Origin of the sequence: Lysinibacillus sp. VIII_CA (assembly GCF_049943995.1) — a bacterium.
Taxonomy (GTDB): domain Bacteria; phylum Bacillota; class Bacilli; order Bacillales_A; family Planococcaceae; genus Lysinibacillus; species Lysinibacillus pinottii.
The window spans coordinates 461,370-519,040 of record NZ_JBNFXM010000001.1; the positions used below are offsets into that span (position 1 = coordinate 461,370).

The 57,671-nt window shown below is 37.4% G+C and carries 47 protein-coding genes and 1 riboswitch (2 of these 48 cut by a window edge); of the genes, 13 read left to right on the plus strand and 34 right to left on the minus strand.

Annotation, left to right across the window (positions count from 1 at the left end; genetic code table 11):
- Positions 1-722 carry the 5' portion of a TetR/AcrR family transcriptional regulator gene (locus ACP3VS_RS02300; protein WP_031418856.1) on the minus strand. 112 nt of this gene lie to the left of the window's left edge, so only the first 722 of its 834 coding nucleotides appear in the window; the start codon lies at positions 720-722; the stop codon falls past the left edge of the window.
- 99 nt (positions 723-821) lie between these two features.
- On the opposite strand from ACP3VS_RS02300, the gene ACP3VS_RS02305 reads away from it, so the two are divergent.
- The gene (locus tag ACP3VS_RS02305) at positions 822-3,911 is read left to right on the plus strand and encodes an efflux RND transporter permease subunit (protein ID WP_031418855.1); all 3,090 of its coding nucleotides are present in this window, start codon (positions 822-824) and stop codon (positions 3,909-3,911) included.
- Between the two features lie 51 nt (positions 3,912-3,962).
- Here ACP3VS_RS02305 and ACP3VS_RS02310 read toward each other — a convergent pair whose 3' ends face one another.
- A complete protein-coding gene (locus ACP3VS_RS02310; RefSeq protein ID WP_281486710.1) occupies positions 3,963-5,531 on the minus strand; it encodes a glycoside hydrolase family 10 protein in 1,569 nt (522 codons plus the stop codon).
- Positions 5,532-6,071: 540 nt separating this feature from the next.
- Here ACP3VS_RS02310 and ACP3VS_RS02315 point away from each other — a divergent pair.
- Entirely contained in the window at positions 6,072-7,307 is a 1,236-nt protein-coding gene (locus ACP3VS_RS02315; RefSeq protein ID WP_281486711.1) for an MFS transporter, read from the plus strand.
- Positions 7,308-7,540: 233 nt separating this feature from the next.
- Here ACP3VS_RS02315 and mprF read toward each other — a convergent pair whose 3' ends face one another.
- From mprF to ACP3VS_RS02330, 3 genes are all read right to left on the minus strand, one after another.
- On the minus strand, positions 7,541-10,063 hold the full coding sequence (gene mprF, locus ACP3VS_RS02320; protein WP_031418851.1) for a bifunctional lysylphosphatidylglycerol flippase/synthetase MprF: 2,523 nt from the start codon (positions 10,061-10,063) through the stop codon (positions 7,541-7,543).
- 298 nt (positions 10,064-10,361) lie between these two features.
- Complete coding sequence (locus tag ACP3VS_RS02325) at positions 10,362-11,069, minus strand: response regulator (RefSeq protein ID WP_031418850.1); 708 nt, start codon at positions 11,067-11,069, stop codon at positions 10,362-10,364.
- Positions 11,070-12,671: an ATP-binding protein gene (locus ACP3VS_RS02330; RefSeq protein ID WP_036160903.1), complete on the minus strand. Its 1,602-nt coding sequence runs from the start codon at positions 12,669-12,671 to the stop codon at positions 11,070-11,072.
- 402 nt (positions 12,672-13,073) lie between these two features.
- On the opposite strand from ACP3VS_RS02330, the gene ACP3VS_RS02335 reads away from it, so the two are divergent.
- The 3 genes from ACP3VS_RS02335 to ACP3VS_RS02345 all read left to right on the plus strand — a co-directional run bounded on the left by ACP3VS_RS02335 (position 13,074) and on the right by ACP3VS_RS02345 (position 15,356).
- Positions 13,074-14,336, plus strand: a complete 1,263-nt coding sequence (locus tag ACP3VS_RS02335; protein WP_031418848.1) for a dicarboxylate/amino acid:cation symporter — start codon at positions 13,074-13,076, stop codon at positions 14,334-14,336.
- A gap of 134 nt (positions 14,337-14,470) precedes the next feature.
- Positions 14,471-14,674, plus strand: coding sequence for a hypothetical protein (locus ACP3VS_RS02340; protein WP_012293071.1), 204 nt, complete (start codon positions 14,471-14,473; stop codon positions 14,672-14,674).
- Positions 14,675-14,810: 136 nt separating this feature from the next.
- Positions 14,811-15,356 carry a GNAT family N-acetyltransferase gene (locus ACP3VS_RS02345; protein ID WP_012293070.1) on the plus strand — a complete coding sequence of 182 codons (546 nt, stop codon included), beginning with the start codon at positions 14,811-14,813 and terminating at the stop codon, positions 15,354-15,356.
- 35 nt (positions 15,357-15,391) lie between these two features.
- On the opposite strand, the gene ACP3VS_RS02350 is transcribed toward ACP3VS_RS02345, so the two are convergent.
- From ACP3VS_RS02350 to ACP3VS_RS02380, 7 genes are all read right to left on the minus strand, one after another.
- Positions 15,392-16,363: a S66 family peptidase gene (locus tag ACP3VS_RS02350; RefSeq protein ID WP_426388336.1), complete on the minus strand. Its 972-nt coding sequence runs from the start codon at positions 16,361-16,363 to the stop codon at positions 15,392-15,394.
- A gap of 15 nt (positions 16,364-16,378) precedes the next feature.
- A complete protein-coding gene (locus tag ACP3VS_RS02355) occupies positions 16,379-16,873 on the minus strand; it encodes an N-acetyltransferase family protein (protein WP_426388337.1) in 495 nt (164 codons plus the stop codon).
- 126 nt (positions 16,874-16,999) lie between these two features.
- Positions 17,000-18,103 carry a GNAT family N-acetyltransferase gene (locus ACP3VS_RS02360; protein ID WP_416277501.1) on the minus strand — a complete coding sequence of 368 codons (1,104 nt, stop codon included), beginning with the start codon at positions 18,101-18,103 and terminating at the stop codon, positions 17,000-17,002.
- 133 nt (positions 18,104-18,236) lie between these two features.
- Complete coding sequence (locus ACP3VS_RS02365; protein ID WP_099805024.1) at positions 18,237-18,716, minus strand: hypothetical protein; 480 nt, start codon at positions 18,714-18,716, stop codon at positions 18,237-18,239.
- 6 nt (positions 18,717-18,722) lie between these two features.
- On the minus strand, positions 18,723-19,385 hold the full coding sequence (locus ACP3VS_RS02370) for a potassium channel family protein (protein WP_031418843.1): 663 nt from the start codon (positions 19,383-19,385) through the stop codon (positions 18,723-18,725).
- Positions 19,386-19,538: 153 nt separating this feature from the next.
- The gene (locus ACP3VS_RS02375) at positions 19,539-19,994 is read right to left on the minus strand and encodes a TlpA family protein disulfide reductase (RefSeq protein ID WP_012293064.1); all 456 of its coding nucleotides are present in this window, start codon (positions 19,992-19,994) and stop codon (positions 19,539-19,541) included.
- A 179-nt stretch (positions 19,995-20,173) separates the two neighbouring features.
- Entirely contained in the window at positions 20,174-20,716 is a 543-nt protein-coding gene (locus ACP3VS_RS02380) for a peroxiredoxin (RefSeq protein ID WP_004224676.1), read from the minus strand.
- A gap of 406 nt (positions 20,717-21,122) precedes the next feature.
- On the opposite strand from ACP3VS_RS02380, the gene ACP3VS_RS02385 reads away from it, so the two are divergent.
- From ACP3VS_RS02385 to thiW, 7 genes are all read left to right on the plus strand, one after another.
- Positions 21,123-21,665, plus strand: a complete 543-nt coding sequence (locus ACP3VS_RS02385) for a helix-turn-helix domain-containing protein (RefSeq protein WP_012293063.1) — start codon at positions 21,123-21,125, stop codon at positions 21,663-21,665.
- Between the two features lie 17 nt (positions 21,666-21,682).
- A complete protein-coding gene (locus ACP3VS_RS02390; RefSeq protein WP_031418840.1) occupies positions 21,683-22,789 on the plus strand; it encodes an ABC transporter ATP-binding protein in 1,107 nt (368 codons plus the stop codon).
- A complete protein-coding gene (locus tag ACP3VS_RS02395) occupies positions 22,779-23,588 on the plus strand; it encodes an ABC transporter permease (RefSeq protein WP_031418839.1) in 810 nt (269 codons plus the stop codon). The genes ACP3VS_RS02390 and ACP3VS_RS02395 overlap by 11 nt, the downstream gene beginning before the upstream one ends.
- Positions 23,585-24,382, plus strand: coding sequence for an ABC transporter permease (locus ACP3VS_RS02400; RefSeq protein ID WP_036160896.1), 798 nt, complete (start codon positions 23,585-23,587; stop codon positions 24,380-24,382). The genes ACP3VS_RS02395 and ACP3VS_RS02400 overlap by 4 nt, the downstream gene beginning before the upstream one ends.
- Positions 24,379-25,452, plus strand: coding sequence for an ABC transporter substrate-binding protein (locus ACP3VS_RS02405; protein WP_426388338.1), 1,074 nt, complete (start codon positions 24,379-24,381; stop codon positions 25,450-25,452). Before ACP3VS_RS02400 ends, ACP3VS_RS02405 begins: the two co-directional genes overlap by 4 nt.
- A gap of 498 nt (positions 25,453-25,950) precedes the next feature.
- A complete protein-coding gene (locus ACP3VS_RS02410) occupies positions 25,951-27,147 on the plus strand; it encodes an MFS transporter (RefSeq protein ID WP_012293057.1) in 1,197 nt (398 codons plus the stop codon).
- Between the two features lie 59 nt (positions 27,148-27,206).
- Positions 27,207-27,314: riboswitch (TPP riboswitch) on the plus strand.
- Positions 27,315-27,408: 94 nt separating this feature from the next.
- On the plus strand, positions 27,409-27,915 hold the full coding sequence (gene thiW, locus ACP3VS_RS02415; protein ID WP_426388340.1) for an energy coupling factor transporter S component ThiW: 507 nt from the start codon (positions 27,409-27,411) through the stop codon (positions 27,913-27,915).
- A 76-nt stretch (positions 27,916-27,991) separates the two neighbouring features.
- On the opposite strand, the gene ACP3VS_RS02420 is transcribed toward thiW, so the two are convergent.
- The 17 genes from ACP3VS_RS02420 to ACP3VS_RS02500 form a co-directional block, all read right to left on the minus strand.
- Positions 27,992-30,589 (minus strand): VWA domain-containing protein, encoded by a 2,598-nt coding sequence (locus tag ACP3VS_RS02420; RefSeq protein WP_426388341.1) that lies wholly within the window; start codon positions 30,587-30,589, stop codon positions 27,992-27,994.
- The gene (locus tag ACP3VS_RS02425) at positions 30,573-32,318 is read right to left on the minus strand and encodes a vWA domain-containing protein (protein WP_031418834.1); all 1,746 of its coding nucleotides are present in this window, start codon (positions 32,316-32,318) and stop codon (positions 30,573-30,575) included. Before ACP3VS_RS02425 ends, ACP3VS_RS02420 begins: the two co-directional genes overlap by 17 nt.
- An 11-nt stretch (positions 32,319-32,329) precedes the next feature.
- Entirely contained in the window at positions 32,330-33,205 is an 876-nt protein-coding gene (locus tag ACP3VS_RS02430; RefSeq protein WP_031418833.1) for a DUF58 domain-containing protein, read from the minus strand.
- The gene (locus ACP3VS_RS02435; protein WP_012293051.1) at positions 33,202-34,197 is read right to left on the minus strand and encodes an AAA family ATPase; all 996 of its coding nucleotides are present in this window, start codon (positions 34,195-34,197) and stop codon (positions 33,202-33,204) included. The genes ACP3VS_RS02430 and ACP3VS_RS02435 overlap by 4 nt, the downstream gene beginning before the upstream one ends.
- Positions 34,198-34,208: 11 nt before the next feature.
- Positions 34,209-35,642 (minus strand): hypothetical protein, encoded by a 1,434-nt coding sequence (locus ACP3VS_RS02440; RefSeq protein WP_325881138.1) that lies wholly within the window; start codon positions 35,640-35,642, stop codon positions 34,209-34,211.
- 12 nt (positions 35,643-35,654) lie between these two features.
- Positions 35,655-36,500 carry an ABC transporter permease gene (locus ACP3VS_RS02445; RefSeq protein WP_012293049.1) on the minus strand — a complete coding sequence of 282 codons (846 nt, stop codon included), beginning with the start codon at positions 36,498-36,500 and terminating at the stop codon, positions 35,655-35,657.
- On the minus strand, positions 36,497-37,432 hold the full coding sequence (locus ACP3VS_RS02450) for an ABC transporter ATP-binding protein (RefSeq protein ID WP_012293048.1): 936 nt from the start codon (positions 37,430-37,432) through the stop codon (positions 36,497-36,499). Before ACP3VS_RS02450 ends, ACP3VS_RS02445 begins: the two co-directional genes overlap by 4 nt.
- A gap of 2 nt (positions 37,433-37,434) precedes the next feature.
- A complete protein-coding gene (locus tag ACP3VS_RS02455; protein WP_426388342.1) occupies positions 37,435-39,828 on the minus strand; it encodes a hypothetical protein in 2,394 nt (797 codons plus the stop codon).
- Between the two features lie 166 nt (positions 39,829-39,994).
- Entirely contained in the window at positions 39,995-40,882 is an 888-nt protein-coding gene (locus ACP3VS_RS02460) for a LysR family transcriptional regulator (RefSeq protein ID WP_012293046.1), read from the minus strand.
- 68 nt (positions 40,883-40,950) lie between these two features.
- Positions 40,951-41,391: a cyclic-di-AMP-binding protein CbpB gene (gene cbpB, locus ACP3VS_RS02465; protein WP_012293045.1), complete on the minus strand. Its 441-nt coding sequence runs from the start codon at positions 41,389-41,391 to the stop codon at positions 40,951-40,953.
- Positions 41,392-41,589: 198 nt separating this feature from the next.
- Positions 41,590-41,829 (minus strand): hypothetical protein, encoded by a 240-nt coding sequence (locus tag ACP3VS_RS02470; RefSeq protein ID WP_008174117.1) that lies wholly within the window; start codon positions 41,827-41,829, stop codon positions 41,590-41,592.
- Positions 41,830-41,892: 63 nt separating this feature from the next.
- Complete coding sequence (gene fadH / locus ACP3VS_RS02475) at positions 41,893-42,660, minus strand: 2,4-dienoyl-CoA reductase (protein WP_416277510.1); 768 nt, start codon at positions 42,658-42,660, stop codon at positions 41,893-41,895.
- Between the two features lie 153 nt (positions 42,661-42,813).
- Positions 42,814-43,998 (minus strand): iron-containing alcohol dehydrogenase, encoded by a 1,185-nt coding sequence (locus ACP3VS_RS02480; RefSeq protein WP_426388343.1) that lies wholly within the window; start codon positions 43,996-43,998, stop codon positions 42,814-42,816.
- A 16-nt stretch (positions 43,999-44,014) separates the two neighbouring features.
- On the minus strand, positions 44,015-44,776 hold the full coding sequence (locus tag ACP3VS_RS02485; protein WP_012293042.1) for a 3-hydroxybutyrate dehydrogenase: 762 nt from the start codon (positions 44,774-44,776) through the stop codon (positions 44,015-44,017).
- A 12-nt stretch (positions 44,777-44,788) separates the two neighbouring features.
- Positions 44,789-46,105 carry a GntP family permease gene (locus ACP3VS_RS02490; protein ID WP_031418829.1) on the minus strand — a complete coding sequence of 439 codons (1,317 nt, stop codon included), beginning with the start codon at positions 46,103-46,105 and terminating at the stop codon, positions 44,789-44,791.
- A gap of 64 nt (positions 46,106-46,169) precedes the next feature.
- On the minus strand, positions 46,170-47,690 hold the full coding sequence (locus ACP3VS_RS02495) for a CoA-acylating methylmalonate-semialdehyde dehydrogenase (RefSeq protein WP_036160881.1): 1,521 nt from the start codon (positions 47,688-47,690) through the stop codon (positions 46,170-46,172).
- A 13-nt stretch (positions 47,691-47,703) separates the two neighbouring features.
- On the minus strand, positions 47,704-48,597 hold the full coding sequence (locus tag ACP3VS_RS02500; RefSeq protein ID WP_198695128.1) for an NAD(P)-dependent oxidoreductase: 894 nt from the start codon (positions 48,595-48,597) through the stop codon (positions 47,704-47,706).
- A gap of 237 nt (positions 48,598-48,834) precedes the next feature.
- On the opposite strand from ACP3VS_RS02500, the gene ACP3VS_RS02505 reads away from it, so the two are divergent.
- Entirely contained in the window at positions 48,835-49,446 is a 612-nt protein-coding gene (locus ACP3VS_RS02505; RefSeq protein ID WP_426388344.1) for a TetR/AcrR family transcriptional regulator, read from the plus strand.
- Positions 49,447-49,490: 44 nt separating this feature from the next.
- Here the strand turns inward: ACP3VS_RS02505 and ACP3VS_RS02510 are convergent, their stop codons facing one another.
- The 5 genes from ACP3VS_RS02510 to ACP3VS_RS02530 all read right to left on the minus strand — a co-directional run.
- Positions 49,491-51,497: a putative bifunctional diguanylate cyclase/phosphodiesterase gene (locus ACP3VS_RS02510; protein ID WP_198695125.1), complete on the minus strand. Its 2,007-nt coding sequence runs from the start codon at positions 51,495-51,497 to the stop codon at positions 49,491-49,493.
- Positions 51,498-51,526: 29 nt separating this feature from the next.
- The gene (locus ACP3VS_RS02515; RefSeq protein ID WP_012293036.1) at positions 51,527-53,683 is read right to left on the minus strand and encodes an RNA degradosome polyphosphate kinase; all 2,157 of its coding nucleotides are present in this window, start codon (positions 53,681-53,683) and stop codon (positions 51,527-51,529) included.
- Complete coding sequence (locus ACP3VS_RS02520; protein ID WP_036160877.1) at positions 53,673-55,226, minus strand: Ppx/GppA family phosphatase; 1,554 nt, start codon at positions 55,224-55,226, stop codon at positions 53,673-53,675. Before ACP3VS_RS02520 ends, ACP3VS_RS02515 begins: the two co-directional genes overlap by 11 nt.
- Positions 55,227-55,386: 160 nt before the next feature.
- Complete coding sequence (locus ACP3VS_RS02525) at positions 55,387-56,289, minus strand: chemotaxis protein (protein WP_012293034.1); 903 nt, start codon at positions 56,287-56,289, stop codon at positions 55,387-55,389.
- A gap of 65 nt (positions 56,290-56,354) precedes the next feature.
- On the minus strand, positions 56,355-57,671 hold the 3' portion of the coding sequence (locus tag ACP3VS_RS02530; protein ID WP_012293033.1) for an MFS transporter. 6 nt of this gene lie beyond the right edge of the window; only the last 1,317 of its 1,323 coding nucleotides appear in the window; the start codon falls outside the window, past its right edge; the stop codon is at positions 56,355-56,357.

The window sequence follows — 57,671 nt, forward strand, 5'->3', positions numbered from 1 at the left end:
ATTTCGAGTTTTAGCAGTTCCAATGATTCTTTTTCAATAGAATCCTCAGTATTATCAATATTTTGTTCAATTAACTGCAGTAACATTTCCTTTGAAATATCCTGTTCGCAAGGCTTCGCTATAAAAGTAACAAGCTCCTTCGTAATAAAAGGTATCGTTGTATGTCGTGCAATAATATCTGTTTTTTCTGCTAAAGATTTCGCAAGTTGTTCTAAATCGAGAGGCATATCTGAAAAGATAAAAAGTTCCGCATAGCTCTTCATAAAACCTTTAATACAATACATGACATCGTATTTTGTTTCTTGTAGCTTATCCTGATAAAGTTGCTCCAGCATATAAATGATAGATTTAGACATCTCTGCTTCATACGCTGTTATTTTATGAAATAGCTCTTTTTTTGTTAGAAAGACCTTCTCATTAAAAAATACTCTAGCAGATGCAGAGTGATTTTTGAATGCCTGAAAGATACTTTTATAAAATTCAACCAAAATCGTTTCTTTGTTATACGCCCCTCTGACTACTCGGTCAACATCTGTAATAAATTGTTGTAAGTAGTAGTCAACCATAGAGATAACAAGCTCGTCTTTTGTTTTGAAGGATAAGTAAAACGCACCCTTAGAAATCCCACAACGTTCTGTTATTTGCTGTACTGATGTAGCTTCAAAACCCTGTTCAGAAAACAGCTCTAATGCTTTCTCCATAATTAATTGCTTTTTTAACATATTTTTAACTCTCTCCTAATGCATTTCGTTGACAAATGACCGATTAGTCATTAGTATAAATAATTGAATTTAGTTAGTCAATAAAGGGTAGGTGTGAAGGTGAAAGGTTTAGTTAATTTCGTATTGAAAAACAAATTGGCAGTGTGGTTATTAACAATTATCATCACTGTCTCTGGTATTTATTCCGGCACAAGAATGAAAATGGAATCTATACCTGATATCTCGATCCCATACTTAATCGTCATGGGCGTATATCCAGGTGCAACGCCTGAACAAGTCATGAATGAGCTTTCCATCCCATTCGAAAAATCCATAGAAAGCTTAGAAGATGTGAAGGCAGTTTACTCAACATCCTCTTCCAACGTAGCACAAGTGCAGGTTGAATACGACTATGGCATTGATATGGATGAAAAAAAGCGTCAGTTAGAAGCAGCTTTAGATAATCTAAAATTGCCTGAAGGTGCTCAAGAGCCAACTATTATGGCTATCAGTATGAACATGATGCCAGTAGTAGCTTTATCCGTTAGTAGTTCTGAGGAAGATATTGTCGATCTTACTTCTACAGTAGAAGATGTTTTACTTCCTAAGATTGAAAAAATTGATGGTGTTGCCTCTGCAACCATTACAGGTCAGCATATTGAACAAGTATCCTTTAAATATGATGAAGAAAAAATGGCTGCATTAGGGTTAACAGAGGAATCAGTCAAGCAAATGATTCAAGCAAGCGATATGTCACTATCACTTGGTTTATATCAATTTACTGTTGGAGAACAAGCAGTTTCTGTAGACGGTAAAGTAAAGTCCGTAGATGAACTAAAAGATTTATTAATTCCAGTCACACCTTCAGCAACAAATCCTTCACCATTCGTTCGTCTGGGTGATATTGCAAAGATTGAAGTAGAAGGTAAAGTACAATCTGTGTCCCGTACAAACGGTCAAGATGCTATTGCCATTCAAATCGTTAAGGGTCAAGATGCTAACACTGTAACTGTTGTCAATGCCGTTAAAGACCTTATGAAAGATGAAGAAAAACGTTTAGATGGCCTAAACGTAGATATCTCTCTTGACCAAGGTGCCCCAATTGAAGATTCTGTCTTTACCATGATTGAAAAGGCCGTATTTGGTGGTGCAATTGCTGTATTAATCATCTTGTTATTCTTACGTGATTTCAAATCAACCATTATTTCGATTGTTTCGATCCCAGTTTCAGTTTTCATGGCATTACTACTACTAAACTGGATGGATATTACATTAAACATTATGACCCTTGGGGCGATTACCGTTGCCATTGGACGTGTTATCGATGACTCGATTGTAGTTGTTGAAAACATTTATCGACGTATCCATTTAAAACAAGAAAAATTAACAGGTCGAGCTTTAATTCGTGAAGCAACCATTGAAATGTTTAAACCGATTCTTTCGTCAACATTAGTTACAGTGGCTGTATTTGCTCCACTTATTTTTGTAGGTGGTATGGTTGGCGAACTATTCATGCCATTCGCACTAACAATGACGTTTGCATTAGGTGCATCATTATTAGTAGCCATTACCATTGTACCTGCATTATCCCATTTCCTATTCCGTAAAAAACTATACGGTGAGAAAAAAGAAAGCCAGCATAAAGAAGTTGGTAAACTAGCAACATGGTACAAAGGTGTTTTAGAAAAAGCGTTAAATCATAAAATTATTACGTCTCTAATTGCGATTTTCTTACTTGTAGGTTCACTAGCGTTAACTCCTTTAATTGGGTTTAGCTTTATGGGATCACAGGAAGAAAAAGTTATGTACCTCACATATACTCCTTCAACTGGAGAGCTTGCAGATGAAACTGCAGCAAATGTTGAAAAAGTAGAAAAAGAATTAATGAAGCGCAAAGACGTTGATATTTTACAAGTTTCCATTACAGATGCGAACAATGTCGATCCATCAGCAATGATGATGGGCGGAGGCGCTGGCGGAGCTTTAATGTACCTAATCTTTGATCCAGATATGAAAGACTTCCCTAAAGCTCGTGAAGAAGTAGAAGACTATGTATTTAATATAGGTCAATCAGGAGAATGGAAATCTCAGAACTTCTCTTCAATGTCTATGTCTTCAAACGAAGTAAGCTACACACTATATAGTGATGATTTAGATAAGCTACGAGACGCTGTAAATCAAGTAGAAGGTGCTTTAAAAGATGTGGATGGCCTAGAAGATATTAAATCAGATAACGAAGATCCATATGTTGAAAATGTACTTAAAGTAGAACAGAAGAATGTCCTTCAATATGGTTTAACAACTGCTCAAATCGTGATGGCTTTAAATGCAAATACATCACAAGAAGTTTTAACAACCGTGAAAAATGATGGAAAAGATATTGATGTCATTGTTCAACGTGATGCCAAAGCAGCTGCGACTTCACTTGAGGATGTTTTAGCAACTGAAGTTAAAACAGCATTAGGCACAACGATGACTATTGGTGAGCTAGTAGATGTTGAAGAAGGCACGACTCTTAACTCACTATCTCGTTCAAAAGGTGAATACTTCGCAACAGTATCCGGTACGATTATCGGCGATGATATTTCAAAAGCAACTTCTGCTGCCGATAAGAAAATTGACAAATTAGATTTACCAAAGGGTGTAACAACAGGTGTTGCTGGAGTTGCTGCAGATATGCAAGAAACATTCACGAAGCTGGGTGTTGCTATGCTAGCGGCAATAGCGATTGTATACTTCATTTTAGTTGTTACGTTCGGTGAAGGTTTAGCTCCATTCGCTATTCTCTTCTCGCTTCCATTCGCCGTAATCGGTGCATTTGTTGGTTTATTTGTAACAGGTCAAACGATTTCTGTTTCTGTTATGATGGGTCTACTGATGTTAATCGGTATCGTTGTGACGAACGCCATCGTATTAGTTGACCGTATTATTCATATGGAACATGCTGGTTTAGTCATGCGTGAAGCCATTCTAGAAGCTGGTGCTACACGTTTACGCCCAATATTGATGACAGCTATTGCAACAATCGGTGCGATGGTTCCTATGGCACTTGGTTCTGGTGGTAGTGGATTAATATCAAAAGACTTAGCCATTACTGTAATTGGTGGTTTATTATCATCCACTCTATTAACATTAGTGGTTGTACCAATTGTGTATGAAATGCTTTCAAAAATGTTAAAGAAAAATCGTAAAGATATCGAAGAAAATTAATAAAAAACAGCTACTCATGCGGTTCAATCGCTTGAGTAGCTGTTTTGTTATTTATTGAACCTCTTTCACTACAAAAGCTTCCTTGCTTTCTACACCTGTAGCAGAAACGGCCGTAATGCCGTATGTATAGTTTTGCTTAGCAAGAGCTGACTTGTCCACAAATTGAGTGATGCCATCCTTATTATATACAACATCCACTATATTTTGAGGGTCATGGTAGGAACCTTCTTTGTTCCCTTTAAAACGATAAATAACATACTTACGTGGCTGTGTTTCATTATCGTCAATAATTTCAATCTTACGACCTGCCGTTTCCTTTGTCACTTCTACATAAGTCGGCTTGTTCGGCACTGCGTCATCATTCCAAATTGTTTCTGGTGTCATTGCTGTATAATTATATAGCTGTTGACTAACAATTGTTGCATAGCCTAATTTATTGCTTTGAAAACTTCTTAACGAGAAATGCATTTGCCCATCGGCTGCTACTTTTTCTGAACGATTTTCTAGTATTTGACTGGGCAATTCCATTTTATTTTTCCATGCAGCATCACTGTCATTGCCAACTTTATAATCAGCCAATCCAATATATAGATGAACAGGATGCGTTTTTGCATATGTTTGTACTTCATGGCTCCACCAATCTAACAATGTCCCATATTTGGCAACAGATAATGTTCTTGACCAGTAAATTTGCGGGGTAATATAATCAATCGTGCCATTTTGAATCCATGTTCTGACGTCTGCATATAAATCATCGTAATTATTGACACCAGCTCGTGTATCACTTCCTGTTTTATCCAATGATTTATTACGCCATACACCAAATGGTGAAATACCAAATTGTACATATGGCTTTGTCTCTTTAATAGCTGTATAAAGATTTTCAACAAGCCTGTTCACATTATTTCTTCGCCAATCCTCTACCTTGTTAAAGGAAGCACCATATTTTTTGTAAGCTGCTTGATCTGGGAAAACCTCATTTGCAATTTTATATGGATAAAAATAATCATCCATATGAACGGCATCAACATCATAATTGGCTACTAGCTCTCTTACTATTTCAACTAAATAGTCTTGCACCTCAGGTAAACCAGGATTTAAATAATATTGTTTGCCATATTTAACAACCCAGTTTGGATGTGTTATAGCTACATTATCGGGAGCAAGGTCAGTTAGCTTTTGTCCAGACATTGTTACACGATAAGGATTCATCCAAGCATGCAGTTCCATCCCTCGTTTATGTGACTCCTCTACTAGTATCGTAAGAGGATCGTAACCGGGGTTTGTACCTTGTTTTTTCCCTGTTATGTAGGACGACCATGGGGCTAACTCAGATGCATACATTGCATCATTTGTTGGTCTTACTTGATAAATAACAGTATTGAATTTATTGGCTTTTAATTGATCCAATGTTTGGCGTGCCCAAGCCGTGTACTGCTCCTTATTCATACCTGCTTTCATATCAAGATTGAGAACCGTTGAAATCCAGACAGCCCGCATTTCTCGTTTCGGCTGTGTCGTGCTTGCCTTCACTGTATTAGCAGGGATTGCTGATAGGCATAACATCAAAATCATAGCGACTAAAGCAATAAGTTTCCATTTACTATTTTTCTTTCTCATATTTCCTCCATTTGCTATTTTTCTATTTTAGTATATGATAAGTTCACGCTATATGCACGTTCCTGAAGCAACTTCACTAACTGGATCAAATAATAATCATGGAATTTGAATTACTACGTATGACTAAAACAAAATCATTTGTTTCTATAACCCTATTTAAAAAGCGCTTTAGTTAATGCCAAAATATGTATCATTATAATCCCCCCAAAAAACACAGATGACCTACACTTCATTATTATTCCGTTACAATTTCCTTATTTTATATTTTAACCTAATTTTTGTTTGATTCATTCTTTACGCAGTCATAAACTGTATGCTACAATCAACACAACTTATATAGAACGGAGGGTATTCCAAATGACAGCTTCAATTAGACTACGATTTCACATTACTAATTAAATATGTGTACACTTTGCCTGCTGTGCAAGGAAATGGAATTAGGTCTAGTCTGTTTTAGGAATACTGGAAAAGAGGGGACTTCTACTCCCCTCTTTTTTGTTGTCTTTTTACTTTCCACACAGGCATTACTGTTAGAAAGGGATGACGAAATTGGAACATTGGAAACGTAATACAATACTTTTTTTAAGTAGTCAGACGATTTCACTTTTTGGCTCTGCTCTTGTGCAATATGCCATTACATGGTATATCACGCTTACAACGCAATCAGGCAGCATGATGACCATTGCGATTATTTGTGGCTTTTTACCAACCTTCTTCCTAGCGCCTATTGCTGGTGTCTGGGCAGATCGTTATAACCGAAAATGGCTTATTATCTTGGCGGATGGCATGATCGCCTTATCTACGCTCTTTTTAGCCATTTTATTTTTAATCGGCTATGATGAACTCTGGCTATTGTTTGTCATATCGGCGGTACGTGCAGTTGGTGCAGGTATTCAAACACCAGCTGTGGGCGCTATTTTACCGCAATTTGTACCTGAAGAGCATTTAATGAAAGTTAATGGAGCGAATAGTAGTATTCAAGCTTTTATCATGATTCTTGCACCTATGGCAAGTGGAGCATTATTAACGATGGCTTCAATCGAGTCTATTTTCTTTATTGATGTGACAACAGCTGCTATTGCTATTGCTATTTTCTTATTATTTCTGCATATTCCTGCACATGCGAAAGCTAATCAGCCACAAACAACAAGTTATTTTAGTGATATGAAACAAGGCTTTATCTACATTAAAGAGCATGCTTTCTTGAAACATTTATTCTTGTTCTTTGCCTTTTTCATGCTGCTCGCTGCCCCTGCTGCCTTTTTAACACCTTTGCAAGTTACTCGTAGCTTTGGTAATGATGTCTGGCGCTTGACTGCTATCGAGATGGCCTTTGCCATTGGGATGTTAATTGGTGGTATCGCAATCGCAACATGGGGTGGCTTTAAAAATAAAGTGCATACGATGACATTATCTGCTTTATTATTTGGTCTTTGTACAATGGCTCTCGGAGTCATTCCTGTTTTTTGGCTGTATCTCATAATCATGACAGTTACTGGAATAGCTATGCCAATCTTTAATACACCCGCAACGGTATTATTACAAGAAAAAGTGAATAGTGATTATATGGGAAGAGTATTTGGCATTCTTAGTATGATATCTACCTCTATGATGCCTTTAGGTATGCTTATTTTCGGTCCGATTGCAGACATTATTGCTATCGAGTGGCTACTTATTGGTACAGGAATCCTCTTATTTATCCAAGGATTTTTCCTACTGGGCAGTAAAGTCTTATTACAGGCTGGAAGACCTACTGCTGAGCATAAAGATGTTTAAACATCCTTCTAGTTAATCAACTGACGTTTGCAAACCTGCTGCAAAGCACCTTCCTCGATGTTAAGAAAGTCCTGTCACCATGCAGGGCTTTTTTAATTATCATCATTTTTCTTCTAACAAAACTTATTGAAAAGGCTTTTGCCTGCTGAAAGTGAATAAACGACTAACAGATGAAAATAACAAAACAGCCAACACACAGCTGACTGTTTTGTTTCTGAAATTTTAAAGGGGCACTATTTTCTCTTGCTACCGATTAACAATGTGATTTGTGCCATCGTGAATGGTAATGATGATTTTTTCCGATACGCTACATATTTGGGTACCCAAAAATCTGCATATTTTAACTTGAAGTTTTTTAATCCTTTAAAATGATAAAAATGCTGTCCATGTAGAAAGATTTGCGCAGCTATTTTTTCACTTAAAAAGGAATATCTAGATTGTCCGACGTTGGATAAAGGAGACATCCCCATATTAAAGACACGATAACCTTCCGATTTTGCCCATTCAAATAGTGATAGGAAAATGAAATCCATTGTTCCAGATGGTGAGCCAGGCTTAAAGCGCATAAGATCAACAGAAACCCTTTCCCCTTGATCATACATGGGCATAATACTAGCAAAGCCAAACGTTCCTTGAGCACCACGTAAAACAGCAATATTTGAAGTACTTAAATAATGTTCATCAAAAAAACCAAGTGAAAAACCCTTCTCTGCCCTTCCCTGCAACCATTTTGCTGATACCTCTTTCAATTCCTTCATGACTTCCTGAGAATAAGGTGGACTCATTATTTCCACTATATAATTTTCACGTTCAAACTTATTTCTGATTGCTCGGCTACCCTTCATTTCTTTTCCTGTAAATGTAAATTTATCTAAATCTACAAAGGCTTCCTCACCAAGCTTAAAGAAACTATATCCATACTCGTGTAAGGCGGAGAAAATTTTATTGTTAATTTCGTAAAATACAGGTGTATAGCCATATCGATCAGCCATTTCCAAAAATTCCTGGATAGCAGATAAAAAATCAGATTCATTACCAACCGGATCTCCAAGAACAATAATCTTATCTGCATAAATTTGATAAGAGAATAAAACTGTTCCTTTTTCATTCCAATGTACAAATTTATCATGTAAAAAAATTAAATGTGAATACTCCGTCCCTTGATAGGACATCAAATGATTTTTAATAGCTTCCTCTTGTTCATGAGATAAAAGTTTGACCATTTTCTTAGGTGTACATATAAAATAGCCTATATAAAAAATAACAATGGCGATCAGAATACCGATAATCGCACTATTAAAGAGGTCCTGATAATCAGTTATCATATAGTCTTGTAGGGCACTAGGAAAATGAATTTTGGCAGAGGGCAAATTAACGTAGCCAATTACCACATACATCGCTGTAATAACAGTTACTACAGCAAAATCAATAATGACAATTCCCCATGTCAAAACATAACTTTCTCGATAAAACTGCTTTTTTGACACCATTAATAACACTGCGACAATGACTAAAAAAATGGCTTCCTCATAATCAAAACCTTTAAAAATTGAAAATAGCGCCGAACTACTTAGCACAACAATAGCGAGCTGGTAGGCCCTTTTTACCTTGTATTTGATTCCCCTACATAACCCTAACAGTATAAAGCCCGCTGCCACGGTCAATTGATGGGATACATTCATAATGGGCGAGGATAAAAACTCCTGAGCAATTTTTAGACGACTTAGTATCCCTGGCAAAGCTGCAGATAGCAATAAAATAATGCCAGATATAAACACCAATATGGTTAATAGCGTATGGCTTAGTTTCTGAAAAATAATATTAGGTAAGTCATCCCAAGATTGATTCCACCGCATCCAATATTCTTTAATAAATAAGAGTACAGAAACTAAAAATGGTAGAACAAAATAGCCCACTCGATACAATATTAATAGAAACAACACCTTTTCATCAGCAATTCCAATACTTTGTGTTCCCCATAAAAAAACGAGATCAAAGGAGCCAACACCGCCAGGTATCATACTGACTATTCCTGCGCTAGAAGCAATTAAAAAAATGGGAATTAATGTAGATAATTCTATTGGAATCTTCAAAATAAACGTTAAAGCCCAGATCACAAAAAATACGGCAAGCCACTCAGCTACTGAAGTGATCATCAATTGAACTGATATTTTTGGTGTTAAAGAACTTTCCTTTTTATAGCGAATTATATACATCGCCAAAAAAGCTGGTACATATAGGCTGACAAGAACTACGGCAATCGATAACCATCGTTCTTCTTTAAGCAACGGGAAATCCCAAAAGAATATATACATAATCCACGTTAACAAGGAAATTCCGGTTAAATAAAACAGTGTGACCGAAGCAATACTTCGCATCATGCCTTCTTGATCTTCTTTATATTTGGTATAAAAATAATCGCGTAAAAATATACCAACTAATCCCCCAAAGCCAATGAGGTTTGAAAAGGTATTAACAATAAATGAATGATTGAGCAGATTACGTTTATTAATCTTGATACGTAAGATGTTTGCTAAAATAACATCGTAAAAAATCATTGGGGTAATCGCTAAAAAGGTGATTAGAAAGATCAATAAAAGCTCCCATAGCTGAAGCTCATTCACTTCTTTTTGTAGTAAATGAACATCTATCCCACTCACTGTTTGTTGAATTTCATAAATAGCTATCCCCAAAAGTATTATTGGGAAAATAATTTTTAATAATTTCAACAGTGCCTCTTTTCGAACGGTAAACATATGCCAAACCTACTTCCCATAATCTAACTAAACTTTCTATTACCTATTTAAGGTAACAGACTATTTCCATATTGTAACGTATTCTTTGCTATATGTATTGTCAAAGTAAGGTACTACTATTCATTAATAAATAAACTATATAGAACAATTTTACTCCTAACTAACCAACATCAAAAGGGCCATTTTCATCCCTCTATAATTAGAGAAATAAAAATGACCATTATTGGCTCTAATTTTTTAGAGTCGCATACAGTAAAGTGAATGACCATACAACCGATAAATCTAACATAACTAATGATTAGATATAGTAACGATGAATAGGACGTCCTACACTTCCATATTGTATATCTACTTTTAATAGACTTTGCTTTTCTAAGAAGTCAAGATAACGTCTAGCTGTAACACGTGCTGTACCTATATAAGTAGAAACCTCCTCGGCAGATACTGCCCCACCACTTGTTTGAATATAGGCAAACACTTTATCTAACGTAGCTCGATTAAACCCCTTTGGTAGCTCCTCTATAGTAATTGCCTCCGTTCCTGCTGTTGTAATAACAACTTGCTCAGGGAGACGTTGCTGCATTAAATGATCCACATCATGCTGGGTTAAATCCTGCATACCGCTTATTTTTTTTCTGTAGCTTCGATAATTTTTTAATGTTTGCTCAATCCGCTCAAATGTAAAAGGCTTCATAATATAATCATATACACCTAAGTGTAAAATACGCTGCACAGTGGGCATATCATTCGCAGCAGTTACAGCGATAACATCGACCGGAAGATGCTCCTCTCGAATTTTCCCTAACGTAATAATGCCATCTTGCTCTGGCATAAAAATGTCTATAAAGACAAGCTCTGGGGTTAATTGTTTAATTTTTTGAATTCCCTCAATACCATTACTAGCATAGCCGACTAAAGAAAAACCTTTGATTTGCTCAATAAATTGCCTGTTCACTTCTCGTACCATTGGATCATCTTCAATTAATAAGACATTTATTACATCCATCTATACTTCTCCTAACTCAAATAAAATTAAGAAACTTGTTCCTTTCATAAATTCACTCACTACTTCTATATCTCCGTTGCCTTTTCTTATAATTTCATAGACTAGATGCAAGCCAATGCCCCGATTTTCAGCAGCCTTTGAAGAAAATCCATTTTCAAACATACGATCCTGTACCTCTTTGGACATGCCAATCCCATTATCAGAAACTGCTATCGCTAAGACTCCATCATGCTCGTCTACAGAGATGGCTACATATTTATCTTCTTTAGAAAGGACATTCAAAGCCTCAAAAGCATTTTCAATTAAATTGCCGAGTAACACAACAAAATCATGATGATCTAATAGAGGAGGAAAGCGTTTAAAATGACTTTTCTGATCAATCTCAACCTCGATACCCAGTTCTTTTCCATAACTTACTTTACTTAATAACAAACCTGAAATATTTTCATTATGAAAGCGTTCGTTTAAGAACTTCGTCAATGATGCTTCATTTTCAGTGGTGACTGTAACATATTCAAGTGCTTGCTTTGTGTGTCCCAGTTGTAATAGTCCTGCAATCGTATGAATTTTATTTTTATGCTCATGGGTTTGCACACGTAATGCTTGAACAAAGGCCTTTACACCTGTCACTTCCTCTGCAAGCTTCTTCACAGCTGTTAAATCTTTAAACATAGCAACTGCCCCAACTAGCTCGCCATTCACAATAATGGGGACACGATTACTTAAGATACTATGATGATTAATGTAAAGCTCTTGATCATAAACAGGAGTTGCTGTTTCAACAATTTCAGGCAGGCGAGTATCCGGCAAAACATCATAAATCTTTTGTCCAATACAGTCCTCTATTTTCCGAGTAACACCTAAAATATCAGCTGCTTTCTCATTAAAAATCGTTATATTCATCTCCTTATCAACGGCTATTATTCCCTCATGCATAGCATTAAAGGTTTCTGTTCTTTCCACATACATTTTGGCAATTTCATGAGGTTCTAGCCCAAACATTTGTTTTTTTATATGCCGTCCAAGTGTATATGCACCAAAAATACTGAAAATCAGTGAGATAACAATAGTTATCATAATTTCTCGCTCATAGCTTTGTAGCATTTCTAGCAGTGTTGGTAATGAATAGCCAACTACTACAATGCCCACTTGCTCCCTTTTGTCATTAATAATGGGGACAAAAGCCCGTATCATGACACCTGATTCTCCACGTGCCTTCGAAACATAATAATGCTCACTAAATGCCGCATTTAAATCCTGCGACTCACTGCGCTGTCCTAATTCCTTACTTACTGGATGAGATAGTTTAATACGATCCATATTCATCACAACAATATACTCTGCCTTATTAATCACTCTAATGCCATCTACAATTTTATTAATATTTTTGGCGGATTCTTTTATATTGTCATTGTTCAAATGCACACTTAACTCTGGTACATTCGATACAGTTCGTGCTACAAGCATTGCTCGCTGACCGTAATCTTTTTCCTGTTCAGATAATAAGTTACCGAGTACAAAAATACCACCTAGTAAAAAGGAGAGTGCAATGATTAAAAATGTCATTAACAGTATTTTGCCGTTTACAGGCATTTTCATCATTCAATAAATCCTTCCTTTCAAATTCGCATTCTCATTAGTAGTGGCACACATATTTACGATATGGTTTTAAGATTATCTGCAAAAAATTCTTTTGACAACACCTTTAGTCTATATAAATAGCAGAAAATATTGAATTTAATGAACAATATTATAATTCGACCATTTACAATGAACTCTTTTTTTATTTTATGTTTTTGTATTATAACAATAATAGATTAACTTTAGCGTACCATAACAGAGATAGTTATTGATATTACTATATTTATATGTGAATGTAAGAAAATGTACTTAATGAACGTTATGTTTCTTATTTTCTAAATCTCTTTTTTTAAGAAGTATTCGCTATGATGATTCTAGTGAAAGCGATATCAAAGAGAAAATTTAGAAAAGAGGTAGCAAAAAATGAGGATACTGAAAAATTTAACTGTTCAGGTTATTGTGGCTATCATCCTTGGGATTATTGTTGGTGCCATTTTCCCCGAGTTCGGTGCTAGTTTAAAAATCTTAGCAGATCTATTCATTAAATTAATTAAAATGTTAATTGCCCCAATTATCTTCCTAACAGTTGTTATTGGAATTGGCAGTATGGGGGATATGAAAAAGGTTGGGAAAATCGGAGGTAAGGCATTACTTTACTTCGAGATAGTTTCCACAATTGCCTTAGCAATCGGAATTGCTGTTGCTTTAATTGTAAGTCCTGGTACTGGATTAGATACATCAGGTGCGTCTGATGCTGATATTTCGAAATATACAACTGCTGCGGCTGAATCTGAGCAAGGCTTGGGTGCATTTATTTCTAGTATTATTCCCGAAAATGTAGTGGGTGCATTGGCAACTGGTCAACTATTACCAGTCCTATTCTCTGCTATTTTATTTGGCTTAGCAGCTGCCTCAATCGGAGCACCTGCAAAACCAGTCATCACATTCTTTGAGCAAGTAGCAGAAATCTTCTTCAAGATTGTCAGTATGGTGATGAAAATATCACCAATTGGAGCTTTTGGTGCAATGGCCTATACAATTGGGAACTTTGGATTAAAATCCTTAGGTAATCTAGGTCTATTAATGGCTGCCGTATATATTACAATGTTTTTATTTGTTGTCTTTATTTTAGGTGGCATTGCAAAGTTTTTTGGATTCAATATTTTTAAATTTATTGCTTACATCAAAGATGAAATTTTCTTAGTAATTGGGACATCCTCCTCTGAATCAGCTCTACCATCTATGATGCGAAAGCTAGAGAATTATGGCTGCTCAAAGCAGGTTGTAGGTTTAGTCGTTCCTACTGGGTATTCATTCAATCTAGATGGGACTTCTATTTATCTATCAATGGCAGCCCTGTTTATTGCACAAGCATACGGGATGGACCTAACTTGGATTCAAATCATTACATTACTCGGAATTTTAATGATTACTTCTAAAGGTGCAGCGGGTGTAACCGGATCAGGATTTATTACATTAGCAGCGACTTTAGCTGCGTTCCCAATGATACCAGTGGAAGGAATAGCACTTTTAATTGGTGTCGATCGTTTTATGTCAGAGGCTCGTGCTGTTACAAATTTAATTGGTAATGGCGTTGCTTGTGTGGTAGTATCGAAATCCGAAAAAGAATTTGATGTCACGATGGAAGAACGTGCCCTTCAAGGAAAGGCCACTATAGTATCCTAAGAAAAAGGGTAGTGATGACAGCCACGGCTGTTTCACTGCCCTTCTTATGTTTTTTTTCAAGGGTAGACTATGGAAAACGATTATGTTTAAACTCTAGTAAAATGGTGAAAGTGTATAGTAAGAGGTGATTATAAATGACTAATAAAAAGCAATCAAAAACGCGCTATACAAACAATCCCGATGTGTTGGATACAGGAAAGGAAAGTATTTTTGATAAACACGAGGATATGAAAACCGTTGATCCTATACCTGTCGAAGAACTAAATGAAAAAGTCAAAGATGAACAGCATAAAACGAAAACAAAGGACTCCTCTGCAACCGATAAACGCTATCCGTAAAATGAGATTACGCATAGAAGATGTGTCCACAGATGATGTGTATGTGTATTCACCCATCTCCCCTTTATAAAAAGTTGGCCCCATTCATTCTGAGGTCAGCTTTTTTGTATACAATAATGTTAAAGGAGGGGATTACATGAAATATAATGTACCCATTTTGAAAACAGAAAGACTACTTTTAAGACCTGTTACACAGCAGGATGTCGAGGCTATGTTCGATTATACTTCTCGAGAAAGCGTAGCCCGTTATGTAACATGGCATGCCCATACAAGTATAGAGGATACTAAAGCTTTTTTGACGTTCATTTTAAATGGGTACGAGCAAGGCAATCATTTACTTTGGGGAATTGAATATTCAGGGACTCTAATTGGGACAATTGACTTTGTTACAGTTGATAACACCCATAAATGTGGGGAAATTGGTTTTGTTCTTTCGGAGGATTATTGGAATAAAGGAATGACAACGGAAGCCACAAAAAAGCTGATTGACTTTGGATTTCAGGAATTAAAGCTCGTACGTATTCAAGCGAGATGCTTTGAAGAAAACATAAGCTCTCAAAAGGTAATGGAGAAATCTGGAATGCAAATTGAAGGGCTGTTACGCAAAAGTATGTTCGTCAAGGGTCAATATAAAAATGTGAAAATGTACGCTATAACTGATGATGATGCAAGGAACCCATAACAAATAAAGCCTTGCCAAATTAGCAAGGCTTTGTACTATAACCATTGCTCGATACAATAAATCTTTCTAGCTGTAGCATCTAGCCTCACTCGTTTACCAATTGCTATCGGATGCATAGGCTGTGTATGACAAATATCCACTTCAGCCAAAATAGGCATCATTATACCGTCCAATTGTTCAAGTAATATATCGGAAGGCTGGCGTCCGGTCCCTAGATCATCATAACATTCATGCTTGCCCAAAATAATTCCACTGATTTTGTCCAAAATACCGTGCAATTTGAGCATCTCAAAATTCTTTTCCACAATCGCCGCATTTTTCATACAATCTTCTATTAATAAAATGTCGCCTTCAGCAATTACTGGGAAATAAGGCGTACCAATAAAACCATACATGGCATTAACATTTCCCCCAATTAGCCTCCCTTCTACAACTCCCTCTCGGACGGTTATCCATTCATTTATGATTAACTTTTTCTCCACTGTTTTCTCTAGCCAATTGACTGGCTCATCTGACCAGTAAGGGGGCTTTTGTATTTCATAAGGAAGCACTTGGGGTTGCAAGAAATACGCCTCAAAAAATTTGTATGTATCGTTGACTAATGGCTCAAACTCGCCAAAGGAAGGCACGAACGCTGGACCATAAAATGTTGAGATACCTGTCTTCGCATAAAGCGCCAGTAGAATAGCTGTTGCATCAGAGTAGCCTATAATGATTTTTGGGTTTCGTTGGAAAGCCTCATAATCAATATAAGGTAGCATACTATTGGAATTGGTACCTCCAATCGTAGACATAATAATATCCACCCTTGGATTGCGAAGTAATTCATTTAATTCTTCTGCTCGTTTTTTAGGTGAGCCCGAGCGATAATAATCGGATTTGCCAGTAAGAGAACCATCTACAATATGAAAATTTCTCTCTTCTAGAAATGCTTTCGCACGCTCAAAACGTTTTGACGCAGAAACCGTCGCTGGAGAGGACGGTGAAAAAATACCGATAGTAGTCATCTCCTACTCCTTTTCTTATACAAGTTTTGACATGTAAAACTCATTGATATATTGTCCATCCACATACAAGGAATCCCGTTTCATTCCCTCAATATCAAAGCCCATTTTCTTATATAAAGCAATTCCAGCTTCATTATTTTCCATCACGGTTAACTCGAGACGATGAATACTATTATCTTTTGCCCATTTTTCTACATGATTAAATAAGGCTGTTCCAATTTTTCTGCCTCTATAATTACTTTGGATGCCAATGACAAGATAGGCACGATGAGCAATTCTGGATGCTTCATTACCTTGTGCAATTAAATATGCGACCACCGTATCATCTATTTCAGCTACGAATAAGGCTGAATGACGGCTATGATTTAGCTTTTCTAAATAATTTGCAAACGGCTCAGGCACCATTTTTCGTTCGCCAGGACCAAATAACATCAAATTAGATGCTTCCGCATTTTTCATAACAGCTATAATTTGAGCACTATCATTTCTTGTTGCTTCTCGTATTAGCATGTCAAGAACCTCACTTCCTATTTTTTGTCTTTATCCATTAGAAAATAAATATATGTTTATCTAAAACCCCCTATCTCTGCTTTTAAAGCTTTAGCATGTTTGACCTGACCATAATTTCCTTCCCTTTTAATAGCATTGGATTTTAGCAACTAATTTTTCATTGTTAAAATGAAGCGTCTCTGCATCATTCAGCATATATGCCTGCAATGTTGCATTATTTTTTAGCCAGCTATTAAATAGCATGCTTCGTTCTGGATCATCATAATGTGGACAAAATGTTCCTGATAATATCCCTAGCCCGTTGTATTCCTCATAATGATTGTTTTGATTTTCACTAAAGCATTTGTCAAACCAACACATTGCCCCAGCACTAATGCCAGCTAAAATAACACCGCTTTTATAAGCTTCCTTCAATAACTCCCCGAACTGATAGGCATGCCATTTATCTAAAAGAAGCTTGGTATTTCCCCCGCCTACATAGATAATATCCTGTGCCAATATTTTTTCTCGAATTTGTATGTCATTCATGTCCTCTTGCAAAATATGAGTAGCGTCACAATGTGTAAATGCTGAATAAAATTTGTCGATATACCCCTGTGCATCATTACTTGCTGTTGGAATAAAACAAATTTTGATACGTTCATTTGTCTTAATTTGACTCAAAATATAATGGTCAATAAAGGAAGGGATTTGCTGAGAAAATCCTCCGCCTGATATGGCAACGATTTGTCTAGTGACAGCACTCGTTTTTTTAAATTCATAGACCGCTTGCTCTCGACCAAATCTTTCAAGTACCTGTACTTTTTTCATCCCTAGCTTTTCGAGTAGGCGACAGGATGCATGATTAACAGTTTGTGTCTCTGCCACGATAGAAGAGATATTTAAATACTTCAAACCTTCCTCTATCACTTGTGTTAACACTTCGAATGCTAACCCCCTCCCCCAATACTGAGGTAAAAATTGATAGGAAAGTTCATACATCTCTTGCTCATGATACTCATCAATGGATACAAGGCCTATAAATTCCCCCGTCTTCTTTAATGAAATATAAAAATATGTATTAGGAAATGGTGCCTCTAGCATGCCTCGAAAAGAAGCTTCAATATAGTTTTTTTGTGGAACTCCTCCAAGATACTCTCTGACGCTTTCATTTGTGTAGAGCCCCTGAATATCTATGAAGTGTTCTGGTTGTATACGTTCGATCACACATCGATTAGACATAAACTTCATATATTTTTACCCCCTTCTTTATGTCAAAGTTTAATCGAACTACCATACTGAAATCAAACAATTTTTTCCAAACAACACATACCTACAAATAAAAAAATAGTGACCAGCCGGACATGCTGTGTCACTACCTTCATTAATGTTGATATGTCTCCAGTAAACGCTGAGTATTGGTTGATTGTTCTAAAGCTTTTTTCTCTTGAGTCCAATAAATCATATAGTGACCGTCACCGATAGGAAAAACCATTTGTTGTAATTCTTCGCTTAGTTCAGAGCTAATCGCTACCTTTAAAATGTCCACTTCATAAAGCGGCTTGTCCTTTATTTTATAAACAATATGATAGGCTGGCTCTTCTTCAAAGAATGTTCGTTCTTTTTTAGAAAGCTTCTTTACATGACTTAATGGGTATTTCTCGACGAAGTTTTTCGCCTCCCCGTCGATTGCTCGAAATACAGGTTGTTCCCCTTGAAATATTTCAATTGAATCAATTTTGGCGGCTTGATCTAAAATAAGAGAAATCGATTCCTTCTCATTTTTTTCACGAGACTGCATAACAAAAATACCAATCAGTAAAATAGCTGCAAATATAATAAGTCTCCATCTTCGTTTAGTCATGGACAATTACCCATTCAATGCCTTTTTGACAAAACGATTTATATCAACGTCAGCACCGATTACAAGCATAATATCTCCCAATAAAATCTTATCACTTGCCTGTGGTGATACAATAATATCAGCACCACGCTTAAGCCCTACAATGTTAATACCATATTTTGCTCGAATATCTAAATCCATAATAGAATATCCCGCAATGGCATCATTCGCCTTTAATTCCATAATAGAGTGTTCATCTGAAAGCTCTAAGTAATCTAGTACTGTATTCGATAGCATATTATTAGCAATACGAATACCCATATCTCTTTCAGGATGGACTACAAAGTCAGCACCAATTTTACGCAATACTTTTTCATGGTAATCATTTTGAGCCTTTACTGTAATTTGCTCAACACCAATTTCTTTTAAAATAATGGTTGTTAAAATACTTGCTTGAATATCTTCCCCAATGGCTACAATCACATGTTCAAAATTACGGATACCTAATGAATTTAGGACCGATTCATCTGTTGAATCTGCAATGACAGCTTGTGTCGCAATAGAAGCAAATTCGTCTACACGCTCTGAGGAATGGTCAATTGCCATCACTTGAGCACCCTGACTCATTAATTCACGAACAATACTTCCCCCAAAACGTCCAAGCCCAATGACCGCAAACTCTTTTTTCATCATAAAAAATCCCTCCGAAAACTACTATACCATCATTGTAGCGTATTCTTTGTGATATGTATTGTCAAAACAAGACGCGATTCGTCATTGTTGGACAACCCTCCAAACATAAAAAAAGACGAGGACCTTCATCCCCGTCATCACCTACTATAATTATTCAGCGTTACGCATTTCATCTAGTACGCGATTTACACGTTTTTCTAACATTTTCATACCACTACCACCAGCTTGCATATGACGCAGTTGACCATCTTTATCAAACACAAAATAAGCAGGTACATATTGGTTTTCAAAAGCATCTGTTAATTTCATTTCGCTATCCACAAAGATTGGTTGCGAAATATCATGCTCAGCCGCTACTGCCTTAATTGTCTCTAAATCAGTATCTGCTTCAGAACGCGGCATATGTACTGCTACAACATTTAGTTCATCTTTATATTGATCACGGAAATTATTAACATCAGGCATAGCTTCTTTACATAAATGACAGCTTACTGACCAGAAATGAATTAATGTTGGTTTTTTGCCTACTAGTTCCGCTTTTGTTACTTCGCCATTTAACCAAGTTGTTGCGCCAACTAGTTCAGGCATTTGTTCACGAAGTTTCATAAAAATCCTCCTCTAATAGATCATTTTCTTTAGATGCTTAAGATTTGGTTAAAACTCCTCCCCAAACTCTATTGCCATCTAAGATAAAGTAAATTAGCACTCGCCACTTCACTTAAAAGTCCCCACAAACATGTCGTGGGGACTCTTTTTTTGTTACAGCATGACTCAACTCTATGCTCTTATAGAGTTGCTTGACCTGGACGCCAGTTTGCTGGGCAAAGACCGCCAGTTTGTAGTGCTTGAAGTACACGTAATGTTTCATCAACATCACGGCCGATATTATTATCGAATACTGTTTGGTATTTTAATTCACCTTCTGGATTAATGATGAATAAACCACGTAGCGCGATACCTTCTTCTTCAATTAACACACCATACTCTTTTGATACTTGATGGTTTGTATCCGCAGCTAATGGGTATTTTAATTCACCTAGACCATTTTGAGTACGGTCTGTATTAATCCATGCTAAGTGAGTGTGGATTGTATCAGTAGAAACACCAATTACTTCTGCATCTAAGTCTTCGAACTCGTCATAACGATCACTCATTGCAGTGATTTCTGTTGGACATACAAATGTGAAGTCCATTGGATAGAAGAAAAGTACTGTCCATTTATCTTGTGCTTTAATATCTTCTAATGATACTTTACCAAATGATTTGTCTGAAAGTACTGCTTCCATTGTAAAGTCAGGTGCTTGTTTACCTACCATGCGTTCTGCCATAATAAATCCCTCCGAATAAATATGTAGTTTATATATTCCATTCGCACAAGCGAACTCGTCTTCTACGATAGCAGAGTAAACGTAGTTTTTCAAACAAGTAAGCTCCGCCCAATTACACGATTGAAATAAGGCGACAAAAAATTGTCAAATCCGAAATTGGAATTTCTGCTACATCCTATTTATTAGCTATTTTTAACAATTATATTCTTCTTTATACAATTTTTTTCTCCACTACATTTATGACTCTTTTTTTAACATTTTACAGCGATTTTTTTCATAAATAACGATTGCAAATTTTTATTTATTATGTATAATTGTAATGGTTTTAGTAAACTAAAAGTTTCGTTAAAGTAAACTTCATATTTCAAAAGTTTATGATTGCTAAACTTCTTCTAGGAGGGAAAAGATGCAAATAGGAGCAAAAATTAAAGCGCTTCGTTTAAAAAAAGGTCTTACCCAAGAGGAACTTGGAGAACGTACAGATTTAAGTAAGGGCTATATTTCCCAATTAGAGCGTGATTTGAATTCACCTTCTATTGAAACACTTTTTTCAATATTAGAAGTGTTAGGGTCCACACCCAAGGAATTTTTTGATGATGAATCACCTGAACAAAAGGTAGTTTATACGGAGGAAGATCAGTCCATCTTTACAGATGAAGAGAAAAAATACGAAATTCAATGGCTCATTCCAACATCCAACGAAAAAGAAATGGAGCCCATTTTCTTAACATTTGAAGCCAATGGCGAATTCAAGCAATTTGAGCCATCACTATCAGAAACATTTATTTATGTAGTTAAGGGGCGTATTCGTCTCGTTTTAGGGAATGAACAATATATCGCTAGTGAAGGCAATGCTCTTTATTTTGACGCGACAGACCATCATCAAATTTTTAATGCCCATGCTGCTGAGACGAAAATTTTACTCGTTGCAACGGATTCATATTTATAGCTTAAGGAGGCGCATCAATGACAATGAATTCTATTATACGTTTTGAAAATGTATCCAAGTCTTATAGTGACGGAACAGTCGTCTTAAAGAATATCAACTTGGAACTAGAAAAGGGCAAATTTTATACTCTCCTTGGCCCATCTGGTTGTGGAAAAACAACCATTTTACGAATTATTGCTGGTTTCACAGAACCTACAACTGGGGATGTGTTTTTCCATGATAAAAAAATAAATTCTGTTCCTGCCAATGAACGTCAGGTGAATACTGTTTTTCAAGATTATGCGCTGTTTCCTCATTTAAATGTATTTGAAAATGTCGCATTCGGACTACGTATCAAGAAGTTACCTGAAAAGGAAATAAAAGAACGTGTGGCGGAGGCATTAAAATTTGTCAATTTAGCAGGCTATGGCAATCGTGAAATCTCCGAAATGTCTGGTGGTCAACGTCAGCGTGTAGCAATTGCGCGTGCCATCGTTAACGACCCTGAAGTAATTTTACTGGATGAACCACTTTCTGCATTAGACTTAAAATTGCGTACAGAAATGCAATACGAATTGCGTGAATTACAGCAACGTCTTGGCAAGACCTTTGTTTTCGTTACTCACGATCAGGAAGAAGCACTTGCTATGAGTGATGAAATTTTCGTCTTAAGTGAAGGGCAAATTCAACAATCTGGTACACCAGTAGATATCTATGATGAACCTATTAATCGCTTCGTGGCAGATTTCATTGGTGAATCCAATATAGTACCCGGTGTCATGATTGAAGATTTTAAGGTTGAATTTGCTGGTAAGATTTTCGAATGTGTTGACCAAGGTATGAAACCAAATGAGAAAATTGATATTGTTATACGCCCAGAGGATTTAGAAATGACAACTATAGATAAAGGGAAGCTTGTAGTAAAAGTAGATACACAATTATTCCGTGGCGTCCATTATGAGCTATCTACGTATGATAAAGATGGCAATGAATGGCTAGTCCATTCGTTGAAAAAAGCTGAAGTAGGGACAGAAATCGGCTTAGACTTTGATCCAGAGTCCATTCATGTAATGCGTTTAAATGAAACAGAGGAAGAGTTCGATAAACGATTAGAATCCTACGGAGACGACGAAGATGCAAACTAAGCCATCAAAATCAGCGTTATTTCCATATGTTTTATGGATCGCCTTTTTTGTTATCGCGCCGATTGCACTCGTTGTTTATTATTCCCTACTCGATTTACATGGCAATTTCACGCTCGATAATTATAAAGCGTTCTTCACTTCTGTTTACTTAAAAATGACATTAAGCTCGTTTTGGTATGCATTTTTAATTACATTATTTACATTATTAATTTCATATCCAACTGCTTACTTTTTAACAAAAACGAAACATAAGCAGCTTTGGTTACTGCTCATTATTATTCCTTCATGGATTAATTTATTGTTAAAAACATATGCCTTTATCGGCATCTTTGGTTTATACGGGCCAATTAATGCATTTATCGAAGTGTTTGGCTTTGATCCAAAGCAAATGCTTTTTACGGATATTAGCTTTGTTTTTGTATCCGTGTACATTTTTATTCCGTTTATGATTTTACCGATATTTAATTCTTTAGATCGTTTAAATCCGACACTTATTTATGCATCTCGTGATTTAGGCGCATCTGCCTTTACAACGTTCCGTCGCGTTGTTTTACCATTGACAATGGATGGTGTTAAATCAGGTATTCAGGTTGTTTTCATCCCTGCTCTATCACTTTTCATGATTACTCGCTTAATTGCAGGAAATCGTGTTATCACGCTTGGTACAGCGATTGAGCAGCAATTCCTTGTGACACAAAATTGGGGGATGGGTTCAACTATTGCCGTCTTCTTAATTTTATTTATGGTCATCATTATGCTTGTTACGGGACAAAAAGATAAAGGAGGTCGCGTACGATGAACAAACTCTCTGCATCAGCCAAAGTCTATTTAACGATTGTTTTTGTCGTTCTGTATGCACCCATTTTCTATTTAATCTTTTATTCGTTCAATAGTGGTGGCTCCATGAATAACTTTGAGTCCTTTACTTTAGAGCATTATCAGGCTGTTTTTGAAGATTCAAGGCTACTTGTTATTTTAATCAATACTGTTATCGTAGCATTACTATCTGCTTTAATTTCTACTATTATTGGAACATTAGGAGCCATTGGTATTGTCACTGTCAAAGATTCAAAAATGCGTAATACATTATTGTCCCTAAACAATGTTTTAATTGTCAGTCCAGATGTCATCATTGGGGCAAGCTTTTTAATTCTATTTACAATGGTTGGCATTAAATTAGGCTTTGCTTCAGTATTATTAGCACACGTAGCGTTTAGTGTACCGATTGTAGTGTTAATGGTTTTACCTAAATTGTTAGAAATGAATAAATCACTAATTGATGCAGCGTTAGATTTAGGAGCAACCAAAAAGGATGTTATGATGCGTGTCATTTTACCGTATATTCAGCCAGGTATTTTTGCAGGCTTCTTCCTAGCTCTTACGTATTCATTAGATGATTTTGCTGTGACATTTTTCGTAACCGGCAATGGCTTCAGTACATTATCGGTAGAAATCTACTCGATGGCTCGAGCAGGAATATCTCTCACAGTTAACGCTATTTCTGGATTAGTATTCTTTGTAACCGTTATCGTTGTGGTTGGTTATTACTTCATTACAAGTCGTACAAGCAAAAGAACGGAGGGACAACAATGAAGTCATTAATTCAAGCGACCATCGCTATCCTTGTTGTTTCTGCCCTTTTATTCTATGCTGCTGACGCCTTAAGTGCAGGTGGCGGTAAAAGTGGAAAAGACACTTTAACCATTTTTAACTGGGGAGAGTATATTGACCCTGATCTATTGAAGGAATTTGAAAAAGAAACAGGTATTCATGTCATCTATGAAACATTTGACTCTAATGAAGCTATGATGACAAAAATACAGCAAGGTGGTACAGCTTACGATATTGCTGTTCCTTCTGAGTATATGATTGAAAAAATGAAGGAAGATAATTTATTGATTCCTTTAGACAAAGCAAAAATACCGAATTTAAAAAATATCGACCCTTACTTTTTAGACTTACCATTCGATGATAACAATCAATATTCAGTTCCTTACTTTTGGGGAACAGTAGGGATTGTCTATAATCCAAAACTAGTTGGAAATTTAGATTTCTCTTCTTGGGACGATTTATGGGATTCTTCATTAAAAAGAAAAGTATTTTTAGTAGACGGTGCCCGTGAAGTGATTGGGATGGGGTTAAATAGTCTTGGACACTCCTTGAATTCATTGGATAACAATGAACTACGGGAAGCAACTGACAAATTGATTACACTTGCGCCCAACGTAAAAGCGATCATTGGGGATGAAATTACACCATTAATGATTAATAATGAAGCAACAGTAGCCCTCACTTGGTCTGGTCAGGCAGCAGACATGATGTTTGAAAATGAAGAGTTGGACTTTGCTGTTCCTGAAGAGGGCTCCAATCTATGGTTCGATAATATGGTTATTCCCAAAACATCGAAAAATATTGATGGTGCACATGCCTTCATCAATTTTATGCTAAGTGCAGAATCCGGTGCTCAAAATGCCGATTATGTTGGCTATTCAACGCCAAATATTGCTGCGATGGACTTAATGGACCCAGAAGTAGTTTCAGATGAACGCTACTACCCATCTGAGGACCAACGTGATACCTTAGAGGTATACAAAAACTTAGGTCCAGATTACTTAGGAAAATATAATGAACTGTTTTTAGAATTTAAAATGAGTATTCGATAATTTATAAGAGCGAATTGGTCTACAAACCAATTCGCCTTTTTTATTTAAGCATTCATTTGTATCGCTATATTTAGAAAGAAATTCTACTAGTAACCAGTTGTCGATCATACAATCCCACTTCGTCTAGGTATCATCAATTTTTTCAAGATGCCAGCAATCTTTAGTTTTTCTTTATCCATAAAAAGACCTTGAATCTACGTCGTACGACACCTGCGCATTATAACTTCATCTTTAACTTTCATCTACACGGTTATAGGTAAGCTTTCTCATAGCAAACGCAATTATTTATTTTCACTAGTTTTTTACTCTCCCTACTTCAAGTCTCTAGAAAAAGCAATTCTCTCTCCTCACTCCACACCCCGAATTTTTATGAGATAAAAGCTTTTCTGGAAAATCATTCTACATATCGAACCAGTTACAGCAATCTCAACTATTAGCCAGCCATAATTCTTTATGATAGACTGTACTATATTTGATTACAAAAAGGGGGGCTTGTCGATGACCCAGCAGAAGTCCAATAAGGCGGCTTTGTATATTTTAATGTTTAACATGTTTATCGCAATGGGGAGTATTGGAATTATTATTCCTGTAATGCCTGAATATTTAAGAATATTTGGAGCAGCAGGACAAGTTCTAGGCATGCTTATTGCAACGTTCGCCTTAGCACAATTCGTATTTTCTCCAATTGCTGGGAATCTTTCGGACCAGTATGGGCGGAAAAATTTAATTATTTTCGGTCTTATACTAACAGGACTTGCACAAATCGGTTTTGGCCTTTCTACAGATGTATGGATGCTCTTTTTAGCACGTTTTTTAGGTGGCCTTGGCTCTGCATTTGTAGCACCTCCTATTATGGCTTTTGTAGCAGACGTGACAACTTATGAAGAACGCGGAAAAGGAATGAGTTTGTTAGGAGCTGCTATGTCTTTCGGCTTTATGATTGGCCCTGGAATTGGTGGTTTCCTTGCAAAGGTTAGCTTACATTTTCCATTTTTCATGGCGGGAGCTGCCGCCATTTTAGCGGCTATTTTATCTTACTTTTTATTACCATCTACAAAGCCAAATACTGCGCAAAATAGACAAAAGCAAGATAATCTGGTAAAACAGATGGCTCGCTCTGTACATATGCCTTATTTTGTTATGTTAATTATTATGATGGTATTCTCATTTGGGATTGCTAACTTCCAAACGACCTTATCACTATTTGTGACAGAGAAATTTAATTACTCACCTGGCGATATTGCCATCATTTTAGTTGTTGGTGGTGCGTTTGGGGTAATTGTACAAATGTTTATTATTACGCCACTCTTTAAACGGTTTGGTGAAATGAAAGTAGTTTTGGTCAATTTATTTATTGCGGCCGTTGCTATTTTCTTAATATTATTTGTTTCTGGTTTTGCACTAATATTAGTTGTTGCAACCATCTTCTCTACGGCGACAACGTTGATTCGTCCAGCTGTTAATACTCTCATATCAAAACTTGCAGAAAAAGAGCAAGGATTCGCAGCCGGCTTGAATAATGCCTATATGAGTCTAGGAAATATGATTGGACCCGCTTTGGCTGGTTTTTTATTTGACTGGAATATGAACAGTCCTTATATTTTTGGTGCCATTATCTTATTAGCTTGCTTCTTCCTTGCCCTGATTTGGACATTGAAAAAGGCGCCTCAGCTTATGCATCCAGATTCACATTAATAGGTAACTCTTATTGACTATTTATTGAAGTATGTTACACTTCTAAAAAATAGAAAAATACTTACCACTAGGGGAGTCTTCTAAAGGCTGAGACGTATATGGTTATATACGGACCCTTCGAACCTGATCTAGTTCATACTAGCGGAGGGAAGTGGCGCTTCTTGCTATTTTCAGTGTATAAGCAAGGCCGCTTCCTGTCGTTTGAAGGAAGCGGCTTTTTTCATTTTCCTAGTGGCTAAAATGAAAAGGAGTACACCTAACATGTCTATTAGAAAATTAACAATTATGGCTTTATTAGTAGCGATTGCTATTGCAGGTTCTACTTTTATCTCCATTCCAACTGGGATTGCTCGTGCTTATCCGGTACAGCACGCTATTAACGTAATAGGAGCCATTATACTTGGACCCGTATCTACAGTTGTAGTTGCCTTTGTTACGGCCATTATTCGAATCCTTACAGGGACAGGCTCTCTTTTAGCCATTCCTGGTAGTATTATTGGTGCATTATGCGCAGGGCTTGCCTATAAATATAGCGGTAAAATTTGGTTTGCTGGTTTGGGTGAAGTGATTGGCACTGGTCTTCTAGCATCACTTGTAGCAGTGCCCTATGCAAATGTACTAATGGGAACTTCCGTAGCAGCCTTGTTTTTTATGCCTGCCTTTTTAATATCAAGTACAATTGGAGCAATTTTAGGCATTTTAGTAGCTAGCAGTTTGCAAAAAACGGTGCTAGTAAGATATTTTAATCCTACTCTCTTTATTAAATAGTGTCGTAGGAGGATTTCTTTTTCCATGAATGTACAAAAAGCAGTGCGAAATTCGCACTGCTTTCATCTAAACTAAATTATTGGCGTTTTTTCATACCCTTTAATAGTTGTGCTACATTCGTGTCTTCTGCTTGTACAGGGAGATCCTCTACCAGTTGCTCCTTTTTCTTCGACTTCGTTAGGAAATTCCAGCCAAAGCGCCTTATTGTTATATCAATAAAGAATAAGAGCATACCTGCAAGGAGAAGCCATGTGGCAATGTTTTGACGATCCGCCCCTTGCTTTGTAAAGTCACGGAACACTTCTTGTGGTTCTTTTAAAACAGCACCACCTGTTTGTTCGGTTATTTCTTCTATTAATTTATCATTAACAGGAAGAAGTTCATATTCAGCGCTGTAAGGAACACTTAATCCCGCCTGATAAATCGTTTCCTTTTCATCAGCGATACGGAAGAAGATTAACCCCGGCTCAGCTTGTACCACAGCTCGCACCTGAGAGGCTGATATAGTTTCAAGCTGTGTGTCTAGCTCTTCACCCGCTTCATTAACAGCCACAATATCTAAAAATGCTGCTTCATTTGTAGGGTCTGTAATCATAAAGGATCCATCTGATTCTACTCTTACATCGTAGGCAACGTCATTATAACTTGGGAGCATTTGCGAAATAAGCGTTTGCCAAAATGTGCCCCAGTCCTGCCATCTTGCCCAGTCTCCTGACCACTTTCCTGTTGAATCAGAAGTAAATGCGAATGTTTTGCCAAGACCGTATTGCCATTGTGCTAATACTGGATCTTCCTTTTCGCTTTCAGCCACGACGGTAGCACCCTGCTTTGCGGTTGTTCCAATATAAGCATTCATTTGTGGAACGCCATTGGCAAATAGCGTATTCCATCCCCCTGCATTATACAGTACAGGATAGAATGGATTATCTTCAATGTACGTACGGGAAATCATGGCCGTTTCACGAGATAAAATGGACGGAATAGTTTGCTCATCGATAACATTGTAGAAACGTCCACTCCCCATCTCACTCAGAGCTTCCAATAAGTTTGCATCCGCGTCTTGACCAATAGCTACTGTCGATAAGGTTATTCCGTTATCTTTTCCTTGTTCAATTAAATCGTCATAATTTCCTGGCTGCGATTGTCCATCCGTTAAAAGAATAATATGCTTACGTTGCAGTTTCATATCTGCTAGGTTTTCATATGCTTTTGCCAGTGAACCATAGATTTCTGTTCCGCCTCCTGGTGTAACGGATAAAATGGTATCCACTGCCTCTTCTTTATTATTCAAAGGTCCAGTCTCTATAATTTCCCAAGGACGATCATCAAATGCTATAAATCCTAATGTATCTTCATCACGTAGCATTTCAACTGATCGTGCAGCCGCTTCCTTTGCAAGCTCTAGCTTGGATCCTGACATACTGCCAGAACGGTCTAACACAATGACAAGTCCTAGCGAAGGTAATTGTTCTTTCCCCTTTATCTCCATTTCAACAGGTAATAAAGTTTCAATTGGTGTTTTAAAATAACCACCTAAACCAAAGCTATTTTCTCCACCCACCATTGCAAAACCAACACCAAAGTTTTTGACTGCTTGCTCTATCACACTCATTTTTGCCTCACCGACTAAATGTCCCGGTACATTATCAAAAATAATGGCATTATATTGCAAATAACTGGAGAGTTCATTTGGCAAGCTTTCAGGTGATTTTACATCATAGCCTATTGATTGCTGACCAAGTGCCGCCGCTAGTGGTGAAGCTGTTTCATAGCCATTCACAATGAGTAAATGTGGTTCGCTTTGTACCATTGTGACACTTGTTAATTTATTGTTTTCAAATATTGCGTCCTGTCCTACTTGAACAACGGCTTCATATTTCACCAGCCCTTCACCAGTCGCTGCATGTTTATAGGTAAACATATTCGTTCCTTCGGCTAGCTCGACTCCCTCACGATGAATCAGTTCATCATTTTCATATAATAATAGCTCGCCTTGTCCAGCTGTTGTTGCATGCACTTCTGTTACCAGTTGTTGTTGCTCACCTACATAGGCAACTTGTGGGGACACAAAGCTTTTTAATGAAACATCATTCACAACAGGCTGACTGAAGGGCACAACATCCACACTAATATTGGAGCCTTTAAACTTCGTGGCGAAATCTAAAGCACTTCCCTTTGTCTCATTGCCATCTGTTAATAGCACAAGGCGTGTTGCTTTTTTCGGATCTATAATACCTGTGGCAAGTTGCAGGCTTTGTTCTATATTCGTTTGATCAGTAGCCTTTATTTCCGTAAACTTTGGTACTTCCTTTAATGTTTTAGTCATAATGGCTTCTGTTTGTAATGTTGATGAGAATGAATACAGCCCTGCAAGCTGTTCATCTTTTTTCGATTGTAAACTATCCTGTATAAACTGTACCATCTCATCTTCAGTCCCATTCATGGAAGCTGAGCGGTCAACTAGATACACGATTTGTTCTTCTTTTATAGGTAATAAAAGATACGGCCCTGCCAATGCGAAAACTAAACAGCCTACCGCTAGCATGCGAATCATAAGTACGAAAGCATGACTCTTTTTTAGTCGCTGTCGTTCTCGCCAATAGGTCCAACCAAAATAGATGAGTAATGGAAGTAATAGCAACAATATGAATGGCATATCAATTCGTAAATCCACGACGTCGTTGCACCTCCCACTCTAAAACAAGTAAAACTAAAATAATAAGAATTAGCCAAGGGACAAAAGAAGCCTTCGAAATCTCAGCCTTTCCGTTATCAGAAATATCCCCTAATGTATAGCTTGTTCCTTGCTCAATAACACGTTCTTGCGCCTGCAATTGTACAATAAAATGTTTTTCTTCATTATTAGAACGCACAAAATAGATGCCAGGTTTTGTTGGCGCAGTTAGCATACCATCCGTAACCAATGATAGAAATTCATCTTCTTGTGAATATACGCTCCAGTCTTCCTGCGCTAAAGCTACTGCTCTTTGTTCATTTGGTGTGAAAATACCGAGTGAACCAATGGATTCTGATAACTGCTGTTCAGTACTCCATAAGAATAACGGGAATGATGGGTGTAGTGGCCAATCCGTATCTGCAATATCTGCTAAGACGACGATATCCCCTTTAGGAGAGCGCTGTATAAACGGCTTTTCTCCAACAGTAGCGATAGTTTCATAATTTGTAAATCCAGGATACAAGGCGCTAACATAAACATCCTTAAGCTCACTAAAAGCAAATAAAGCATCACTTTTAGTACTTACTATGCCACTTACCTCTACCTTTTCAGCATCATCACGGCCAAATAACACAAGAGGTTTGACCATCTTTTCCAGCAATTCAGCTTGATTAGTGATCACCGTGGCATCCTGATTGTCTACTACTTGTAAAGGCGGAACGATTTTCACACCCGTACTTACGGATTGAAATCCTTTTTGAATCAATTGATGCATGCCCTGATCAACCACAATTTTTGAAGTAGCCGTTTGTAGTAAAACCGTTTGTTGATTATCTACGTCATAATCATCTTGCGCATCAATAATCGCTGTCATCGATTTTTCTACAGGTAACTCCTTGAAGGTTTTTGTTATCGCTTCCTTTGGAGGAACAGCGATATTCTCAGCTACTAACTCTTTACCCTCTTCATTTAGTAATGCTAGTGTGACCTTTTGCTCGTTGTCTGTATCATTATGAAGCTGCACAAGCGCCATTGTAGCCTGTCCATCTGTTGTTGCAGCAAATCGAGTAATAGCAATATTTGTTAAGTCCTTCGCAGCACCTCTTACTAGCCATTTAACGGAGTCCTTATTCATAGGTAGTTGTTTTTTATCGAGTGCATCTGTAAATACATAGATGGAAGTCGGTGTATCTCCTACAAATGCTTGTGCCACATCTAGCGCCTTATCCATTTCTGCCGTTTCATAGGTTACTTGTAAGTCTTTAATACCTTTTTCGATTTCTTTAACATTTGTCTCTTGCTGCAAAATCGCTTTTGGTGCTGAACCAGTCGTAATTAACGTGACTGGTCTCCCATTTAATTCATCTATAAGCGTCAGCATTTCCTGTTTATGTGTGTCAAAGGTAGATTGCCCCTTACCAGCTAACATTGTTGCAGAAGTATCCACAATAAATATAGTTTGCTCACCAACAATCGTTGATTTTTTCACATAGGGATTCATGAGTGCCAACACAAGAAGCAACAATGCTAGTAACTGTAAATAAAGTAGGGCATTCTTTTGCAAATGCTTTAAATAAGGAGATACCCGTGTTTCCTGCATAATCTCAGACCAGAAAAGTGTTGAAGAGACCGGCTGATCTGTATATTTTTTTCGAAAGAAATAATAGAGTAGGACAATGACCGGGATGATGGCCGTCCAGCTAAACATAATTTGACTAAAGCCCAATACGGCTCACCTCACCTAATCCAATGTGCTTTTAATAATTGCTGAAAGATTGCCTGTTGCAAACCATCTTCCACCTTCAATTGTAATTTTCGAATGCCGAAACGACGACAAATAGCTTCAAACTCTTCTTCATGTAATAAACGTCTTGCATGATAGGTTTCTAGTACTTTAGTGGACATTGTCACATTGACTTCATTACCTGTTTCACGATCAAGAAGACGCACATCCCCTGAATAATTTGGTGATAGTTCTTCTTCCGTCACTATTTGTAGTATACGTACATCGCCAGCATAGCGTGGTAGCCTTTTTAAAAGTTGCTCCCATTCTTCAATTGACTCTAGACCATCTGTAACAATAAATAACACTGTACTATCCTTTGGTAAAGCCTTTAAGGCACCCTGTGCAAAAGGATTCGAATAACTCGCTTCCTCTATATCTGTTACTATTTGTAAAAATGCTCGGCGATACATGGCGCCCTTGCGACGAAATGGAGGCTTCGTTTCATCTTGTAAAAATGAAAAAGATAAACGATCGTCTCTACCAAGTACCATTAAACCAAGGGATGCCACTATTTGACGAGCAAAAGTCCACTTGGCATCCATGCTCATTGATTTTGTGGTATCGAGTAGGATGTGTACGCGCATTTCTTGTTCATCTAAAAATCTTTTAATAAAGTATTTATCCGTTCGGGCAAAGACGTTCCAATCCACTTGTCGTACATCATCACCTAAATGATATTCTCGAAAATCCGAAAAATCGAGGGATGCCCCAAAGCGCTGTGAACGATGCGAGCCTTTATGCTGCCCGCGTAGCTTGGAGGCAGTAGCTACTTGAAAACGACTGATTTTCGCTAACCAGTCTTCGGGCAATAAGTAGTTGGCTGTCACTTGCTAACACCTTGTTGAACCTTTTCTAAAATAACATCAATGACATCATCTGCTGTTTTTCCTGAAGCCTCCCCTTCATAGTTCAATAGCATCCGATGACGTAATACAGGTTTTGCTACTGATTTAATATCAGCCACTGAAACATGGAACCGACCATTCATCAGCGCTCTAGCTTTTGCTAATTTTATTAAACTTTGCAAACCACGAGGTCCACTGCCATACATCGCATATTGCTTGACCTCGTCCAGAGCATCAGATCTTTCTGGGTGCGTTGCCACTACTAAATCGGTTGCAAATTCAAGCATTTCATCAGCAACCAGCACTTCCTTCACCATTTGCTGGGCTTCTATTAGAGCCTCTGTATTCATCAGTTTCTGTAAGCCAATTTCCTGAGCACCTGTCGTTCGCTTCATAATTTCCATTAGCTCATTTTTTTCCGGATAGGGGACAAGAATTTTACAAAGGAAACGGTCCATCTGTGCTTCAGGTAACGGATATGTGCCTTCCATTTCAATCGGATTTTGAGTCGCTAACACGAAAAATGGTCTCGCCATTTTTTTTGTATCGCCCAAAATCGTTACCGTTTTTTCTCCCATTGCTTCTAACAAAGCACTTTGAGTCTTGGGTGTAGCGCGATTTATCTCATCTGCTAACACCATCTGACTAAAAATAGGGCCAGGCTGAAACGTAAATTGTTGTTTACCATCTGGGGTGCGTTCAATCATACTTGTCCCAGTTATATCCGCCGGCATAAGATCCGGTGTAAATTGTATACGTGAAAACGATAAGTCAAGAACTTCAGAAATTGTACGAATTAACATCGTCTTCCCTAAGCCTGGTAAACCTTCTAATAATGCATGACCATCTGCTAGTACAGCATACAAAGTATAATCAATCGCATCTTCTTGCCCTACAATAAAACGATGAATTTCATCTTTTACTTGTTGTAATTTTGTACTCATTTCTACATATTGTTGCTCTGTAAATGCCATTTCATTTCCTCCTACTGCGACTCAATTGACGTGAAATAAGATTGCACGACATTTTGTAAATCCTTCGGTAATTGTAAACGCTCTGAGCTTTCTAAATAGCTGTCTTTATAAGAACCAATTATTTCTTCATACGGTCGAATGCTGCCCTTTGTTATCGGACCATTCCCCTGTTGCTCAGAGACATGAGAGCCATCTCCTAATGCTCCACCATCCACGGATGTCTCGTTTGACCCACCAATCCGATTCGGTGTCGTTAATAAATCTCGACCACCTTGACCTTTACCTGCGCCCTGACCTTGTCCCTGTCCTTGTCCTTGGCCCTGTCCTTGTCCTTGACCCTGTCCTTGTCCCTGTCCTTGTCCCTGTCCTTGTCCTTGACCCTGTCCTTGTCCCTGTCCTTGTCCTTGACTATTACCATTTTGTTGTTGGGAACCATTTTGAGCATTATTTTGACCAGACTGACTCGTCTGCCCTTGCTGATTGCTTGGCTGGGAATTACCAGATGACTGCTGACTACCTTGTTGTTGATTATTATTTTGATTGTTAGTGCCAGCATTATTAGCACTTGCAATTGCATTTTGTAAGGAATTACTCGCTGGTTTACCAAGTTTACTCATAGCTGTTTGTGTGGCATTTGCATTTTGTGTGAGCTGTTGCTGCATTTGTGCAAGTTCCTTCAATTGCTCAACTTCTTTTTTCGATAAGCCTTGTTCATCGGTAGCTCCGTCTTGACTTGCCGTTTGTTTATCCTTTAATTGCTGCTCCTTAAGAGCAAGCTCCTTTTGCTTCTTCACCACTTCGCGGAGTGCCTCTTCAGCTGTTTCTGCTTCCTTAAGCGTGTTTTGAAGCTCTTGCAATTGCTCTTTCACTTCTTTTGTCTGCGCTTTTTTCTCCAGCTCCGCAACTTCCTTCTTCATATCGTCGATTACAGCTTGCTCTTTTTCAACTTCAATCGCTTCTATTTGAGTCGCTGCCGGGAACATATAAAGAATTGCTAGGACGACAGCAGTGCCAAATAGTCCAATAAACGCCTTTGGTCGAAACAAATTTTTCTTGCGAGCCTTAAAGCTTATGAAAGCCTGTTCAACATTCTGTATCGCCTTTAATAATAATGCTTGAACAAGTGGGTCCTGATCGTCTTTCAATGATAAAGCTGTAACCAACTCATTATGTGAAAAATAGTGATCCAATGTATGCAAAGCTTCTTTCTCTTTGACACGTCTCCACCAGATGTAAACGATCGTTGCAATAATAAGTGTAACAAAGATAGCCAACGCAATTTGGCGGTAATAGGGCCAGACAAATAATCTTGAAATAAGAACGAGAGAAGCACTCGAAAGCAATGCCAAAAACAGACCATATTGTGCAATAGGAATGCTTTTTTCAAGTGTTAAACTCGACTTTGCACGCTGAATATATTTTCGTAATTGCTTACGACGCTCCATAATAATTCCTCCTCATCGGTTACTTTTCATGTTGGCACGTAATTTTTTTATGGCAACTGTTAAACAAAGTACAATAATCAATACATAAACGATTAAATAAGTAATCCACACAGGTAGTTCCACTCCTGAAAGTTCAGCTAACGCATTTCCCATCTCAGGTGAAATCAGCGTCAGCATTAGGGCACCTGGATTAATTGAAGCCCAAAAATAAGTCATAAAGGAGGTACTTGCACCTACAGCATTACCCATTTGATGGAAAGCCATTGTTAAAAAGAAGAAAAACGCTGTAATCCCACCTAAAAAGATAATAGAACCATATGTGGCAATCATGGCAACAATCGTTTTTTTCGTAATAGTTGAAAACATGACACCAATACTACCTATTGCTACTACAGTAACTAAATAGAATAAAAATATAGAAACAAGCTGGGAAGGTGAAACCCCACCAAATAGGAACACTAAACTATATAATGGTAATCCTGCTACAAGCATTAAAACTAGAAACGACACCGATGATAATAATTTACCAACAACAATTTGTGTAGAGCTTTGTGTCGTTGTTAGCAAAATATTCAAGGTTTGTTTTTCACGCTCACTACTGATTGCTCCTGCTGTTAAGCTTGGAGTAATAAAAAGAACTAATGCCATTTGTAAAATGGTTAATACAGCAAACATCATAAAACTTGTTTCTGGTTTAAAGAATCCCTTGCCAGTAAATTCAGTGGTAAGCAATAAAAAACCTGCAATGAAAATACAAAGTACCGCTAAATAAAACATTAATCCTGAGAAGCTTTTAAAAGAACGGAATCGTAATTTTAACTCTTTCACAAATACTGGATTATAAAATCTTTCCATCATTGACTGTCCGCTCCCTTCGTAATCGCCATAAAGACATCCTCTAGATCTTTCTCTTCCTCACTTAACGCATAAATAGGTAAATCTGCAAGTATCGCCTTTTTCAGTAATGCTACCTGCTCTGCATCTGTTCCACGATAATTAAAGGCTATTTCTAGACGATGCTCAAGGACATCAATAGATGAAATATGGGGATCTTCTTCCAAATATGCACGTACTTCGTGTATACGATCTGTTACTTTCATGACGATACGCTTTTCTCCCTGTAACTGCGCCTGAATGGCAGCAACATTTCCATGTGCAATTAATTTGCCATTATCAATGACGCCAATTTCATCACACATTTCAGCAAGCTCAGGCAAAATATGAGAAGAGATTAAGATGGTTTTACCCATAGACTTTAAATTCCGTAAAATATCTCGCATTTCCACACGGGCGCGAGGGTCTAATCCTGACGCAGGTTCATCTAAAATCAATACTTTAGGATCATGGATAAGTGCACGTGCAAGACATAAACGCTGCTTCATCCCACGCGATAATAAATCAACGTATTCATAACGTTTGCTCGTTAAATTTACAAGCTCTAAAAGCTGTGGAATCAGCACTTGGCGCTCTGCTAGTTGAATACCGTAGCTAGCTCCATAAAAATCTAAATATTCATCTACTTTTAGCTGGTCATAAACACCAAAGAAATCAGGCATATACCCGATTTGCTTGCGTACTTCTTTCGGTTCCTTAACAACACTTTTACCGTTTATCAACGCATCACCTGATGTCGGTGACAGTAATGTCGCTAAAATAGAAAATGTTGTTGATTTACCCGCTCCATTAGCACCAACAAAGCCAAACACGATGCCTTCTTCTAAGGACAAATTTAAATGATCCAGTGCCGTAAAGGAGCCATATCTTTTCGTTAGGTCACGAATTTCAATCATGATTATTTTGCCACTCCCTTCAGCTCTATTTCAGGTAATTTCGTTTGTTCACCAGTTGGATCTGGACCATACTTAATTTCAAGTCGAACTTCACTATCTTGATTAATAAAATTTTTAATATTATCTGTAAACACTTGCTTTGTATCAACTAATGGCTCATACATATTTGTGGCATTATTCCATATCGACAGCTGCATACGTTTAACATCCTTATTAGAAATGGTTAGTTCATTAAGTGATTCCACAGCGTCCATAAATTGATCAGGCATTGCCATTGTTAATTCGTATAAACCATCAGATAGATACCAGTTATTCAATTCCTCATCGATTTTATCGAAATATCCACTCGCGGATAGTGAGTTTAATGAGTACGTGAAATTATTGCGTTTCATTGTAAATGGTCCTGATAGTTCCACTTTCCCTTTAAACGGTTGAACAAGCATTGTAATTGGAGACATATTTGCACTTGTTTCAAGCTCAGCCCCTACTATCGCTTGATCTGTCCATGCTGTAAGTATTGGCTGTCTATCATTCTCTACAAGTGGTAATGCTAATGTTTTCATTCGTTCAACACGCATTGGATCTACCTCATCCTTCTGAGATGGGTAACTGTAGTTGTAATTATTAAAAACAGATGGCTTTTGAAGTACCGTTGTCTTCAATTCCTTGTCTACTTGCAAAGTTCCATTTGCTTTAATATCACCCAGCTTTACTTCTTTCACGCCAGAAATTAACGTGACGTCTTTTAATACAAATGGGAAATTATTTTTTATTGTTCCAGTCAGCTTTTCATTTTTCAATGTGATATCAACATCCATTTTCCCAATATTTTGAGCTGATGTTTTCCCTCCAAATGATTGAACAGACCAATAATTTAAATCACGTAATGTTAACGTTGAACCGTTGGCATTTTCTTTAATATAAGAAGATTCATGTAAATCACCCACAGTACCTGTGAAATTATTATAATTTCTCATCGCAACTGCCGTTGTATTTTTATCCGTATTAACGATAAAATCCCCGCTACGATTCGTTAAGATTGATTCAACATAATACCCATTCAAACTACTATCCTCATTGACCTTATAAAATGCGGATTGTTGTACTTGTGGCTGAACAATTCTGTCTTTTGCTCCAACAATGAAAAGACCAATCGAAAGAACGATTGAGAACACGGGAATAATCCACCATGCATGCTCACGCTTGTCTACTTTTTTCAGAACAAAATAAAGAACTGGGCCAATGATGATAATATAAAGAATAATGACGATAAGCATATAGCTTACTGAAACTTCAAAGGACGGGAATAATTCATTTATGCTACGAAGCTCATAAGAAATTTGATCGAGAGGGGATTGGCCCTGATTCATCATTCCATGCTGCGAAATACTTTGAATATCGATCATTTTTGCTAGAAGGGCTGCATAGCCATCCATTGAAGCAAGCGGCTGATCTCCTAAAGAAAAGGCTGTTTGAATAATTTCACCACCGCCAATTTTTTTCTTCGAAGCTAGTACAACATTATTCTCCGATAATACCGGTAAACTTCCTTCAAGATTAGTAGCTGTATGAATCGAAATTGGCTGCGTAAAAATACCACCGCCCGATAATTTTGTTAATGTTTCTGCAGAGATAGATGTCGTCTCTTGTGATAATGACATTGGTAAATAATCTTTAAAAACCCCTGCTGTGGCATCCACTTGATCAGTAGCCCCTAAAAGTAATGTACCCCCATCTTGTACCCATTTCAGCAATGCCTCTTGTTGTTTTTGTGCTAAGTCGGCTATTGCTACTTCATCTACGACGATGACATTTGCCATGGCAAGTCCTTGTTCATCTTCTGGGAATGTATAATCCTTTAATTGATTAATGTTAAATATTTCTACATTGTTTTGAGGAACAAATGATGATAAACGTAAAAGTGCTGATAGTCGATCACTTTTATCTGTCAATGTATAGACAAATGTTGATGTAGGATCTAAAAAATTCGATTGTAGACGCTTAGTCCCCTTATAGGCAATCTTTTTTCCTTTTTCAATATTTCCTTCATAAAAAGCAAATAAATCTGCGTCCGAATATCCATTGTCAGCTAAACCATCTAGATAGAAGGTAAATGTCTTCTCTTCTCCAGCTGCTATATCAATTGGAACGACAAGTGCGGATGCTGCTTCATAGGAATTAGAGGAATTTATTGCCATATCTCCAGAAAAATCTGCACCGTTATTTTTCACTGTAACTTGTAAGGGCACAACTGATTGATATTTAGCTTTCCCTGAAATGCCTGCTGTTGCTTTGACCTCTAATGGTGCAGCAGCTTGCGCCTGTGTGGAAGGCAACAGAAAGCTCATCATCAGCATTACTAATAAAGTCAGTGCCGTAATTTTTGTCTTTTTCAAAAGCTCAACCCCTTTTTATGTAAGTAGATGGTTACATAATTATACGATTTAAATTGCATTTTGTTCCATTTCTTATGATATCTTCATCAATATTCATAAACTCTTAAGAAATCACTGAGCCAAAACGAAAAGGCAATCCCCTAATAGACTGGAATTGCCTTATTTTTTATTTTGTATAGTCAAACAAACAACGTGCATGGTCTTGCACTACTTCTACAAATGCCTCTACTTGACGCAATTCAAAAGATGATTCATAGCCAATAAGCCATGTATCTCGTGTAATCCCAAATTCCTTTTCATCGTTTGTTAAAGGTATTTTATGAATTTCATCATGATCATTTAATGTGATGGATGGTAGTATAGCATAACCTATTCCATTTAAAGCCATCTGTTTACAAATTTCAATTTGATCTACTAAAATTTGTTTTCTGGGATTTTGAGCAAAGTGTTGCTGCCACCATTGTTGAATTTCCTGATAGTAGTTCGAATCACTTTTGTATTGAATAAATGGACGATCTGTCGTCAGTACATCTTCAATTGTCTTCAATTCCTTATCCACTAAATAAAGAGTGTCTCTGAAAAGGTGAATCTTTTCCCCTTTCCAATCTACCTGACCTCGTACAATTCCAATATGTGCCTCGCCCTCATAAAGTGCTTTCACAATTTCAGAACTCCAGCCCGTCATAAGCGATATTTTTGCATCAGGATATTTAGATACAAATTCCTTTAGGATTTTAGGCAACCAGTTTTGTCCAACAATGGACGCACAGGCAATTTTCAATGTCCCATTTACCTTTGTTGTTAAAGATTGAATCGTTTCAAATATTTCTTCCTTTTTCGCTAGCATTTCCTTTGCATAGGCAATAACCTGTTCACCAGCAGGTGTTGCTGTTAAACCTTTTTGTGAACGAATAAATAATTGTGCACCCCAGTCCTTTTCAATGGTTTGTAAACGTTGAGAAAGGGCTGGTTGGGATAGAAATAGACGTTCAGCTGCTTTCCGCATATTGCGTTCCTCAGCCAAAATTTTTAAAATCTCTGCCTCTGTTGCCATCAATCTGTAAACCTCCAATACAAGCAAAGAGGGCCTCATGACTTTCATATGAGCTCCCTCTTAAACTACTACTCTTTTTGATAAATATATTTTTTCAATTGCTTTAAAATAACACGTCTTGTTAATATCCCTGCAAATGTACCATCTTCGTCCACTACACATAAAAATGCGTGGTTAATAACTAAATCCAAAGCTCGCTGAAATGTATCTGACAATTTTAATACAGCGATCTCTTTTTCCATAATAGAGTCAACTTTAATATCAGGAAGCTTTTCATACTCAATATGTTCGAGTCCTAGAATCGATTCCGTTATCATTTTCATGCTCAGTAAACCTTGAAGTCGATATTTCATATCTAATACAGGAATGGACGAATATCCTGTCCGCGTTAGTACAAGGAGTGCGTGTTCTGCACTATTACCACTTTGTACATGTGCAACTTTTTCAGAGGAAATGATAAAATCACTAATTGGCATTGCTAATAAGTCTTTGCTGTTAGTTGAAATCATGAACTTCTTCTCCTTTTCTGTCCTGGCTGTGCAGAACAGTCCTTCCCTTTCATCATATCACAACTTTTCTATGTCTGACCATGATCAGGACGGGAAGAGTTTTTCAGGAATAACGAATTATTTTGAATCATTCAACAAAAACTAAGTACACCCTCAATCAGTTAAAGTGTTTCATCTCTGATTGAGGATGCGTTATTTCTAATAGCCAGCCTTACTCCAGTAATAAAAAATCATGATCCCTAAAAAGAGTAAAAATATCAGATATACCCATACGATTGGATTGAGCATCGTTGCATACTCTTCAACCGTTTCTGAAATCGGAGTATCCTTTTCAGACTTCCGTTCAGAAGTCATCTTTGCAATTTTCAACGTGGATACAAACGAAATAACACAAATAATTATCATGGCAATTAGAGCTGGTATTAACCACATACCCATTGTCAAAACTCCTTTCTTTTCCCTTAGTATGCGTCAATCCAGCTCTCCATTATGCAAACATTTTTAGAATGGATATTGATTGAGCCACTGGCCACCATCCAATGTCACACATTCTCCGTTCATATAACTTGCTTTATTAGACATCATAAATGTTGCTAAATCAGCTATTTCCTCAGGTGTACCCGTTCGTCCTAGTGGAACAGAATCTAATGTACGCGCAGCAGCTGCTTCCGATTCCCAAAGCTTATCTGCTCCACCCGTCCGTTCAATTGGTCCTGGTGCTATTGCATTGACGCGGATACCATACTGCTTTCCCCATTCTACTGCTAATGTTCTCGTCAATGATAATACTCCAGCTTTTGCCGCAGCTGAATGGACCACACCAGCTCCTGCATTCCAAGCATAAGTAGCCACCATATTCAAAATAGAGCCCTTAATTTTATTTTTTATCCAATATTTACCGACAGCTGAAGAACAGAAGAACGTACCATTTAACACGATATCTACAACTGCCTTCCAACCATTAGGTGTTAAATCCTCAGCATGTACAATGAAATTACCTGCCGCATTATTAACAAGACCATCAACCTGTCCAAATTTTTCAATAGCAAACTCTAGCATCGCCTCTGCATGTTCTGGTACTCGTACATCCATTTGAAAAGTTTCAATAGTTGAGCCAGCCTCTGCAATAAACTTTTTTGCCTCTGCTAAACGTTCTTCGTTGCGCCCTGTTATAACAACATTTGCTCCTTCAGCAACAAATTGCTTCGCCATATAAAGGCCCATCCCACTTGATCCACCTGTAATGACAATTGTCTTCCCCTGCAACATTCCATTTCCCCCTTTATTAAAAATGAATGGTTATTCATTAAAATTTTACTATATTTTCTCGAATATGTCATATTAATTCTGCTTTTCACTCCTTTTAATTTCTATAAAAAATATAAAAGAGCTATCCACAATAATGAATAGCTCGCAAATTTTTTAGAATTCATAAGTATAAGCTATATGATATAGCTCCATTAGTTCCTCTTTTGTCGGTATCTTCGGGTTATTGCTAGGACTACCACTTGCAATCGCATCTTCAGCCATTTTAGGGATAGCCTTATAATAAGCTGCCTCCTCTATGCCCCACTGTTTTAAATTACTTATATTCAAAAGTTTACATATTTCCTTAATGGAAGAAATGGCTAACTGAGCAAGCTCCTCTTGTGATAATATTTCATTGCTTTTATGAAAGAACTCTCCTAAAACTGCTAACCGATCTATACAAGCTTCTTTTGAAAATTCTAAAACGGCTGGCAAAAGCATCGCGTTGGAAATACCATGGGGTACGTGGAACAACGCACCTATTGGACGAGACATCCCATGTACTAACGCGACCGAAGCATTAGAAAAAGATAGGCCTGCCTGCATGGAACCTAATGACATAGCTTCTCTCGCATCTACATCATCACCTTGCTCATAAACTCTCATAATGTTATGAATGATTAAATCCATGGCAGAAAGAGCAAGTACATTTGAGTATGGGTGGGCTAAACGTGACAAATAACTTTCAATGGCATGGCTTAAGGCATCAATCCCTGTAGCCGCTGTAATTGCAGGCGGTGATGTTATCGTTAAAATAGGATCAACAATGGCAATCGTTGGCATAAAGGCAGGCTGTTTAATCATCATTTTGACTTCACTCTTTGTATTGGTAATAACAGTAGCATCTGTTGCTTCAGAACCTGTTCCAGCTGTTGTTGGAATAGCAATATGTGGGATTGGCGCTTGCGCTGCAATTTTTGCCATTTTCATGTAATCTCCTATGTAGCCACCGTTAGTAGCCACCACTGCAATTGCCTTTGCTGTATCAATGCAGCTTCCACCTCCAACAGAAATGATGACATCACAGCCTTCTTGCAGAAGAAGCTGTAGGCCTTCCTCTACATACGTGTCATCCGGCTCAGTTACTACCCCAAGGTATGAGGAAACTTCTATTCCATTTGTGTTTAACAAGCTACTACATTGCTTCACAAAGCCTAAGTTGTCCATAATGGGATCGCTAATAATAAGCGCTTTGGTACCGAGTTTTTTAGCATACTCACCCACCTCTTCAAAGGAATCACGCCCATAAACAATCGTTCCAGGTGAATGAACAGTAAAGATTGTTTTTGTTTGAATCATTTTTCTCCCTCCTACACTATTGAGCTGTATAGCCACCATCTAAAAGAATTGCCTGACCCGTTAACCCTTTAGCTAAATCACTTGCCAAATATAAAGCAAGCCCTGTAATTTCTGAAACATCAAGTAAACGCTTTTGAGGTACAAGAGGATAGAGTACCTCTTCAAGTACTTCTTCTACTTGAATTCCTCTAGTTAACGCTAAATCTTTAAACTGATGACGAACTAATTCTGTATCCACATATCCTGGACAAATCGCATTTACCGTAATGCCATCCTTCGCTACCTCCAGTGCAGCTACCTTCGTTAAACCAATGACACCATGCTTCGCCGCATTGTAACCGGCCTTTCCAGCAAATCCAATCACTCCATTAATAGAGGCCATATTAATAATACGACCACATTGATTTTTCTTCATATGAGGGAATGCATATTTCATCGCAATAAATGGAGCAACCACCATTACTTTTTGCATGTCTTGGAAAATTTCAGTCTTAAAGTCTTCAATAAGCGAGACATGTTGAAATCCGGCATTATTGATTAAAATATCTAACGTTGTAAATCGATTGATTGTCCAATTAATTGCCTCTCTTATGGCTTCTTCATCTGTCACATCACATGTATAAGCCGTTAAGGAGGGGTTTTTTCCAACAGCCTCTCTTAAAAGCTGTTCATTTTTATCCGTAATGACGACATTTGCCCCTTGCTCGGTAAATGCTTGTGCCATGCAAAGACCAATGCCACGAGCTGCTCCAGTAATGAACACTGTTTTTCCTTGCATACAACATTCCTCCTACATCCCTATTGAAAATAAGATAATAGCTATTATTGTGCCGATAGTTGGAATAATAACCGTCAACGCTCCAAATGGCATATAGGCGTCCTTGTGCTTTTCATTACAGACTGAATTAATGGTAGTGACCACATAACCACCATGTGGTAATGAATCAAGTGATCCTGATGAAATGGCAATTGTCCGATGCAAAGCCTCTGTATTTACCCCCATGTCAATATAGTGGGGTGCAAGCAAAGGCATCGCAATGGTTTGACCACCAGATGCAGAACCAGTCAAACCTGCAATGACAGCAATAGCTAGGGCTCCTCCAATTAACGGACTGCCAGGGATATTTGTCATGACATCTACGGTAGCCAAAAAGGATGGCGTTGCTTTTACGACACCACCAAATCCTACTACAGCCGCTGTATTAGCAATGGCAATAATGGCACCCATTGCTCCCGCTGCTAATGTTGCTCCAACGGATTTGGCATACTTATAACTCACTAAATAGGCGACAATACAACCACTTGTCAAAGCAACAATTAAAGCAGAAGTTCCAAGCGAATTATGGAAAACATAAGAAATCACTAAGACGACTAGCAATGGTATTAGACTAAGTAGCGGACTGGGAAGCTTCCGCGTTTCATCAACTATTGGATCTGTCGAGCGTTCTATAAATATTTCTCCATTGTTTACAGCTCGTTTAATCATCCAATTCAGCCAAAGAGAACCACCAACAGCCATAAAAATAGCGACAATAATACTAACTTGCCATCCTGCATATGGTGTCGTTCCAAGATATTGAATGGGAATCCAATTTTGAATTTCAGGTGAGCCAGCTGACGTCATCGTAAAAGTGACTGAGCCTAGACCAAGTGCAGCGGGGATAAAGCGTCGTGGAAAATTCGCTTGTTTAAATAAACTGATAGCCATCGGATAAACAGAAAATGCTACGATAAAAACAGAAACACCCCCATAAGTAAGGACCGCTGCTGCTAACACAACCGCATATGTTGCATATTTCACCCCGATTTTTTGAATAATCCATGTTGAAACACTATCCGCTGCTCCTGTATCCTCCATGACTTTCCCAAAAATAGCACCTGCCATAAACATTAAATACCAAGAACCAACGAACCCAGTAAATCCATCCATATAGCTTGTTAGAAAATTGGCTTGGTTCTCACTTGCAGTTTGAGGAAAAAATGCTAAACCATTAGTTAAAGCAGCTAACAGTGCGGTTAACGGTGCTGAAATAAGTAAATTAACGCCCTTCATTGTTAAATAAACTAATAATGCTAAGCTACCAAAAAGACCAATGTACGCCAACATAGACATCCCACCCCTCCCCATTTTTAGAAAAAGAGCTGTATAACGCTACAGCTCTTTATAGGTATTAGTCGTTATTGCTTGGGAATGCAAATGTAGACGCAGTGGAAGTATTACTTGCCATCCAGCGTTCTGAAATAGTCTTTGTTTTAGTAAAAAATCGCGCCTGATCTGGACCAAACATATGCCCTTCACCAAAACGAGAGCCTTTAAAACCAGCAAAATTATGGTAGCCAACCGGAATAGGAATTGGCACATTCACCCCTACCATGCCGACATCTATTTCTGTTGTGAATTTACGAGCTGCTAATCCATCATTTGTAAAGATAGTGACACCATTTCCCAGCTCATGCTTATTAATTAGTTCAATGGCTTCCTCTAGAGAGTCCACGCGTACAACATTACGAGCAGGACCAAATACTTCCTGCTCATAAATTTCCATACCAGGCTTTACATGATCTAAAAGTGTAGGACCTACATAGAATCCTTTTGACTCTTTAACGATATCCAAAACACGACCATCACAAATAATGGACGCTCCCTCGGATTCTCCACGATCAATTGCAGCGAGTATTGCTTCTTTTGATTGTTGAGAAATAACTGGACCAAAATCTGAATCAGGATTTGTATATGGACCTACCTTCAGATTAGTAATCTTCTCTTTTAATATCGACACTAGTCGATCAGCAGTATCTTTGCCTACAGGCATGATTGTGGATATTGCCATACAACGCTGAGACGCTGCCCCATAGGCTGCCCCAATAAAGGCGTTTGCAACTTGTTCAAGATCTGCGTCTGGCATGACAACCATATTGTTTTTTCCACCGCCAAGTGCTGTTACACGTTTTCCATACTTAGAACCTGTTTCATAAATATACTTGGCAACCGGTGTAGAACCTACAAATGAAACCGCTTGCACGGTTGGGTTCTCTAAAAGTTCATTGACTGCATCTTTATCACCATTTATCACAGTCCATATCCCATCTGGTAAGCCCGCTCTTTTCCACAGCTTACTAACATATAAAGCGGTCATTGGCACACGTTCAGATGCTTTTAAAATAACTGCATTCCCTACCGCAATAGCCATACTCGTTTGTGCTAAAGGCACCATAATTGGGAAATTAAAAGGTGAAATCGCCGCTACTACACCTAGAGGATATTTTGCTGAGTAAGCGTTTATTTGACCTCCAACATTCACAGAGTATTCCCCTTTCATGAGATGTGGGGCACCAATAGCTAAATCAACAGACTCAAGACCTCGTGTAATTTCGCCTTTGGCATCTTCCAACGTTTTTCCGCTTTCCGTGCAAATAATTTGTAATAGCTCCTCCATATTCTCAGTAATAAGATTACGGAACTTTAAGACGACTTCTGCACGTTTAGCCACGGATGTATCACGCCATAATGGAAAGGCTGCTTGAGCCTGCTCGATTGCCTCTCTTGTCTCCTCAAAAGTTGCCAATGGCACTTTTGCAATAATATCACCGGTAGTTGGATTGTATACAGAACCAAATCTTCCACTTCTTCCTTCAACTAACTGTCCACCAATAAAATGCGTTAATGTTTTAACCTCTTGAGCTGTCGTCATCATCATTTCCTCCTTATAATTGTTTTATTTTACATGTATCCTTTAAGCTTAAATAAGCTGCAGACATATCATTTTCACCATAGCCCTGCTGAGCAATCTCGCTATAAAGTTCCACTAATTTTTCGCCGATTCGAAGAGATACACCAGCTTCATCAGCCATTTCCTTTGCTAGCTTTAAATCTTTCAATAAAAGATTCGTTGAAAATCCAGGTGCATAATCATTATTTTTCATATATTCCATATAGTTACGCTCATAAATCCGACTTTGACCGTAGCTATTACTTAATACCTCATATAGCGTATCTCCATCAATCCCCATTTTTTCACCAAGTACAATTGTTTCAGCTACAGCCTCTGTGTAAAACCCTATCATTAGGTTATTTAATAATTTAAGACGCGTACCTACACTTGAGGACAAACCTAGGTGATAGATATTTTTACCCACTATTCCGAATATTCGGCTTGCACTTTCATAATCTTCCTTGCTACCACCGACCATTATTGTTAGGGAGGCATTTATAGCCCCTATGACACCACCACTTACAGGTGCTCCTAAATAGCGTAATCCCAACACACTCGCTTCTTTATGTAACGAATCATTCAAATCGGGATTGACCGTACTAAAATCAATGAGTAAGGCACCTTTCTTAGCATGCTGTATAATGCCTTCTTCTGTTTGATACACCATTTCAACTATTTGAGGTGTGGGCAAGCTAGTCATTATCACATCACATTGCTTTGCAACTTCCTTTGTTGATTCAAGACCTATACCGCCAGCTGCTGTAAATAGCTCCATTGCCTTCGTATTTGTATCAAAGCCATACACTTCATAGTTTGCCTTTAATAAGTTAATAGACATTGGTAACCCCATATTTCCTAAGCCGATAAAACCTAATTTTCTATTCATTTGGATATCCCCCAATCCTTGAAAATTCAGCAATAGTGCTGGATAGTCACTAGCCAACAACAGTTTTTTATCGTAACATTAATAACGAGATACCTTTAATTGACCTGAGTCAGTGACTTCGGTCAATTAAATCATAATCAAAATAAATCCATCTCGTCAATTAAAAATTTTATATTTTCTGAATTTTTAATTTAAAAAATATTTTACAATACTTAAAATCGGAGGTAATTTGCCACTATGGAATCACTAACAAGCAGGCAAAAAAAGGCATTAGAAACTCGTGATAAATTATTAAAAACATCCCTAGATTTATTCAATAAATTCGGATTTGAACATGTTACTGTGGAACAAATTACCAATGCTTGTCATGTCTCCAAGGGTACATTTTATACACATTTCCCCTCTAAATATGACGTTATTTTAGAAAAATTTAAAGAGCTGGATCATTTTTATAGTACTTTAGAAAAAAATATAGACCATACATTGCCAGCAAGTGAAAAAATTTTATTAGTGTATCAAGAACAAATGAAATACTTAATGAATGTTGTAGGAAAGGATCTGTTACGCACTGTGTATACTGCTGCAATGACAAATCAAGTAAAACAGGATCATTATTTAATCAATCCCGAGCGGAAGATATTTCAAATCATGAATACATATATTGAGGAAGGGCTACAACAAGGTGAACTTAGACAGGATTTATCAGCTACTGAAATACAGGCCATCATACAGCGTTGTATGCGTGCCAATGTTTATGATTGGTTAATCCATAACGAAAACTTTGACTTGGCAGCTGAGATGAACCGATTTACAGCTATTGTGTTAAACGGTCTTAAAAGTGTCAAATAAAAAAAGTAGCACCTCATCCGTTGAGTGATGAGTGCTACTTTTAACTAGCTGACGAAATATTTTTGTACAATGGTTTCAACTGGTAGTGGTTTATTATACAAATAACCTTGTCCCTTTTGACAACGGTGACGTTTGAGAAAATCAACTTGCGTGGGCTCTTCAATTCCTTCGGCAATTACCTCTAACCCTAAGTTATGAGACATCGAAATGATGGCCTTAATAATGGCCTCATTTTTGTCATCTTTAGCGATATCCCGAATAAACGATTGATCGATTTTTATAATATCAATTGGATAACGCTTTAAATAGCTTAATGAAGAATAGCCGGTTCCAAAGTCATCTACTGACACATAAACCCCTAATTGCTTTAACTCTGTAAGAATCGAAAATGTCTCATGAACATTTGTCATCGAGCTTTCTGTGATTTCTACCTCCAGAAGTTCTGCAGGCACCTCGTATTTTTTTAATGCGGCCTTTATTTTTCGTGCGAAGTTCTCTTTCCTAAACTGTTTTGGTGAAATATTGACAGCTATGCGCACAGGACGGTAGCCCTTAGATTGCCATTCTTTTTGATGACGACAAACCTCGTCAATAATCCAATCACCAATTTCAATAATTAATCCTGAAGCCTCTGCAATAGGTATAAATTGCGCAGGGGAAACAAAACCAAATTTACGGTTATTCCATCGCAATAAAGCTTCAAAGCTATTGATGCTATTATTTGTTAAGTCCATCTGAGGCTGGAGATGCAGACTAAGCTCATTAAATTCAATAGCACGTCGTAAATGTGCCTCCATTAAAGCTTCATTTGGGAAAATCGCCGTCATATCTTCACGATAATAACGATAGTGAGATCGCCCATGCTCTTTAACAGAAAATAATGCCTTATCGGCTTTCCTTACAAGTGTCTCTAAATCCTTGCCATCTGCTGGACTAAGGGATATACCGATTGAAACGCTAATAAAATATTCCTGTCCATCTATCATAAATGGCTGTTTTAAAACATTCAAAATAGCATTGGCGGTATGCTCAATTTTTTGAATAGTCGCATCTTTTAGTACAAAGATAAACTCATCACTGTTATAACGATAAAGGGCACATTTTGAATAGCAAAGTTCATTAAGTCTTTGACTAAACATACGCATGAGCTCATCCCCTTTACTTTCACCTAGGGATTCATTAAATTTTTTAAAACGATCAATATCCACTAAAATAAGGGCTGCTTGCTTGTGCTCTTGCTTTTTGTCATTTAGATAATGTAACCAATGCTCCTTGAATGCCTTACGATTCCAAATGCCAGTTAATTCATCCATTAACGCTAGGTAATAAAATGCCTCATGATCATTCAGAAATGAATTTGCATCTTTAACAAATAAATGAACCCCTATAACCTCCCCATTATAATAGGTTGGGTGTGTTCTTAAGTAAAAAGGCTCTTTACTTAATAATTGGTCCTTAAATAAGCATTTTGGCATACCAAAAGCTGAACCTTCAATTGTTTTGGCAAATAATAATTTAAATTCTTTACTATATTTACTGTCCAATAATGAAAAAATATCTCGTCCTATTAAGCACTGCTGGTCTCTAGAAATTTCTGACGTAACAGCCATGTTTTGATGAATAATTCGGCCTTGTAAATCTACCGTCAGTACCGGACTTACATGTTGTTCCACGTATTGTAAATAAGGTTTTTCTTCTACTTGTGTTTCTCTCAAAATAACTGCAACCATGGATTGAGAAAAATGTTGTATATGAAGAGCAAATGCTCGTTCATAAAAACCGGTACCTAATTTCAGGACATGCTGTGTTTGGACTTCTTCGTTTAGAAAATTCGACAACTGCAGCCAGCATTGCTTGGTAAAAAAACGTTCAGCGTTCGTCGCTGCTTTATCCTGCAGCTCCATAAATGATAATAGCTTATCATTAAAATCAACGACCTCGAACCTCTTTTTATCAACTATTCTCAAACAGACGACTGCATCAAACGGATTCATTTGAATGAGCTGTTGATATTCTGCAAATGGCGCTACACTCTCTCTATATTTTTTCATTCTATCCCTCACTAAGTAGCGTGTTTGCTCTATTCTTCGTCTAGCGTAGGCTTTAATGCATCTTGTAAGAAAATCTCCTGACTATTCAGCGGATCTTCACTACGATCAAAATCTTTATAATGATATTTACCATTGGAGTCTTGAATACGAGCCTTAGCAGTATCCATTAATTGTGTATTCATAATGTCAATAATACGAGTTTTTGCTTCATTTGCATATACAGGGAACAAAATTTCTACACGTTTAATCATGTTACGTGTCATCATATCAGCTGAAGATAAATATACTCTATTCTCACCATTATGATGGAACCAATAGATTCGGGAATGTTCAAGGAAACGACCAACGATACTTGTTACAGTAATGTTTTCGCTAATGCCAGGAATCCCCGGTCTAATACAGCAAATACCACGTATTATAAGTTCTACCTTTACCCCAGCAATCGAAGCCTCATATAGCTTCATCATAAGATCTTTGTCTGTCAATGAATTCATTTTAGCTCGAATAAAACCATTCCCATATTTTTTATGACAAGCAATTTCTTCATCCATTAAACGAATAAATTCATCTCGAATATCAAATGGTGCCACAACCAAGTGATTAAATGTAGGTTTTTCTGTATAGCCACTTAAATAGTTAAAGAAGTTTGTCGCATCAATCCCAAATTCTTTATCTGTCGTTATTATGCCCATATCCGTGTAAATTTTTGCAGTGGCATCATTATAATTTCCTGTGCCAAGATGAACAAAGCGTTCAATTTTTCCATTTCGACGACTAACGACTAATGTAATTTTGGAGTGTGTTTTTAAATTGTTCATCCCATAAATAACAAGGCAGCCTGCTTGCTCTAGTTGTTTTGCCCAATGCACATTATTTTCTTCATCGAATCTAGCCTTTAATTCGACTAAAACTGTTACTTGTTTGCCATTTTCAGCAGCCAGTTTCAGTGCTTGAATGATTGGTGAATTGCCACTTACTCGATATAATGTTTGTTTAATTGCTAATACATTCGGATTAACTGCTGCCTCTGAGACAAAGTCAACGATCGGTGCAAATGATTCATATGGATGATGGAAAAAGATATCTTGTGTTAATGCTTTTTCAAAAATATTTTCGTCAGATTGTAAATCTAAAGGTGGCTGTGGGATGAAGCTTTCATATTCAAGATGTTCACGGCCAACAGCTATACCTTTTACAAAAGAGAACATAAAGGTTAAATCCAAAGGACCATCAATATGGAAAACATCATTTTCTTCAATTTCAAATTCATCTAATAAATATAGAAGCACTTCCTCATTCATTTCTCCAACTCGAACTTCTAGACGGCTTCCTACTCCCCACTTTCGTTTCTTCAACTCTTTTTCAATTTCAACGAGAAGGTCCCTTGCACCCTCTTCGTGGATCGTTAAATCCGCATTCCTCGTTAAACGGAAGGCTTGCGCTGATTTTACACTATAGCCATAAAATAATTTTTCAATATGTGCTACAATGACATCCTCCAGTAGTACAACGACTGTTTTACCTTCTTCAGTAGGCACTTTGATATATCGATCTAAAACAGATGGAACTTGAACGATTGCGACTTTTTCACGACTTTCAAGATCTGATTCATCCTGCTCTAATAGGACTAGTAAATTTAGTGTTTTCCCAAGCAATGTCGGGAAGGGACGATACGCATCTACTGCTACAGGTGTTAATACTGGGAATATAGTTTCTGCAAACATCTCGTTAATAAAAGCTTTTTGTGTGCTATTTAGATCTTTCATGTCTGCAATATGTACATTATGCTGTGGTAATAAATCATAGATTAAATGGCGGTATACTTCAGTTTGTCGACGCACTAAAGCTTGTGTACGTTCTGCAATTTTCGCTAATTGTTCTTTTGGTGTTAACCCAGATTTATTCTCAGCCTTATGGAACCCTGCACGAACTTGATCTTGTAAGCCTGCCACACGCACCATAAAAAACTCATCTAGATTTGAACTAAATATAGCTAAAAATTTCAAACGCTCTAGCAGAGGATTATTCACATCCTCCGCTTCCTCTAATACACGCTCATTAAAAGCAAGCCAACTTAACTCTCGATTATTATAGTACTGAGGCTTCGCAATCTCCTCTAGTAAACGACTATGATTTTCTAAAAACTCTTCCTCATTTAGCTCATTATTCGTTATTTCAGTTGTCATCCTTATTCCATCCTTCTTCAATAAAATTGATTGTCATTGGGATTTTTAATGCTCGCTCTAAATGTTTTTTATGTCGATTAGCTTGATATTTTTCAGCTGCTGCATTGTTCTTTATATAAATATTGAGCTGTACATAGTCTTCCTCTGGATGCATATCAATTGCATGTACAACATTTCGCTTTGAGACATTTAAAGCATAGACAAATTTTAATAACGCTCCAAAATCTCTTATTTTCCGATACTCCTCACGATTCATCCAAGTAGCGAATGGGGCAGCGAATCGTTCAAAATAATCTTTATTTTTATAAGAGGCTAGAAGGGCTAGTTTGACTCTTTCTGGGTGATTTAAACCATCAATAGATTGATTCGCAATCAAATAAAAGGTATGTTGACTTGCAGAGCTTAGTTCTATATATTCACCGATATTAAATACCTTTGCTGCTTTTCTTATTAACTGCAAATCTTCCGCATTATATTGTAAATAGCCTAAATGACAACATTCGCGATACAATTGATCGGCTAAATGCATCAAATAATCGACCTCATTTTCAGTTCGACCATACTGTCGAGCAAGCCGCCTGGCATTGCCGTCAAAAACATTATATTTATCAAAAGCATTGCTATCTGTTTGTAAGATCTTTTTGATAATTAGTCCTTCACGTAATCCCTTCTTCGTTAGTTGGAAAGACTTGCTTCCTACAGTCTCCATTAATACTCTAAATACTTCTAAGGCAGGTAAAATAATATCGGCACGGTCTGATGATAGACCATCAAGCTGCCTCAATTCTTGAAAACTTAATTGGCCTAAAAATAAGCTTAATTCATCTAAATCTTCTTTTGTCATTTCGTATCCATGGACACTGGCAATGGGATAATCATGTTTTTGTTGATGAATTTGTGCAATATTACGCGCACTTCCTCCAATTGCAATGATCGGTAAACCACTATTTTGAATCCATGTTAAGGTTTGAAATTGCTCTTTTAAAAAGGCAATAAGTTCCTTCCTTTCACTGCTATTAATGATGTCCCCCTTCACAAAACGTTGCTTTAATGAAACTGTCCCAAATGGGAAACTATGTGATTGCTGAATTTCTTTATTTTCAAACAGTGTAATTTCGGTACTTCCACCACCAATATCAATCGTAACTCCTGATTTTGTGCCACTGGAAAAAGCGACAGCTACAAAGCCAAAATAAGCTTCTTCTTCTTCTGATAAAAGCTCAATTTGGATGCCAGTTCGAGCTTTCATTTCTGCTATTATTTGGTCGCGGTTGGTCGCCTGGCGGATAGCAGCAGTTGCAGCTGCCTTCACTTCTGTCACTTCAAAATCTTCTAACATCGCTTTAAATGTTTCTAAGGTCTCCGCTAACACATGGATACCTTCTTTAGACATCTCACCAGAGGGCTGTAAATATGTACGCAAACGTGCTACCGTTTTAATATTTCCAAGCTCATGAAGCCCCTCTTCATTGTTATACTGATATATCACTAAGCGAATAGTATTGGAGCCGATATCAATAATAGCTGTTTTTAATTCATTCAAATAATCACATCCTTCAAGCATCTTCAGTTTATTTTGTTCACAATATGTATACCTATACAAAAAGTCGGACCCTTTAAAGGCATCCGACTTTACTTTCATTTATTTATACTTTCAGGATACCCATTATTAAAATTGAGAAGTATCATGTAAGGCACAATTTTTACAAAATTAATTGGTCAACACGTAGGATGAGCTCTGCAATTTCTGGCTTACTAATTTGATCTTCTGCTCCTACCTGATCACCTTTATGACGAAGGTCATCTGTAATTAGACTTGAGAATATGATAACTGGAAGTTTTTGAAGATCAGGATGTTCTTTGATTTTTCTTGTCAAATGATGCCCATCCATTTGTGGCATTTCAATATCCGTTACAACTAATTGAATATGTTCTGCAATATCACTACCGCTCTTCGCTATTCCTTCTAAGTATTCATAAGCATCGCGGCCATTTTCAAAGAATTCTACATTGTCATAGCCAGCTTCATTCATCGTATCAAATAATAATTTTCGTAATAAAGGTGAATCCTCTGCAATTAAAATGCGTTTTCCAGTACGCTCACGTTTGCCCAGTTTTTTGACAGATTCTACACTTATGCCCGATTCAGGATTAATATCCACCATAATTCTTTCGAAATCGAGTAGTAGAATCATCTGTTCGTTTTGTTTAATAACACCTATAACTTGTGATGTTCCGCCTTGATACATATCTGAAGGCTTTTCAATTTGATCCCACGATATACGGTGAATTTGTGTCACGTTATCCACATGGAACACAACACGTTGCTTATTAAATTCAGCAACAATATATTTTTGTTGTGGATTACGCTCAGTACTCTGAATTCCTAATACCCGTAGCATATCCACAACTGGTAATACTTCACCTCGTAATTGAATGATTCCTTCTACATGCGGGTGCGCGTGTGGAATAAATGTTACTGGAATCGGTTGAATGATTTCTTTTACTTTAATTACATTGATACCAAATTTATTGTTAGCCACTTCAAATTCAACGATTTCTAGCTCATTTGTGCCACTTTCTAATAATATTCCTTTATGTTCCAATGCAACCCCGCTCCTTTCTCTACTTCAATTTATAATTCAATTGTATCATAGGCAATACATTTCTCCTACTTGCTATTTCCATTTTTATCATTAACTTTTAGATGTACCAACAGGCCGATAACTGTCATTACAATTAACGTCGATAGTGCGACACGGCTTGCTAGTGTACCATAATCCTTCATCCACAATGTAACTGTTCCATATACGGCTGGCCCAATAATGGAGGATACTTTCCCTGAGAAAGCAAACAAGCCGAAGAACTGTCCACGTTTCTCATTGGGTGACAATTCAATAATATAGGTCCTAGACGTTACCCACATAGAGCCAAGTGATATACCAAAAAGGCTACCTGCAAGCCAAAACATCCATTGTGCTTTGGCAAATACAGCAAACACTAAAGCGACAATCATAATTAGAGCTACCATAGTAATGGCGCGCTTAGCTCCTACTGATTTCGTTATATAGCCAAATGCCAAAGAACCTATAATCGTTGATACAGTAGAGACTAGATAAAGAATGATAAATTGACCTGAACTAAACCCAACAATGGCTGTCGCATAAACTGCCATCATTGCAATCGTAGTCGCAATAGCATCATTCAAAAAGAAATAAGCAATCATAAAAGTAAAGATAGCCTTATATTGCTTCATATCCTTGAAGGTTTGAATAATTTCCTTATAGCCATCTAAAAATTTTAAAGACTTCCTCTGTGCTTTTGGTATTGGTGTATCTTTATTAATCAAAAATAAGGGCAGCGAAAATAATAAATACAAAATTGCTGTTGGAATAAATGCACGATGAAAATCACTGCTGCCAACATACAAATAAACGAGAAGTCCAACAAGTGTACCCAAATACCCTATTGCAACACCATAGCCCGATATGAGCGGCATTTCTTCTTTCGTTCCTAAATCTCCCATCATGGAATCATAGAATACTAGACTGGAATTAAAGAAAAACTTTGCAATAACAAAACTTGCCACGACTAAAAATAAACTAAGGGGGACGCCTGAGTAATGAGTGGTAGTCTGTAGGTTCGCAAAGATCCCCATCATAAACGTAAAAAGAATGGAAATAGACGCAAACCAGACAATAAATCTCTTTTTATAGCCAGTGTTATCAATCCATACTCCGAACAGCGGAGAGAATACTACAAGTAATAAACTAGCAATGGCATTCGCGTACGAAATAAATGTACTAGCTACTTGTTGCATAACTTCATTTGTCCCTAATACCTCATCCATATAGAACGGGAAAAAAATCGTATTAATATTTGAAGAAAAAATTGTATTAGCAAAATCATAGAAGGCCCATGACAGTATTGGTAATGATAAGTAAATTGCTAACTGACTTCGATGCTGAACATCTATTGCTGAACTCTT

Coding starts and splice junctions, on each gene's coding strand:
- ACP3VS_RS02310 (WP_281486710.1), bottom strand. CDS start 5,531: ATGAGAAAGAAAAATAGTAAATGGAAACTTATTGCTTTAGTCGCTATG.
- ACP3VS_RS02315 (WP_281486711.1), top strand. CDS start 6,072: ATGACGAAATTGGAACATTGGAAACGTAATACAATACTTTTTTTAAGT.
- mprF (WP_031418851.1), bottom strand. CDS start 10,063: ATGTTTACCGTTCGAAAAGAGGCACTGTTGAAATTATTAAAAATTATT.
- ACP3VS_RS02325 (WP_031418850.1), bottom strand. CDS start 11,069: ATGGATGTAATAAATGTCTTATTAATTGAAGATGATCCAATGGTACGA.
- ACP3VS_RS02330 (WP_036160903.1), bottom strand. CDS start 12,671: ATGATGAAAATGCCTGTAAACGGCAAAATACTGTTAATGACATTTTTA.
- ACP3VS_RS02335 (WP_031418848.1), top strand. CDS start 13,074: ATGAGGATACTGAAAAATTTAACTGTTCAGGTTATTGTGGCTATCATC.
- ACP3VS_RS02340 (WP_012293071.1), top strand. CDS start 14,471: ATGACTAATAAAAAGCAATCAAAAACGCGCTATACAAACAATCCCGAT.
- ACP3VS_RS02345 (WP_012293070.1), top strand. CDS start 14,811: ATGAAATATAATGTACCCATTTTGAAAACAGAAAGACTACTTTTAAGA.
- ACP3VS_RS02350 (WP_426388336.1), bottom strand. CDS start 16,363: ATGACTACTATCGGTATTTTTTCACCGTCCTCTCCAGCGACGGTTTCT.
- ACP3VS_RS02355 (WP_426388337.1), bottom strand. CDS start 16,873: ATGCTAATACGAGAAGCAACAAGAAATGATAGTGCTCAAATTATAGCT.
- ACP3VS_RS02360 (WP_416277501.1), bottom strand. CDS start 18,103: ATGAAGTTTATGTCTAATCGATGTGTGATCGAACGTATACAACCAGAA.
- ACP3VS_RS02365 (WP_099805024.1), bottom strand. CDS start 18,716: ATGACTAAACGAAGATGGAGACTTATTATATTTGCAGCTATTTTACTG.
- ACP3VS_RS02370 (WP_031418843.1), bottom strand. CDS start 19,385: ATGAAAAAAGAGTTTGCGGTCATTGGGCTTGGACGTTTTGGGGGAAGT.
- ACP3VS_RS02375 (WP_012293064.1), bottom strand. CDS start 19,994: ATGAAACTTCGTGAACAAATGCCTGAACTAGTTGGCGCAACAACTTGG.
- ACP3VS_RS02380 (WP_004224676.1), bottom strand. CDS start 20,716: ATGGCAGAACGCATGGTAGGTAAACAAGCACCTGACTTTACAATGGAA.
- ACP3VS_RS02385 (WP_012293063.1), top strand. CDS start 21,123: ATGCAAATAGGAGCAAAAATTAAAGCGCTTCGTTTAAAAAAAGGTCTT.
- ACP3VS_RS02390 (WP_031418840.1), top strand. CDS start 21,683: ATGACAATGAATTCTATTATACGTTTTGAAAATGTATCCAAGTCTTAT.
- ACP3VS_RS02395 (WP_031418839.1), top strand. CDS start 22,779: ATGCAAACTAAGCCATCAAAATCAGCGTTATTTCCATATGTTTTATGG.
- ACP3VS_RS02400 (WP_036160896.1), top strand. CDS start 23,585: ATGAACAAACTCTCTGCATCAGCCAAAGTCTATTTAACGATTGTTTTT.
- ACP3VS_RS02405 (WP_426388338.1), top strand. CDS start 24,379: ATGAAGTCATTAATTCAAGCGACCATCGCTATCCTTGTTGTTTCTGCC.
- ACP3VS_RS02410 (WP_012293057.1), top strand. CDS start 25,951: ATGACCCAGCAGAAGTCCAATAAGGCGGCTTTGTATATTTTAATGTTT.
- thiW (WP_426388340.1), top strand. CDS start 27,409: ATGTCTATTAGAAAATTAACAATTATGGCTTTATTAGTAGCGATTGCT.
- ACP3VS_RS02435 (WP_012293051.1), bottom strand. CDS start 34,197: ATGGCATTTACAGAGCAACAATATGTAGAAATGAGTACAAAATTACAA.
- ACP3VS_RS02440 (WP_325881138.1), bottom strand. CDS start 35,642: ATGGAGCGTCGTAAGCAATTACGAAAATATATTCAGCGTGCAAAGTCG.
- ACP3VS_RS02445 (WP_012293049.1), bottom strand. CDS start 36,500: ATGATGGAAAGATTTTATAATCCAGTATTTGTGAAAGAGTTAAAATTA.
- ACP3VS_RS02450 (WP_012293048.1), bottom strand. CDS start 37,432: ATGATTGAAATTCGTGACCTAACGAAAAGATATGGCTCCTTTACGGCA.
- ACP3VS_RS02460 (WP_012293046.1), bottom strand. CDS start 40,882: ATGGCAACAGAGGCAGAGATTTTAAAAATTTTGGCTGAGGAACGCAAT.
- cbpB (WP_012293045.1), bottom strand. CDS start 41,391: ATGATTTCAACTAACAGCAAAGACTTATTAGCAATGCCAATTAGTGAT.
- ACP3VS_RS02470 (WP_008174117.1), bottom strand. CDS start 41,829: ATGGGTATGTGGTTAATACCAGCTCTAATTGCCATGATAATTATTTGT.
- fadH (WP_416277510.1), bottom strand. CDS start 42,660: ATGTTGCAGGGGAAGACAATTGTCATTACAGGTGGATCAAGTGGGATG.
- ACP3VS_RS02480 (WP_426388343.1), bottom strand. CDS start 43,998: ATGATTCAAACAAAAACAATCTTTACTGTTCATTCACCTGGAACGATT.
- ACP3VS_RS02485 (WP_012293042.1), bottom strand. CDS start 44,776: ATGCAAGGAAAAACAGTGTTCATTACTGGAGCAGCTCGTGGCATTGGT.
- ACP3VS_RS02490 (WP_031418829.1), bottom strand. CDS start 46,105: ATGTTGGCGTACATTGGTCTTTTTGGTAGCTTAGCATTATTAGTTTAT.
- ACP3VS_RS02495 (WP_036160881.1), bottom strand. CDS start 47,690: ATGACGACAGCTCAAGAGGTTAAAACATTAACGCATTTTATTGGTGGA.
- ACP3VS_RS02500 (WP_198695128.1), bottom strand. CDS start 48,597: ATGAATAGAAAATTAGGTTTTATCGGCTTAGGAAATATGGGGTTACCA.
- ACP3VS_RS02505 (WP_426388344.1), top strand. CDS start 48,835: ATGGAATCACTAACAAGCAGGCAAAAAAAGGCATTAGAAACTCGTGAT.
- ACP3VS_RS02510 (WP_198695125.1), bottom strand. CDS start 51,497: ATGAAAAAATATAGAGAGAGTGTAGCGCCATTTGCAGAATATCAACAG.
- ACP3VS_RS02515 (WP_012293036.1), bottom strand. CDS start 53,683: ATGACAACTGAAATAACGAATAATGAGCTAAATGAGGAAGAGTTTTTA.